Origin of the sequence: Campylobacter showae CSUNSWCD, assembly GCF_000313615.1 — a bacterium.
In the GTDB taxonomy this organism is placed as follows: Bacteria; Campylobacterota; Campylobacteria; order Campylobacterales; family Campylobacteraceae; genus Campylobacter_A; species Campylobacter_A showae_A.
Window position 1 is genome coordinate 281,255 of record NZ_AMZQ01000001.1, and the last position, 54,766, is coordinate 336,020.

Consider the following 54,766-nt stretch of genomic DNA (forward strand, 5'->3'; position numbering starts at 1 on the left):
GGCGCTTTATGAAGAGGAAACTATCGAGGGCGTGAAGGTTAGAGAGATCATCGCAAACTATGAAAAAGAGCATGGCATGCCTAGCAGGCTAGTAAATTTGGAAGAAAATAAAGAGGAACAAGTGTAAAGATATGCAAAACATCGGGCTAATCGCAAAACAGGGCTACAAATACGTTTTTGCTTTAGGGCTTTTGTTTTTGCTTGCGCTGATTTTGGGCGCGTGTCAAATTTTATTTTTCGCGCTTTTTGTGCTCTGCGTTTTTTGGTTTAGAAACCCAGAGCGAGCGCTAGGCAGTGACGATGCTTATGCCGTGCTTAGCCCGATCGACGGCAAGATAAAAAGCATAGATAAAATTTACTATTTTGATACTCAGTGTGTAGCCATAACTATCCGTAAGGGCGTGTTTGACGCAGGTGCGCTCAGAGCTCCTTGCGATATGGAGCTTTTGGAAGTCAGGCAGAGGCACGGCCTGTTTTTGTGCAACGCTATGGAAGCTTCTAAAAATTTAAACGAGCGAGCATTGTTTGTATGTAAAAATTTAGACAACAAATTTGCGATCCGCGTCATCGCCGGACCTCTTAGTAAGGGTATTTCTTTTGAAAATTTTAGCCGTCTAAAAGCGGGCAGGAGATTTGGCTTTTTAAGTAGCGGCGAGGTGGTTTTGATACTGCCTGCAAATGCAAGAATAAGCGTTAGCGTTGGCGAAAAAGTGGCAAGCGCAGGCATTTTAGGTTTTTTTAGCTACGAGGAAAAAGATGCAAGACAATCAGCATAAACTTCAGTTAATGTATATTTTACCGAATTTATTCACGGCGGCTTCGGCATTTTTAGGTATCATCAGTATCATTGCCTCCGTTCGTGGCTACATCGCGGTCGGCGCAGGGCTGACCCAGGAGGCTAACGGCTATTTTTTCAAGGCTATTATTTACATCGTTTTGTCTCTTTTTTTGGACGGACTTGACGGACGAGTGGCGAGACTAACTAAAACTACGTCCAAATTTGGCGTGGAGTTTGACAGTCTTGCCGATATTATAGCTTTTGGCGTCGCGCCTGCGATGCTTTTTTATTTTACGGTCGGGCATAGCTTTGGACGTTTGGGTTCGCTAGTCGCTGCACTGTTTGTAGTTTTTGGTGCTATTAGACTTGCTCGGTTTAACGTAATGACCGGCACCTACGAGCCGTCTGTTTTTATCGGCCTTCCGATACCTACGGCTGCCATAGTGTCGGCATTTTGGGTTGGGTTGAGCTTGGAATACGACTTCACCAGGAGCGCCGAGTGGTTTTTACTATTTTTGCAAATTTTGCTTTCCGTTTTGATGGTGAGCAATATCCGCTACCCTAGCTTTAAAAAAATAGATCTAAAAAAAGCCCATTTTTTACGCATATTAGTCGGTCTTACGGTTGCGTTTTCGGCTATTTATGTTTGCCCCATCGAAGCGGTTACGACTTTAATGAGCGTTTATGTTTCTTACGGTATAATCCGCTATATTTTTATGAGATGTAAAAACAAAAAAATCCAAAAGGAGAGCGAATGAACGGCAACGTCAAATTTAACGCATTTTTCTCTCTACTTTTGCTGCTGCGTTAGGCAGCGACTCTTTCACACCCTAATAATCAAATTTATACCATACAAACTAAAAACTCCAAAAAAAAGGATAAAAAATGAACAATGATAAAATTATAATATTTGATACGACTTTACGAGACGGCGAGCAAAGCCCTGGCGCCTCGATGAATACCGAGGAGAAAATCCGCATCGCACGCCAGCTAGAGCGCCTAAACGTGGACGTCATGGAGGTCGGTTTTGCTGCGGCTAGTAGGGGTGATTTTGACGCGATACATCAGATTGCCAAGCAAGCCTCAAACGCCTCTATCTGTTCGCTCGCCCGCGCCGTGGACGGCGATATAAAGGCTGCGGGAGAGGCTATCGCTCCGGCAAAAAATAGGCGCATCCACACCTTTATCGCCACAAGCCCGATCCATATGGAGTTTAAGCTAAAAATGTCTCCCGACGAAGTGATCAGACGCGCAGTAAAAGCCGTGGAATACGCTAAAACCTTCTGCGAGGATGTTGAGTTTAGCTGCGAGGACGCATGCAGGAGCGAGATGAGCTTTTTAAAAGAAATTTGCGACGCCGCTATAAACGCCGGAGCAAAAACGATCAACATCCCTGACACCGTGGGGTATCTATATCCCGAGGAGATTACCGCTCGCATAGGAGAAATGGTTAAATTTATAAACGGTCGCGCAGTCGTCTCCGTGCATAATCACAACGACCTAGGCCTAGCTACGGCAAACTCGCTAGCCGCGATAAAAGCGGGCGCAAGGCAGGTTGAGTGTACGCTAAATGGTATAGGCGAGCGTGCGGGAAATGCCGCGCTTGAAGAGATCGTTATGGCGATAAAGACGCGCAGCGACGTATTCGCGCCGCTTTATACGGACATAGTTTATAAAGAAATTTATCCTAGCTCGCGCCTGCTAGCGGGTATCATCGGTATCGAGCCGCAGCCAAACAAAGCCATCGTCGGCAAAAACGCCTTCGCTCACGAAAGCGGCATCCACCAAGACGGCGTGTTAAAACATAAAGAAACCTATGAAATCATCAGCGCCGAGAGTATTGGGCTGGACAAAAACTCGCTGATACTAGGCAAGCACTCGGGTCGCCACGCCTTTAAAGATAAGCTAATAAGCCTTGGTTTTGAGCTAGAAGATAGCGCGCTAAACGAGGCGTTTGAGAAATTTAAGGCGCTTGCCGATAAGAAAAAAGAGATCTTTGACGATGATTTACGCGCGTTAGTTACGAACGAGATCATCAAGATCCCTGAGACTTTCGAGTTCTTGACGCTTACGCAAAGTAGCTGCAACAAAGGCCTAAGCAGCGCGGCGATCACGCTTCGTCACGCCGACGAGATCAAGAGCGACGCGGCGCTAGGTAACGGTACGGTGGACGCGATATTTAAGGTCATCGACCGTCTAAGCGGCATAAACGGCGTACTAAAAGACTATAAGGTAAACGCCGTTTCGCAGGGCAAGGATGCGCTGGCAAACGTCGTCGTCAAGGTCGAATTTGACGGCAAGACCATCATCGGTCACGGACTTGATATCGACACGATGACGGCGAGCGCTAGAGCGTATATAGGTGCGTTAAACAGCTACGTAAAAATCACTGCGACAAAGTAAAATTTGAGCGGTTTGACCGCACCGTTTGGCAAATTTAAGGCTCGGATTCGGGCCTTAAATTTTAAAATTTGACCTTTAAATTTGGCTGTAAATTTACCATAGTTTAAGGCAAATAAAAATCAAAACTCAAATTTAAACCTCCTCGCATTTACCGACGAGCCGTTAAGTTTTGCTATAATCAAACCAAATTTTTCAAAGGAGAAAATATGAAAAAAATCGCATTTTTGTTGATGATTATCGGGGCGTTTGCGTTTGCTAAAAGCGAGGAAGCGCCGCAAAAATCAGAGCCAAAGCAGCTTGAGATGGTGCTTATCTTAGATAAATCAGGCTCGATGAGCGGGCTTGAGAGCGATACTATCGGCGGCTTTAACTCGATGATCGACAAGCAAAAAGAAGCGGGCGTGGACGCCAAGGTAACGACGGTGCTTTTTGATACGAATTTTAAGACGCTGCATGATAGGGTGGATATCAAAAAGGTCGAGAAGCTAACGAGTAAGGACTATGTCGCAGGTGGCAACACCGCGCTACTAGACGCTGTGGGCGATACGATAAACAAAATCTCAAAAGTCGAGGATATCTACGCCAAAAACAGAGCCGTACTTTTCGTGATCATCACCGACGGGCAGGAGAACTCGAGCAGGGAGTACTCAAAGGCGCAGATCAAAAAGATGATAAGCGATAAGCAGGAAAAATACGACTGGGAGTTTATATTTTTGGGAGCAAACATCGACGCGGTTAGCGAAGCGCAAAGCCTAGGCATAAAGGGCACGAACGCTGTGAAATACAAAAACAGCAGCGAAGGCGTGCAGAAAAACTTTGAGGCCGCTGCAGAGATGTCCAAAGATATGGCGATGGATAAAAAATCAAGCTCGAAGTGGCGCGAAAAGGTGCTTGAGGATAAGTAAAATTTGAGTTGAAGTACGGCTTTTCGCCGTGCTTTGGTTAAATTTGCGGTTTTTTTAACCCGCGAGTTATAGAGCAGGACGAAGTAGGGCGTTAAATTTGACGAGGCGAGTTGTTTTTGCTTTTGTCAAATTTAACAAAACTGCTTTGATGCTGTAAATATACAAGAATTATTAAAAATTATTCGGGCGACTTCGCGATAAATTTTTCGCCGTATCGCCCAAATAAAACTACTTTTTAAGTTTCTCGTAATCAATCATAAAATCCACGAATTTGCTTTTAAAATTTGGATCTTTTATTAGTCCGTATTGTATCGTTGCGGCTTCGATGTTATCGATCTCTTGATATAGGTGCCCCAGTGCCACGCGGCTTTCCATCGCGTTTGGATCGGTGAGCTTTGATAGCTCTAAAAGCGCGGTGGCGTTTTGTGGGTGGTTTGAGCCGATGGCGGCCACGGCAGCTAGAAACAGCGTACCTGCGTCGTTTATCTTAAATTCGTCGATTATGCGGTTGTAGATCTGATAGCTCTCCTCAAAATCGTTCGTAAAAATGTCGATGTAGGCTAGCGTCTGGAGCAAGTCGGCGTTATTAGCGTCTTGTTTTAGCAGCGCCTTTATCTTCTCGCGTTCGTAGTTTAGCAGGCCCGAGATTTGCAAAAGCTTGATGTATTGCTCTTTGATGATGTTTGCGCCGTGGTAAAACGCAGCGTCGTTTAGCCGTTTGTCGTGGAAGTAAATTTGTATCTGCTCGACGTATTTTTTGATGCCCTCATCCTTGTAGTTTGCGATAAAATCAAGAATATTTGCTACTATATCTTCGGGTAGCTTAGCCTTTAAAATTTGCGTCTTTTTGGCAAACTCCTCACTCTTGTCGGTCATCTTTGCGATTATCGCGTCAAAGGCCAAATTTAGCGCAGTCTCTTCCTTTTCTTGCTCTAGCCAGCGCATTAAAGCACCGCTATTGTTTGCGATGAGCGCCATTAGAGCTTGGCTTACGGGTGCGTCTTTTGAGCTTGCGTCGTGGTCGAGATTTTCAGAAATTTCTTGTAGTAGTTTGGCGTTATCTACGGCATTTATGTCGTTTGCGATAGCGCCTAGCACGCCTGCTAGATGATTTGTAGGGTCTAGGTGGTAGCTCATGATAAAGTGCTTTGCCGCCATGCTAAAGTTGCCTAGCTGCGCGTAGCTAAGCGCTAGGTCGTAGTGTAAAACCGAGTGCTCGGGATAGAGCGAGATGAGCGAGGCAAACTGTGCGTTGGCCTGCTTTAGCTTGTAGTTTAGGGCGTTTGCGATGGCTGAGGATAGCTCTAAATTTACCTTTGAGAGCGCGCCGCTAGCGTTTAGGTAGTTGCCCGCCGCGCTTGCGTCGTCCAAAAACAGGCTCACTCCGCCCTTTCTTATGTAGTTTATCGTTTGGTTCGGGTCAAAAACCTTATAAGGCGCGAAGTAAAATAGCGTCTCGTAGCGTTTGGTTTTATCAAAAAACAGGTCGTTTCTAAAGTGCGCCTGAGCTAAATTTACGTCAAAAAGCTCTGGTTTTAGGATCGTTTTGATCGGGAAATTCGCATTTAAAAATAACGGATCTTCGTGAAAAACAGCTTTTATTTCATTGGCCGCAGCTTCAAAATTGCCGTCTTTTAGGTTGATGATGGCTATCATCGAGTTTATTTTATTTGAGTCGCCGCCTTTGTTGAGTGCTAAATTTAGCCTATTTCTGGCCTTTTCATATTGCCCGAGCCTTGCGTAAAGCATACCAAGAGCTAGATCTGCGTCAAATTCTTTTTGGGCTTCTAGCTTTTTTATCGCTTCGGCGTCGTCGCCGATAAAGCTTAAAATTTTAGCCGCGAGGTAGTCGTAGCGGTCTTTGTAGTAGCCGTTTTCAGCGTGCGATAGGGCCGCTAGAGCCTCGACGTATTGGCCTTTATAGTAGTTTATGAGCGCGTAGTAGTAGTTGTATAGCGGGGAGTCTGCTTCTTTATATAAAAACGAGCTTGCGAGATTTATGTAGTAGTTAAAATTTTGCTCGTTTTTTAGCTCCAGTGAGCTAACTGCGGCGTTTATGGCGCTAACGGCGACGTTTTCGTTATTGTCGATAGCTTTTTTAAAGCTTTTTAGCGCGTCTTCAAATTTGCCCTGTCTCATCTGTGAAACGCCGAGATTATAGTTTGAGAGGCTTTGGTTGTAAACTGCGATGTTTTCGTAGATTTTCAGAGCCTCAAATTTATTGCCCTTTTCGTAGAGTAAATTTGCCTTAGCGATCATATCATCGATCTTGGAGCTACCGAATTTTTGCGACTCGTAGTGCTCTTCGATATCTTTTACGATCTGTTTTTCGTCTATCGGCGGCTTTTTCTCGCCTCTAAAAACGAAAAACAAAACTACTGCCAAGATGATGACGAGCGCGCCCGCCGATCCTGCGATGATAAAAAGCTTTTTCTTGCTTTTTTTATCGTCTTCTTTTGCATCTGCCGGCTGTTCCGGGGTTACCGGCTCTAGTTCATCAAGCGAAACTAGATCGTCGCCTTCATTGCTTTCTTGCTCTTCTTGTTGCGGCGCTTTGTCGCTTAGCTCGGTATTGGCTTCAGACTCTTCGAGGATTACTACGTTTTCATCGTCGTTTTGCGCCACTACATATACCTTTTAAGAACTTCTGGAATTTCGATAGTGCCGTCAGCTTTTTGGTAGTTTTCCATTATCGCTATTAGCGTCCTACCAACAGCCAAGCTCGAGCCATTTAGCGTGTTTGCAAGTGTATTTTTCTTGCCGTCTTTAAAACGAATTTTTGCGCGTCTTGCTTGAAAATCACGAGTATTAGAGATAGAGCTGATCTCTCTATATTTGCCTTGACCTGGTAGCCAAACCTCAAGATCTATCGTCTTTGCTGCGCTAAAGCCTAGATCGCCACTGCAAAGTAGCATATGGCGGTGAGGCAGCCCAAGGCTAGTTAGTAGGTCGCTCGCGCACGCTACCATTTCAGCAAGCACGCCCTCGCTTTGATCAGGCGTTGTGATACTTACAAGCTCGACCTTTTCAAACTGGTGCTGGCGTATCATGCCCCTCGTGTCACGTCCTGCTGAGCCTGCCTCTTGGCGGAAGCATGCTGAGTAGCAAGTCATCTTTATAGGCAGCTCGCTGGCATCGATGATGGTGTCGTTGTATAAATTTGTCACAGGCACTTCGCTAGTTGGGATAAGATAGAGGTCCTCGTCACGCACTTTATAAAGATCCTCTTCAAATTTAGGCAGCTGACCTGTGCCAAAAAGCGTGTTTGAGCTTACTAGATAAGGGACGTTTACAAGCTCAAAGCCGCGTGCGCTGTTAAAGTCGATCATGTAATTAACAAGCGCTCTACTAAGCCTTGCTCCTATGCCACGAAGGACGGTAAAGCGAGATCCTGAGAGCTTTGCGCCCCTTTCAAAGTCAAGCCAGCCAAGGCTCTCGCCAAGCTCCCAGTGCTCTTTTGGTGTGAAGTCAAATTTAGTTGGCTCAAGCACCGTTTTTAGGCAGACGTTATCGTCCTCGTCCTTGCCAAATGGCACGTCATCGTCGGTGATATTTGGCACGTTAAATGAAATTTGCTCAAGCTTTTCTTCGCATTTTTTAACGATCTCGTCAGCCTCAGCAAGGGCAGTTTTGTTTAAATTTAGCTCACTCTTAAGCTCACTCACGTCCTCGCCAGCTCTTGCTTTTACGCCTAGCTCCTTGCTCTTTGCATTTTGGATAGCTTGGAAATTTTCAAGCTCTTTGCGTTTTTGCTTTAGCTCGTTAAAAGTCTGCAAAAGCTCGTCTAGCAAGCTAGCTTTAACATTTTTGCCCTCTAGTTTTTTTACGAATTCATCGTAGTTTGTCTCAAGTAGTTTTAAATTTATCATCTTCTCTCCTTAAACCATAAACATAACTTTTGCAAGCAGGACGATCGCCACCGCAAGCGTAAGTGCGATAGGGTGGATGTCGCCAAGTGGGCTAGGGCGCTTAAATATAAATTTGCAGCTCAAATTTACTATAACCGCAGCCACGATCACCATTGCTAAGCAAAATTTGATCATAAAAGCGATCTGTAAATTTGTCTTAAAGTAGCCTCCAGCCTTGCTGCCAACCCAGTTACTCATCATCATGCCGCCAGTTAAAACTAAAAGTAGCACGCAAATAGGCATGATCCTAACAGCTACTGAGCCGATGGCTTGCTTTGCCTTTTGAGCAAGCTCTGGTGGCAGTTTTTTGCTCGCCGCTCTTAATATGATCACATCAAAAAATAGATAACCAACAAATATGATCGCACAAAAAAGATGGACTATCTGTGCGTATGGGTATAAATTTTGCATTTTTTTCCTTATCTGTAAATTCCAACTGCTTCATGCACTTTTTCTATCGTTTCGTGAGCTACATTTTGAGCTTTTTTAGCACCTATATCTAAAATTTTAGCCACCTCGTCAGGATTATTTTGACAGTGCTCAAATTTCTCTCTCGCCTCTTTGAAATAGTCCCAAACAAGCTCGTTTAGATAGGCTTTAAAGTGTCCGTGTCCCTCGCCGCCACGCTCATATCTAGCTTGCAAGTCGCGCTGTCCGCTCTCGTCTAAGAAAAGCTTTGCGATATTATAGACGTTGCAGTTTTGCCACTGCTTTGGCTCTTCAAGCGGCGTGCCATCAGTCACGATGCTTGAAATTTGCTTTTTAAGCGTTTTGGCATCGGCAAAGATATCGATCGTGTTGCCATAGCTTTTGCTCATCTTTTCGCCGTTTGTGCCAGGCACTGTGGCTACGTTTTCATCGATCTTTGCCTCAGGCAGAGTGAAAATTTCGCCATGTTCGTTGTTAAATTTGATCGCAATATCACGTGCGATCTCGACATGTTGGATCTGGTCCTTGCCCACAGGCACGACCTGTGCGTTATAAAGCAAGATATCAGCCGCCATCAAAACTGGATAGCTAAAGAGTCCGTGGTGCGAGCTAAGGCCCTTTGCGACCTTGTCTTTGTAGCTGTGCGCGCGCTCAAGTAGGCCCATCGGCGTGTGCTGGCTTAGCACCCAGTAAAGCTCAAGCACGTCTTTGACGTCGCTTTGTACCCAAAAAATGCTCTTATTTGGGTCGATCCCAAGCGCCAAAAAGGCACACGCAGCGTCAAAAGTGTTTTGCTTTAGCGCCTTTGCCTCGCTAAGACTGGTCATCGCGTGGTAGTTTGCTATAAACATAAACATTTCGTTTTTTTCTTGCATATCAACCATCTGCTTTATCGAGGCAAAATAGTTGCCTAAATGCAGCTTTCCGCTTGGTTGGAGGCCGGTTAATACTCTCATCTTATCCTTTCAAATTTTGGCTTTGACTTTTTCGCTTATGCTTCGTTGAAATTTTGTTTTCAAGCTCGGCAGACTATGTGTCTAGCTCTCACTTAAAAACAAAATTTCGTCTCGCCTAAACAAAAAACTCTTCGCCAAAACGTTTAAATTTTTAACATCACGTCAGACTTTTTAGTCTAGCTTGATCTTAAAATTTAACTTGCAGGCTAAATGCCTAGTCTTGATTAAAATTTAGCTGCACAACATTTAAATTCATCTCAAAAGACTTCGCCGCACTACCTTTGCTTTTAAAAATTTATAAAACTTTGACTTGCGTTACTTCCGCTTATCAAAATTTGCGTCAAATTTTAAAATCAGCCGAATTTTAAAAATTCGCTTATTTTTTATGCCAGAAATTTGTAATCCTTCAAATTTGAACGCAAATTTTCGCTTTTGCAAAATTTTTACGTTTCTGACTTAAATTTCAGGCGATACAAAATAGGCCGAGATTTTTGCGGCAACGTAATGGGCTCTATATTAATTTAAATTTAAAATGTTAAATTTAAAACGCCCAAATTTAAAAAATAGAAATTTAAAGTCGCAAATTTTAAAATTACGGTCAAATTTCAACCCAAATTTTACTTAGTCCTTTTTCTCGATTTTAGTTCCGTCTCGATCTCTTTCGCGACTTGCTCCAGCTCTTTGCCTTCGACGTCGATTATGAGATCGGCGACGCTTTTATACATCTTTTTTCTCTCGTCAAAAAGCTTTTTTGCTGCGTTTAAATCCTTTAAAAGCGGGCGCTTAGCATAGTGCATCTGTGCTTCGCCGCTCTCGTCTATGCGCTTTAAAATCGCCTCAAAGCTTGATTTTAGATAGATGATTTTGCCGATTTTTTTAAGGCCTTTGACCTTTGCAAAGCCGCCGCCAGCTGCGATCACCGAGGATTTGACGTTTTTGGCTAGCTTTTTAGCGAGTTTTGCCTCGCATTTTCTAAAATACTCCTCGCCTTTTTTCTCAAAAATTTCTTTAACTTTTAAATTTTGCTCGCTTTCGATCAGCTCATCGGTGTCTAAAAACAGCTTGCCCGTTTTTTTTGCGATATGCCTTGCTACCGTGCCTTTGCCAACGCCCATAAAGCCGATGAAAACTAAATTTTTACTCACTTTTACCCTCGTTTTCTTCGTCCGAGCCGCTGCGATTTTTCGGGATCAGCACGATTGGAGTGCCAGATAGATCAAATTTTTCGCGTAGCTTGTTCGTTAGATAACGCTTGTAGCTAAAGTGCAGGGCGCGCGGACGGTTCATCACGAGCGCGATTTTTGGTGGCGCGAAACCAAACTGCACCGCGTAGTAAATTTTCACGCTCTTGCCCTTTTCGCGCGGTATAGGATGCGCTTTTACCGCCTCTTCGATGGCTTCGTTTAGCCTTGCGGTTTGGATTTTTTGCGTGTAGTTTTTATAAACTTCTAAAATTAGCGGGTAAATTTTATGCACTCTTTTGCCGCCCAGAGCCGATACGCTGATTATAGGCGCGTAGGCGAGAAATTTAAATTTATCCCTGATCTCGCGGCTAAATTTATCAAAATCTTCCTCGCTTTTGTCCCATTTGTTTAGCACGATTATGACGCCGAGCTCAAATTTAGCCGCAAGGCCTGCTATACGCTCGTCAAGTTCGGTTAGCGGCTCGGAGCTATCAAGCACCAAAAGCGCGATGTCGGCGAGCTCTAGCGCAGACTCCGTGCGGTTTAGCGCGTATCTTTCGATGCCTTCTATCTTGCCGCGTTTTCTGATGCCAGCCGTATCGACGAACTCAAAAATCCTATCCTCATAAACGAAAGTCTCGTTTACCGGGTCTATCGTCGTGCCGGCTATGTCGCTCACGACCGCGCGGGACTCTTTTACTAGCGCATTTAGCAGTGAGCTTTTGCCGACATTCACGCGTCCGATGATGCCTACTTGGATATTTTTGCGCTCGTAGTCCTCGCGGGCTGATATCTCCCTAACCACCTCGCCGTCGTCGCCGAAATTTTCTAAAAACTCGTCCAGATCCTCGCCTACGTCTGGGCGGATCTCGTCTTTTAGCTGTTTGTAGATCCAGTCTGCTAGCTCGTCGATGCCAGCGTTGTGGCTAACTGAGATAGCAAAGCTCGTTTTTGCGCCGAAATTTGCAAACTCGTAGCTTCGCAGCTCGTCTTTTTTGCTATCTACTTTGTTGATCACGAGCGCTGTCGGCAAATTTAGCTTTAAAAGCGCGTAGTATAGGGCTTTATCCTCATCGCTAGGCATCATTTTGCCGTCGACCATAAAGATTATGGCGTCCGAGCTTCTAGCTTCGGCTAGGGTTTTTGCCTTGACGTTTTTAAAGAGCTCGCTACTATCGTCCAGTCCGCCGCTGTCGATCAAAACGCAGCTTCTGTCATAAATTTCTATAATCGTTTTGTTCGTATCTCGCGTCGTACCGCTAACGTCGCTGGTGATGGCTATACGTCTGCCGGCTAGGCGGTTAAAGAGCGAGCTTTTGCCGACGTTTGGCTTGCCGACTAAAATTATCTTTTGCAAAATTTTCCCTTAAAAATCCCGTTAAATTTACGGCGAAGTTCGCCGCGTTAAATCCCAATTATACAAATTTTTTGCTTACATTGTTTATAAATTTAAGCCGTTTTGCATTACAATACGCCTAAATTTAAAGGAAAAATTTTGTTTCGTAGATACGTTTTGCACCATTTGGGCGCTTATTATATGATCATCGCGTGTATGTTTTTTGCTGCCGTGGGAGGCTTTGCGAAGGTTTTGAGCGAGCAGATGTCTAGTATCGAGGTCGTATTTTTTAGAAACGCCGTCGGGCTTGCCATCGTGCTTTACGCGATTTACAAAAGGCCGCCGACGCACCAAAAAGGCGGGCAGCTTTTAGTGCTGATGTTTCGTGGATTTATCGGCACGATCGCGCTTTTTGCTCTTTTTTACAACATCGCTCACATAAATTTAGGCGCGGCTTATACTTTTCAAAAAACCAGCCCCATTTTCACGGCGATTTTTGCGGCGGTTTTTTTAAAAGAAGCTCTTAGCAAAAAGGGCTGGGGTGCGATATTTCTGGGCTTTATCGGCATACTTTTTATCATCCAGCCAAATTTAGGCATCAGCAAAACCGACTGGCTGGGTCTTTGGAGCGGCGTAGGGGCGGCGCTTGCGATGCTTAGCGTCAGAACCCTACGCAAAAGCTACGACACGAGCGTCATCGTGCTTAGCTTTATGGCGTGGGGAACGGCTCTGCCGATGCTTTTGATGGGGGTTGCCGAGTGGGTCAAATTTGAGCCTCTAGATTTTTTGCTTTCGCCGTTTGTGGCGCCGAATTTTAAAGGCGTAATCCTAATCGTGCTAATGGGGCTTGCGGGCTATTTTTTCCAGTTTTATATGACGAAGGCGTATGCGGCGAGCAAAAAGGCTGGCTCGGTCGCCGCGATAAGCTATATGGACGTCGTATTTTCGCTCGTAGTGGGCTTTTTTATGGGCGATACGCTACCTAATGCGGCGGCGTTTTTTGGTATAATGCTGGTTGTTATCAGCGGAATAATCGTAGCAAGGGAGAGATAGGTTTTATGAAAATCGAGATGGGCGAATCTTTATTTTACTCCTGGCTTCGTCACGTAAAAGAATGCCAAATAGTGCAAATTAACTGGAAAATTTCGCCAAAATGGGAGCTAAAATTTTCAGATGAGTTAGACAATATAATGTCAAAAACAGATGAACTTTTTTCTAGCAAATACGGATATAAAATTTATAAACAAAACACCTCATTAAAACAACTTTTGCAACAAGCAGAGTGTGATGCACTTGGCGTTTGCGTGAGTGATGGAGTTAGTGAAATTTATGCAGTTGATGTTGCTTTTCATGAGTCTGGGCTAAATTATGGTGGGCTTGATGAAACAGTGGCTAGAGTTGTAAAAAAATGCACAAGAGCAGCTATGTGTATTTATGGATATTTTGGTGTTAAAAAAGCCAATATTATTTTTGCGTCTCCAAAAATAAACAAACAAATTTTATATGCCCTGCAACCTTGCTTTATTGATCTAAATGAGATGATGCTTGAAATGGGGTTTGAATTTGATTTTAGAATAATTGCTAATGATGACTTTTTAATTTCCGTCTTAAGACCTATTTTGGAAGTAAGTGGCAATATAGCCGACACAGCAGAGCTTTTTATGCGTTCTTATCAGATGCTAACTTTGTTTGATAAAAATTTGAAGTATATGGGAAAATCTGAAAAGCAAAAGTCTAAAATAGCCTTGCATAACTATCAGCTTTCCGAAGATTATATTAATAGTAAAAATAATCAAGATGAATACGCAGAGCTAAAAGTTGGACAAATAGCGCGTATCATAATGAGAGAAATTTTAGAAAGTGGTAGAGTGGGCGCGGAAGAGATAAGCAGGCTACAAAGTGAAAAATATAGCAAAGATTATCTTGGGCTAAACTATGCTGCATTAGTTAAAGCAGATAGTGAATACGAAAAAGTTCGCTACTATGCGGTCCCAATACTAATAAATGGCATATACTATAAACTTTGTAATGATTGGTATGAAGGTGCGACAAACGACGATAGACCGCTTTTGATAGATTGGATTAGAAAATTTAGAGAAAAATAAAGGAGAAAAAATGATACTAATAGCAGGGCCTTGCGTCATCGAGAGCGAGCAGCTCGTATTTGACGTGGCAAAAAGGCTAGTTAAATTTAACGAAGATAAGCGGATAGATTTTTATTTCAAATCAAGCTTTGATAAGGCAAATCGCACGAGTATAAGCTCGTTTCGCGGGCCCGGACTTGAAAAAGGGTGTGAAATTTTAGCCAAGGTAAAAAAGGAATTCGGTTTTAAAATTTTAACCGATATCCACGAGAGCTATCAGGCCGGTCCTGTTGGCGAAGTGGCCGACGTGCTGCAAATACCTGCATTTTTATGCCGCCAAACCGATCTGCTCGTGGCTGCGGCTAAGACAAAAGCGGTCGTAAATATCAAAAAAGGGCAGTTTTTGGCAGCGTCTGCGATGAAGCACTCGGTTAAAAAGGTGCTAGAAACGCGCGGCGTGAGTGGCGATGGATACGAGGTTGCAAAGAAAAACGGAGTGTGGCTAACCGAGCGTGGAAGCACCTTTGGATATGGAAATTTAGTCGTTGATATGAGAAATTTGGTGATGATGAGAGAGTTTGCGCCCGTGATTTTTGACGCGACTCACAGCGTGCAGATGCCTAGCGCTCTAGGCGAAAAAAGCGGCGGCGACTCTAGGTTTGTGCCGTATCTTGCAAGAGCAGCAGCTAGCGTTGGGGTAGATGGATTTTTCTATGAGACGCATATAAATCCTTGCGAAGCGCTATGTGACGGACCAAATATGCTAAATTTAGACGAGCTGGATGCAAATATCGCTCAAATTTTTAAGATAAAAGACGCCCTAGGCGATGCAAACTAAGGGCTTTTTGTGGGTTTTAGGCGGCGCGGTGGCTGAGTGCGGCTGGGCGTATGGGCTAAAGCATGCATCAAGCGCGCCAGAGATCGCGCTCACTGCGATGCTCGTTTGCGTTAGTTTTACATCCTTTATTATGGCGATGAAATACCTGCCCATTAGTATCACATACACCGTGTTTGTGGGGCTTGGGGCGTTTTTCGTCGTGATCGCCGAGATCGTGAGCGAATTTCGCGCAAGCGGCCAGACGCCAGATTTATTGCGGCTATTTTTTATAGCGACGCTGATCGCGGGCGTGCTGGGGTTAAAAAGGCTAAAATCTTGACGCATGTTTTGGCTCTTTTGACGGCCGGGTTCTGCGAGGTCTCGGGCGTGTTTTTTCTAACCAAATTTCAAAAAAGCTTCGGCGTGAAAAAGGTGGCAAATTTTTTGATTTTGGTCGCAAATTTTGCCATTTCGCTCTGGCTTTTGAGCTACGCGATGCAGGCTATGCCTATGTCGGTGGCGTACGCGATTTGGACGGGCATCGGAGCGGTCGGTGCAGTGCTAGTTGGTCTGGTTTTTAATAAGGAAAAGATAAATTTAGAAAAGGCTCTTTATTTATCACTCATCATCTTTAGCGTAGTGATGTTAAAGATCGTTTAAGGAGCAAATTTGGAAGTAGTAGAGCAGGTCACGTCGCGAGATAAGAGTATTGTAAAAACAGGTATCATAGGCATAGTGGCAAATGCCATTTTAGCGGCGATCAAAGCAGTTGTGGGCTTTGCAAGTGGCTCGATCGCTATCATCTTAGACGCGGTAAATAACCTAAGCGATGCGCTTTCGTCTGTTATAACTATCGTTGGCATAAAAATAGCCGGCAAAAATCCGGACAAAGAGCACCCATTTGGCTACGGCAGAGTGGAGTATCTAACGGCTATCGTGATAGGCGTGATCATACTTTATACAGGCGGTACCTCTGTGGTCGAGTCGGCTAAAAAGATCATCTATCCAAGTGCTCCAAGCTACGATCTCATCTCACTCGTGCTAATCGCCATTTTGGTGGTGGTCAAATTTGCACTTGGGATCTACACGCAAAAGGTCGGCGAGAGGGTAAATTCTGACTCGCTCATAGCAAGCGGCGTGGATGCGAAATTTGACGCTCTCATCTCTCTTGGTACGCTTTTGGCGGCTTTGGTATTTGTGTTTTTTGGCGTTAGCCTTGAGGCATATCTTGGTGTGATCATATCGCTGCTTCTTATCAAGGCAGCACTTGAAATTTTGCGTGACGCGATAGATAAAATTTTGGGCGCAAGGATGCCTAGTGGCGATAGCTCGGAAATTTATGAGTGTGTACGCTCGTTTGACGGCGTGCTAGGAGCTTATGACCTTATCTTTAACGACTACGGTCCAGACAAGAAGCTAGGTAGCGTGCATATAGAGGTGGCGCACGATATGAACGCCGCGCAGATAGACGCACTTACTAGACGCATACAAAATGAAATTTTTGCGAAATTTAACATTGTTTTAGATACCATTGGCATCTATGCGTTTGATAAAGAGGACAATGAAACAAGGCTAAACATTGAGAAGATAGTTTTTGGGCATAAATTTATCAAACAAATGCATGGATTTTACATAAACAAAGAGACAAGCACGATCACGTTTGATATCGTCATAGACTTTAACGCACCAGATAGCTCGGCACTCTACCGCGAAATTTTATCGCAAGTAAGCAGCGCCTATCCTAGCTACAAGGTCATCATCACGCGTGACACGGACTACAACGGATAGAAATTTAAGGAGCAGACATGAAAATAATCGAAGGAAATTTAGCTTTAAAAGGCGATGAGAAGATAGCGATCATCAACGCAAGGTTTAACCACATCATCACAGACCGCTTGGTAGAGGGCGCAAAAGACGCATTTTTACGCCACGGTGGCGATGAGAAAAATTTAACATTAGTGCTAGTTCCTGGGGCATTTGAGATACCTATGGCACTTGAAAAGGTGCTTGCAAGCGGTAAATTTGATGCGGTTTGCTGCGTGGGAGCGGTGATACGCGGCTCTACGCCTCACTTTGACTACGTGAGTGCCGAGACGACCAAAGGTATCGCAAACGTCACGCTAAAATACGGCAAACCTGTGACCTTTGGCGTGCTAACGGTAGATAGCATCGAGCAGGCCATCGAGCGAGCGGGCTCAAAGGCCGGAAATAAGGGCTTTGAGGCGATGACAGGCGTGATCGAGATGCTAAGCTTATATAAAAATTTGGAGGCGTAAAATGGCGACTCGTCATCAGGTCAGGCAGGCTGTCGTTTCACTGCTCTACGCGCGCGAAATGGGTAGCTGCAGCGAGGAGTTCGTTGAGGAGTTTTTAGAGGAAAAAAAGATCCGAAATGATCAGCGAAGCCTCGCGCTATCGCTTTTTCACGGTATTTTGGAGCATGCAGATGAGCTTGACGGGCTACTAAATGCGCGCCTAAAAGAGTGGAAGATAAACGAGATCGGCAGTATCGAGCGCGCCGTGCTTAGGCTAGGGGCGTACGAGATGAAATTTACCCCGACCGATAAGGCCGTCATCATAAACGAGGGCATCGAGCTTGGCAAGGAGCTGGGCGGCGACTCGGCACCGAAATTTATAAACGGCGTACTAGACGCGCTAAAGGCCGATCTGTGAAGCTCTGCGTCGCGCTTGATCTGGGCTCGAAACGGGAGTGCTTGCAGCTAGCGGAGGGGCTTGCTGGTTTATCCGATAAAATTTGGCTAAAAGTGGGCTTGCGAGCCTATTTGCGCGATGGGGCGGGATTTATCGAGGAGCTAAAAAAGCTCGGAAATTTTAAAATTTTCCTCGATCTAAAGCTCTACGACATCCCAAACACCATGGCTGACGCCGCCGAGGAGATCGCTAAAATCGGTGTCGATATGATAAATGTGCATGCAAGTAGCGGCAAGCGCGCGATGGCTACGGTGATGGAGCGGCTGGACAGACTAGCTTCGCGCCCACTGGTGCTTGCGGTTTCTGCGCTAACGAGCTTTGACGAAACCGAATTTAGCGCGGTTTACGAGCAAAATTTAAGCGACGCCGTGCGCAAATTTGGCGTGATGAGCTACGAGGCAGGGCTTGACGGCATGGTCTGCTCGGCATTCGAGAGTCGCCTGATAAAGGACGCTACGAACGCAAATTTTATCACGCTCTGCCCGGGTGTGAGGCCGTTTGGCGAGAGCGCGGGGGATCAAAAGCGAGTGGCGGATCTGGGCGTCGCGCGCGAGGCGGGGGCTGATTTTATCGTGGTAGGTCGCCCGATCTATCAGGCGCAAAACCCGCACGAAATTTGCGAGCGGATTTTGGGGCAAATTTAACGCTCGAGCTTGCGTAAAATTTGACGCGAAATCATTTTAACCAGGGTTTTTTCCGCGCGAGAATTTTAATTAACTCATCGCGCAAGGACAGCTCGGGCGGCGACTGAGCGCAGTAGCGAGATAAAATTTAGCAAGCTTTGCAGCGCATAAGAATGAAATTTAAAATTTCATTCAAAACGGCGAGCTTGGCGGAGCTTAAAAGAAATTTGAGGTAAATTTGAGCGATTTTAAGAAAATCCCCTATGTCGGAGAGGCGACCGAGGCCGATCTGCTCGCACTCGGCTACGAGGATATCGCTTCGCTAAAGGGCGCGGATCCGGACGAGATGTATGAGCGCACAAGGGCGCTCGGGCGCGGCAGCGACAGGTGTATCCTTTACGTTTACCGCATGGTTTGCTACTACGCAAATACTCCGCACCCAGACAAAGCCAAGCTGAAATGGTGGATTTGGAAGGACTAAATTTTCAAATTTGACCCGCGCCGAGTCGTTTAAATTTGATCAAATTTTACTCGATTATCTTTCTGCGCAAGAGCACCAGGTGCGAAAATGCAAATTTAAGCAAGATATCAGCGGTATTTAATTATAATGCGGTTTCTTTTTTGTGGACAGATGGGTGAGTGGCCGAAACCACACCCCTGCTAAGGGTGCAGCTTCTAATCGGGGCTCGAGGGTTCAAATCCCTCTCTGTCCGCCACCACTTCAAGAAACACACAGAAAACCCCCGCAAGTTACGGCAACAAAAAGAAACTACCAGCAGTGTTTTTTGCTGATATTTTCTCTGACTATCCAATAAAAACAGTCAAAATTTACACATCCAATCAGCCAAAATGATATACAATGCCCAAATTATTAGCACGGATCAGTAATCCAAGTTAAAGATAAACTGTATTTTTGTAAGCGGTAGCGACAATCTACCATTAAAATAATGTCTAATGGCAGTCAATTTTATCTACGAGTTTCGCAGTAAAGTAGTGAATAAGCCCAAAAGAATTATTATAGCAAAGTAGGCGAAATAAGCCTAGCTAAAGCTACGGAGAGGCGCGACGAGCTAAAGCGATACTTTGAATTTCAGACGACGGATCTTGTGATATGTATAAAATATTGCAAGCTATTTGAGTCCGTAAAATCAAGCTAAATTTAAATTTGTAGATACTTTTTATTCTATGCCATTTTGGGCGGTTTTGCGCGTAAATTTAGATTTTAAAAATATTAAAAAATAAAATTTGCACTAGAGGCGAAATGAAAATAAGCTAGTTTTATCTTATCCAAATTTAGCCTTGCAAGGGTACTGCAAGTTAAATTTCTAAAATCGGACCGCATTTCAAATAAATAGATTGATATTAAAAAAGCCAAAACCGTTATTTTGCTACTTTTGTTTTTGTCGATATGAAAATTTAACGAGCGGCTTACTCTCTCGCATCTATAAACTTGTGCCTACGCGATAAAAATTACCACAAAAGTAAGCCGCCCGTTTTTATTTATTTTTTGTGCTACGTAAAAGCTCCATCTTCATCTCGTAGTAGTCCACGCTCATATCGACGTAGTGCTTGTGCGGGTTTTCAAAGCGCTGCTCCTCCTGCCAAATTTCATTTTCGAGCTGCTCTTTTACGTACTCTCTGATTTTTGCTAAATTTACATTTTCACCAACGCGTTTGCCATCTTTTACGACTAGATTTTGTAGCTGCCGCGCCGTGCAGCCCTCAAAATACAGCTCCTTCCACGGTTTTTCGGGATCTATGTAGCGGTAGGGTTTGGAGAGATTGGGCGTTTCGTCCGCGTTCGTGATTAAATCGGCGACGGCTTGACCGCCTTTATATATGCGCCAAACTTTTTTTAGACCCGGGTTAGTCATCTTTTCTACGGCCTCTGAGACTTTTATGCGCGGGCTAAAAATGCCTTTATTTTCGACTGCAACTAGTTTATAGACTCCGCTAAAAACCGGATCGCTTTTTGACGTTATCAGGCGCTCGCCTACGCCAAAGCCGTCTATGCGTCCGCCTTGGGTTAAAATCGAGGCGATGGTGTATTCATCCAGACTGTTTGAGACGATGATTTTACAGTCTTGTAGCCCTGCGGCATCCAGCATCGCGCGCGTTTTTTTAGATAGATACGCCAGGTCGCCGGAGTCTAGCCTGACTGCTTTTAGGCGTTTGCCCAGTGGCTCAAGCACTTCTTTTGCCGTTTTTATCGCATTTGGCACGCCGCTATGCAGCACGTCGTAGGTATCTACGAGCAGCGAAGCGGAGTCTGGATAGAGCAGGGCGTAGCGCTTAAAGGCTTCAAATTCGTCGCCGAAATACATCACCCAGCTGTGCGCCATCGTACCGGTCGTCGGTATGCCAAAGGCCTTGGCCGCTAGCACCGTCGCCGTACCGTCCGCGCCGCCGATGTAGGCCGCTCTGGCGCCGTAGATCGCGGCGTCTAGGTTGTGCGCGCGCCTAGCGCCGAAGTCAAACACGCTCCTGCCGTCCGCGGCCTTTACGATGCGCCTAGCCTTGGTCGCGATGAGGCTTTGGTGGTTTATCTGCGATAGGATCGCGGTTTCTATGAGCTGCGCGTCGATAGGCGAGGCTACGACGGTCATAAAAGGCTCTTGCGGATAGATGATCGTACCCTCGGCAAATGCGTATATATCGCCTCTAAAGCGAAATTTGCGCAGATAATCTAAAAAATCCTCGCTAAATAAATTTAACGAGCGCAGATAGCCAACGTCGCTCTCGTCAAAGCGTAAATTTTCTACATACTCTATGATCTGCTCAAGTCCCGCAAATATCGCAAAACCGCCGCCGTCGGGCACCTTGCGGTAAAAAACGTCAAATGCCACGCGCGGCTGATCTCCGCTTTTAAAATACCCCTCCGCCATCGTAAGTTCGTAAAGATCCATCACCATGCTGACATTTCTCGCGTCAAACTGCGTCATTTTTGCCCTTTCTCGTTAAAATTTGATAATGATATAACCCCGCGGCTTGCGAGACGCTGAAATTTGGCGGAATGATTTTAAACAAATATATTATTTAATCTCATAATATTATCACTTTTTATCGGTTTTTAAGCTCGTTTAGCATATAGTTTTAAATATTTTATTTAAAGAAAATTTTTTATATTATCTTTATATTTTAAATTACGTTTTTTGATTTTGAGGGAAATAAAATTTGAAAATTTAGGAGGATTTTATGAAACAAGCCTTGCTACTAAGCAGCTCAAGCTACAAAGATACGGGCTATCTTAGGCATTGTAAAAACTGGATACACGAGTTTTTAAAAGAGTGCGGAGTTTGGGACGAGCAGGTGCTTTTCATCCCGTATGCCGGAGTTCGCCGCACAAACGACGAATACGAGCAAAAAGTCATCGACTGCCTGGAGTACAAAAATATCGCATCCATCCATAAATTTAGCGATCCAAAACGCGCCGTAGCCGAAGCTAAAGCCATCTGCATCGGCGGCGGAAACACCTTTGCGCTACTTTACTATCTTTATAAATTTGATTTAGTCGAAGCCATCAGACAAAGAGTGGAGGCGGGAGTGCCGTATTTTGGCTGGAGTGCGGGCGCAAACGTCGCTGGAAGCACGATGATGACGACAAACGACATGCCTATCATCATGCCAAAGAGCTTTGACGCGTTAAATATCTTCCCGCATCAGATAAATCCGCATTTTATCAGCGGTAAGATCGCCGGACACAACGGCGAAAGCAGGGAGGAGAGGCTGGAGGAGTTTTTGATAGTAAATCAAAAAAGCCTGATCTACGCGCTGCCCGAAGGTACGGCCCTAAGGTTAAAGGGCGAAAACGCAACCGTGATGGGCATGGAAAATAGTCCCGTCTTAAAAATGGCGTATCAAAAAGAAACCGAGTTCATAAAAGTCGGCGATAGCTTTAAATTTTAGTCGTTTGAGCCCATGCTCAAATTTAACGAGCCTTGCTAAAACTCGGCAAATTTGACGAAAATTTCAAATTTGAAACGGTTTTAGAAAAGCTTTCAAATTTGGATTTGACATCGGTCGGCGACAAAAATAAAAAGATTAAATTTGACTCAAATTTAGCGCGCAAAACCCAAGCGGCGTAAATTTGAGCCAAATTTGAAATAAGTATAAAACACAAAACGAAAGGGGACAAAATGGCTACTGCTAAGCTAATCTGTGCGGTCATAGGCTTGATCGCCGTCGTGTTTTTATTGGTCAAAAAAAGAGAGACCAAAACTGTGCTCATCGGCGTGGGACTCGTACTCTGCGTCATCTGTCTAAACCCGCTCGGAGCGCTTGAGAGCTTTACGAAGTCGATGACCTCTGCGGGGCTTATCAAGGCGATCTGCGCCAGTATGGGCTTTGCCTACGTTATGAAGGTGACTAAGTGCGACCAGCACCTGGTTTTGCTACTTACTAAGCCGATGAAAAATATCGGATTTTTGCTGATTCCGGCTACATTCGTGCTGACTTATTTTATCAATATCGCGATACCGTCGGCTGCGGGCTGCTCGGCTGCGGTGGGAGCTACGATGATACCGCTTTTGATGGCCTCTGGCGTACGTCCTGCGATGGCGGGAGCTGCGGTGTTTGCGGGTACCTTTGGCGGCGTGCTAAGCCCCGGCTCTGCGCACAATATCTTCGTAACCGACATGGTTAAAAAGACAAACGAAGCCTACACCGTCCAAGACGTAATCGGCGTGCAGTTTCCAAACGCCGTAGCCGCTGGTATCGTCGTTTTGATCGTGATTAGTATGACGGCGATTATCTTTAAGGATTATCAAAAAGGACAGGATTTTTCGCCTAAATCGGCAAGTAACGCCGGTGAAGCGACGCAGACGAAGGTAAATTTACTCTTTGCTCTAGCGCCTCTCATCCCGCTAGTTATTCTCGTCGTCGGCGGTACTGGTCTAAATAAAATTTCGTGGCTAGCATGGACGAAGATGGGCGTGGCCGAGGCTATGATCCTTGGCGCTATCATCGCGGTTTTCATCACGTGGACGAGCCCGGAAAAGATCACTAAAGAGTTTTTTAACGGTATGGGTAGCGCCTACGCCGAGGTTATGGGTATCATCATCGCTGCCGGCGTTTTCGTAGCGGGTTTAAAGGCGTGCGGAGCGATCGACGCGGTCACCGAGTGGCTAAAACACTCTCAGGAGTTCGTGCGCTACGGCGGTACTTTCGTGCCGTATCTCATGGGTACGGTTACGGGCTCTGGCGACGCCGCTACTATGGCGTTCAACCAAGCTATCACCGTTCACGCCGCGGATCTGGGCTTCGCGCAGGATAAGCTAGGCATGGCTGCTGCGATATCTGGCGCGCTAGGCCGCTCGTCGTCTCCTATCGCGGGTGCAGCGATCGTGTGCGCGGGTCTAGCTATGGTTAGCCCGGTCGAGATAGCCAAGCGAACGGCCCCAGCGATGGCGATAGCCGTGTGTGTTATAGCGTTTTTTATGCTCTAAATTTAGAGTTAAATTTGATAAAGTCGGCGCCTTGCCGACTTTTTGCATGGACGGCGTTTGTCGTCCTTTAAATTTTAGAAAATTAGTTAAATTTAATCCTTGCGCGCGTCGTATCTCACAGGCAGGTACTTTTTCTATCAAATTTACCGAGTCAAATTTGCCGCGCAAAGGCAGCCGTGCTATCTTTGGATAAACTCTTTATATCGGTCGCAGGCAAGCTCGGGCTCCATATCGCAGGCTTTTTTGAGGTAAGTAGCATCCGCCGCCGTTACCTAGCTCGCAGGCTTTTGAGTAGAGCTCTGCCGCTTTTTGATAGTCTTGCGCGGCTCCGTTTAGCGCGTTATCGTATAAAACTCCAAGCTCGTAGTAGCTTGCGCCGTTTCCATCGTCGCACTCCTTTTGTAGCGCGTTTATGTAGGCACCGACTGCTAAAACCGAAGTTTCGATTAACGGTAAAATTAATTTCGCTCCTATTTAAATTTGCTTTCGCATTTTACGCAAAGCGAGCTTAAATTCGGGCGACTCGGTCAAATTTACGGTTCAAATTTGACGTAAATTTGGGTTAGCGCCGTAAAGGAGCGGGTCTTGGCGGCGTAAAAATAGTGATATGAGAGCTGCAACACGCAAATTTGAGAGCGAATTCGCCCTCAAATTTGACCGAATTTATTTCTCGGCTATGATTTTAATTATCTCGCAGATGACGTTGCTGGCTGCGCGTAGCGATTTTACCGGCAGGTACTCGTAGATGGAGTGAAAGTTGTGCGCGCCGGTAAAGAGATTCGGACACGGTACGCCCTTTTCCGAGATGACCGCGCCGTCGTAGCCGCCTCGCATCGGGATGACTTTTGGCTCTATGTTTAGCCGAGCGTAGGCCTGCTTTGCCGCGACGACGGGTAGGCTGTTTTCGCCACCTTCAAGGTAGTTAAATACGTTTTTGTAGCGATCTTTTAGGCTGATTTGAATTCTGTGCGCGCCGTAAATTTTAGCAAACGAGTCGGCTAGATCTTGTAAAAACGCCATGCGCTGCGCATATTTTGCCTCGTTAAATTCGCGAACGTCGAGCTTTAGCACGGTCTTTGCGCTGTTGCCCGATAGCTCCTTGACCCAGTAGTAGCCCTCGACGCCGTCGGTGTATTCGGGTGCTTCGCCGCCCGGTAGCATCGAGATAAATTTATGCGCGAGTAGCAAGGAATTTACTAGCTTGCCCTTGGCGTTCATCGGGTGCGCGGACTGCCCGACGAAGGTCACGACCGCGTCGCCGGCGTTCCAGTTTTGGTAAATCAGCTCGCCTATACCGCAGCAATCAAGACAGTAGGCAAAGTCGGCCTTTATCTCCGAGACGTCAAGCGCCTTGGCCCCGCGCAGGCCTTGCTCCTCGTCGGGTAAAAAGCCAAACGTCACGTCGCCGTGCTCGATTTGTGGGTTTTGTATGAAAAACTGCGCGGCGTTTACGATGGCGGCGATCGCGGCCTTGTCGTCCGCGCCTAGCAGGCTGGTGCCGTCGGTTACGATGAGATCGTCTCCGACGTAGTTAGCAAGCTCTGGAAATTCGCTAAGTTTGAGCGTTATGCCTAGCTCTTTGTTTAGCGTGACGTCGCCGCCCTCGTAGCGCACGATTTGCGCTTTCGTGTCGTTTTTTTGCTCCGCGCTAGTATCAAGGTGCGCGAAAAACGCCACGGACGGCAGCTTCTTGGCGGAGTTTGACGGCAAAACGGCCGTAGTTATGGCGTTTTCTCGTCTTTTTATATTTTGTAGTCCAAGCTCCTTTAGCTCGCTTTCTATCAGCTTTGCTAGATCGTGCTCGGTTGGGTTTGACGGCATGATGCCTGCCGCGCCCGCTTCGCGGTTTGTCGTTGTGTTGATCTTTGTATAGCGTAAAAATCTCTCGACTATATCCATGTTTGCTCCTAAATTTGAGATAAAATTTATGAAATTATACTATCTTTTAATTAAGCTTAAAATAAAATTTTAATATTTTAGGGCAAGTTTAAAATTTAATCGGTATAATTCGCAAACTAAATTTAAAGGAGCAAAAATGCGAAATTTACGCTACGTAAGCGACCTTTCGGACTTTCATCAGGTTTTTTCGGCGACGCTGGGAAAGATGGCGACCGTACAAAATAGATTTGCGGATATCGTCGGCAACCTCGACTGGAACGTGGATTTTGACAGCTGCGAGATAGCTTTCGGCGATCAAATTTATAAGATACAGTTTATCGGCAGCGAGTCAAACGTGAGCGACACTTGGCTGTGGGGGCACGCGAACGTAAATAATTTCGGCGAGGAGGCGACGCGGTTTTCGGCGGAGGTGTTGCGCGCTGGAGCGGAGTGGGGCTTGCAGGCTTTTAGCGAACCGAGTTTTGAGCTAGATGAAACCTTTAACGGCCATACGCTTTGTATAGCCGCGTGCGGAGCGGTGGGCGAAAATTTATGCTACTACGGCTGCAGGCACGACAAGGGCTGTGCGTTTGTGGCTATCACAGATGCGCCGGATTTGCTTTTTGGGCCTCTTAGCGCGCACGAGTTTGTCAAAACAGCAAGCGGCTGCATACAAAATCACGACGTAGATCATAAAATTTTCATCAAAAGCTTTTTGGAATTCAACGGAGTCAAATTTGATGAAAACGTCGAAAAGGGCGGATTTTTTAAGAAAGCCAAAGACGAAATCGTAGCTAAATTTGACAAAGAGCTTTTGATCAAATTTGACGATAAGGGTAGGATATCGGAATTTAAATATGAATTTTAATTTGGGTAGTTTGAGCAAGGCGATGGGTTAAAAGCCCACCGCCTTAAATTTACGAATGGAAGTGAAACTCGTCCGGGTGATCTAGCGCGTAGCGGAATTTCTCCATATCTACTTTTTTATCCCAGATCGAGATGATTAGGCAGCCCACGGCGTTGCCGCAGAGGTTTCCGACCGCGCGCATCTCGGACATAAACTTATCAACACCAAGTAGCACCGCAACCGTAACCACCGGGATACCTGCGCTAGGAAGCGCGGCAAGCGTACCGGCAAGTATGATAAATCCAGAGCCTGTGACGCCGACAGCGCCCTTGCTAGTTACCATCAAGATGACGAGAATTTGTATCAAATGCTCGATGCTTAGCGGGATGCCGAAGGCTTGAGCAAGGAAAATAACGCTAAGCGATAGGTAGATGTTTGTACAGTCTAGGTTAAACGAATATCCCGTCGGTATGATGAGTCCGACCGCGCCTCTATGGATGCCCGCAGCCTCTAGCTTTTGCATGAGCGGAGCTAGCGCGGTCTCTGAGGAGCTCGTTGCAAACACGATCAAGACCTCTTTTGCGATGAAGCGCATAAATTTAAAGATATTGACTTTTGCAAAATAGCAAATAATACCCAGAACGACGAATATAAAAAATAAGCTTGCAATCGCCATAACGAAAAGTAGCTCAAGCATACCCAAAAGCGAGTTGATGCCAAATTTGCCGATCAAAAACGCCATCGCGGAAAATGCTGCAACCGGGCTAAATAGCATCAAAATCGTAAGCAGTTTTAGCACCCAGTGCTGAACGATTTCAAGTGGTCTTAGGATCTTCTTTTTATAGTCGTGCTTTAAAAACGAGATCGCAACAGCCGTAACGATCGCCAAAAATAGCACTTGAAGTGTGTTTGATTTGATAAACGGATCAAGCAAATGCACATAAGGGAAAATGCCGTCTACGGGCACAGCGCCGCGTAAAATGTGAAGCGTATGCGCTAAAATTCCGCTATTTGCGTCTATATTTGAGGCTTGGCTCGTAAATTTCTCTACGCTAGAGGCGTCAAGCTGCGTGTAGTCAAGGTGCATATCGTGACCCGGTTTTAGCGTCTCGCCAAAGATTATTCCCACGGCAAGAGCTATGGTGCTCACAACCTCAAAGTAGATAAATCCTTTAAGTCCGATAGAGCCCAGTTCCTTCATGCTCTCAAGTCCGATTATGCCTGAGACGATCGTGAGGAAAATAATCGGTCCGATGAGCGCTTTTAGGGCTTTGATAAAGTAGTCGATGCCCGGCTTGCTCGCGATGCCTAGATCCGGGAAGATCATGCCGACCGCGATACCGGCGACGATGCCGAAAACCACCCAAAACGCTAGGTTGGTAAACATTCTAATAAGAAAAGGTTTTTGCGGCTTGGCCGCGTTTGAAACGCTTGGGTTCAAGAGGTGTCCTTTAAAAATTATTAAAAAGCTATTTTAACAAATAAATTTATATAAAAAGATAAAATCGCGGCGATTTTGGTCAAATTTTACCGACCGCCGCAAATTTTATCAAATTTTACAAACTCTCTAAAATTTCGATTGAATTTATCTTATCGCCTTGCCTGACGCTATCTAGAGTCTTTAGGCTAGGCTCGTCCACGATCTGGCCAAACACCGTATGCACGCCGTCAAGGTGCGGCTGCGCGCTGTGGCAGACGAAAAACTGACTGCCGCCCGTATCGCGTCCGGCGTGCGCCATGGATAAGGTTCCGCGTTTGTGCTTGTGTTTTTGGCCTACGCACTCGCATTTTATGCGCCAGCCCGGCCCTCCTGTGCCCGTACCGTGCGGGCAGCCGCCCTGGATCACGAAATTTGGGATCACGCGGTGGAAATTTAATCCGTCGTAAAAGCCGCTTTTGGCTAGCTGAGCGAAATTCGTCACTGCTTGTGGCGCTTCCTCACCGTAGAGTTCGAGCTTCATATCGCCTTTTTCGGTGTGGATCACGGCAAATTTGAGCTTAGCAAGCTCGGCCGCGTCGATGTCGTAGATTTTTAGTTCGTCGTTTCTCATTTTTTTCCTTAAATTTATTCGATATTTGTATAAACCGCTTGCACGTCGTCGTCGTCTTCGAGCTTATCGAGTAGTTTTTCTAGTTCGTTCATCTGCTCTTCGTCTAGGCTTATCGGCGAGTTTGCGATGTACTGCAGGCTAGCTTTTTTAGCCTCGAGTCCTAGCTTTTCGATACCTTCGCTTAGCGTGCCAAAGCTTGCGTAATCGCCGTAGATATAAAGCACGCCGTCTTCTTCCTCGATCTCGGTTAGACCAAAGTCGATGAGCTCTAGCTCAATCTCGTCAAGCTCTTTTGCGGGCATATCGAGCTCAAAAACGCTCTTTCTCGTAAACATAAAATTTAAGCTTCCGCTAGGCAGGATTTCGCCGCCGTTTTTGCTAAATATCGCCTTGACGTTAGCAACCGTGCGAGTTGGGTTATCGGTAGCGCACTCGACGATGATCTGCACGCCGTGAGCGCCCTTGCCGTCGTAAAAGATGGTCTTGATATCCGCGCTATCCTTGCCGCTAGCGCGTTTTATCGCTGCATCGATGTTGTCTTTTGGCATATTTTGCGCCTTGGCCGCTGCTATTGCGGCGCGGAGTTTTGGGTTCATATCAGGCTCCGTGCCGCCCTCTTTAGCCGCTACGGTTATGGCTTTTGCGAGTTTTGGAAAAACTTTGCTCATCTTGTCCCAGCGCGCTTCTTTCGCGGCGCGCCTATATTCAAACGCTCGTCCCATTTCATTCCTTTAAAAATTTTTGCCCAATTATATCTAAAAAAATTTTGCATTTTTTTAAAAACGCGAGGTTTTGAGCGTATTAGTAAAAAATTTAGCTTTAAGTCCTATAATCCGAATATGATTTTAAATGCCCGAAAAGACGACGCCGCGCGCTGCATAGAGTTGTTAAATTTAGCCATGGAGGACATCGCATTTACGCTTAGCGGCGTGAGCGATCCCGCTAAGAGCGATGAAATTTTGCATAAATTTTTTAGAAGCGAGATAAACCGCCTAAGCTACAACAATGTTTTTGTTTTCAAATTTGACGGCGAGATCGCGGGAGCGATTTGCGCTTACGACGGAGGAGAGATCGAGGTATTGGATGAGCCTATTAGGGCGCATTTGCGTATGCTTGGCTCAAACGAAGTTCCGCAGACGGAGTGCTTTGCAGACGAGCTATATATCGATAGTCTTGCCGTGGACGAGAGGTTTCGCGGACGAGGCATCGCAAAAGAGCTGATCAAATTTATCTTTACCCTCGCGCCAAAACGAAATATCAAAAAAGTAGCCCTCATCGTCGATGAAAAAAAGCCAAAAACTATGGCTTTTTACGAGCGTTTAGGTTTTAAAACCGACTGCGAAATGATCATAAATTCTCACAAATACTACCATATGATAAAGGAGATAAAATGACTAAATTTAAGGTTGCTAATATCCACTGCGAAAACTGCGCAAACACCATAAAAAACGCTCTTGGCGATGAATACGGCGAGATAAAAGTAGATATGAGCGCCGAGCCAAAGATCGTGAGCGTAAATTTAGACGGCAAGGACGAGGCGAAATTTAAAGAGGAGCTGGATGATTTGGGATTTAGCGTCATAGAGAAAATTTGATGCAAAATATCAAACTAAACATCGCAGGCATGACCTGCGTAAACTGTTCAAACGCCATCGAGCGCGTGACGAAAAAGATCGCGGGCGTGCTAGACGCGAAAGTTAGCTTCGCAAACGGCTCGGGCGAATTTATCATAGAAAGCGCCGAAGTACAAGCCGCGATAGAAGAAAAGATAAAAAAACTAGGCTACGGCGTGGCAAAGGATTTGGCGGAATTTGAAGCCAAACGCGAGAAGCATATCTTAAATTTACGCCGAAATTTCCTAGCCGCCGCAGCTTTTAGCGCGGTGATTATGGCGCTTGAGATGAGCGAGCAGCCAAGCGTAGCAAAATCAGCCATCATGCTAGCGCTTGCCTTTATCACGATAGCTACGTGCGGGCGGGACTTTTTCATCCACGCTTACGGCGCGCTAAAAAATAAAAATTTCGACATGAACGTACTCGTAGCACTGGGCACTAGCACGGCGTTTGCGTATTCGCTGGGCGTTTTTATCGCGGGCGAGCGCCTGCCTGAAAATATGCGCCACCTTTACGTTTCAGGCGCAGCCATGATAACGGCTTTCGTGCTGCTGGGTAAATTTTTAGAAGAGCGTTCAAAAGCCCGCGCTGGCGACTACATAAAATCGCTAATGGATATGTCGCCCAAAACCGCTCTTGTGCTACAAAAAGACGGTAGTGCGCTGGAAGCGGGTGTTGCGAGCCTAAAAATAGGCGACATCGCGGTCGTAAAGAGCGGCTATGCGGTGCCTTGCGACGGAGTCGTGATAAACGGCGGCGCGGAGATCGACACCTCGATGCTAACGGGCGAGAGCCTACCAGTCTATAAAAAACAAGGCGACGAGGTCAATGCCGGAACTATAAATTTAAACGGCTACATCAACGTAAAGGTTACTAAACTCGCTAATCAAACGCTTTTGTCGCAAATTTTAGAGCTTTTAAGCGATGCGTCGAGCAAAAAGATGCCTATCAGCCGCTTTGCCGACCGCGTGGCAAATATCTTCGTGCCTAGCGTGATAGCTATCGCCGTCGTTACGTTTCTTGCGTGGTTTGCACTTACTGGAAATGCGCTACAAGGCGTGCTAAGCGCGGTTTGCGTGCTTATTATCTCATGTCCTTGCGCGCTGGGGCTAGCTACTCCGATAGCCATCGTCTCCTCGCTATCTCTAGGCGCTAAAAACGGAATCCTCATCAAAAATCCCGAGGTTTTAGAGGTGCTTGGCGACGTGAAATACGCGATATTTGATAAAACGGGTACGCTAACAAAGGGCGAAATATCCGTAAATTTTACAGATATAAACGATGAAAATTTAGCCAAAATCGCCGCACTAGAGGCCAAAAGCTCGCATCCGATATCTGCTGCGATCGTTAGATACGCAAGCGAGCTGGGGCTTAAAATTTTAGGCGATGAAAAGGGTTTTGAAAATATCGCGGGACGCGGCGTAAAGAGTGAGGACGAGAGCGTGATAGCAGGCAACGAGGCTCTTTTAAGCGAACTTGGCGTAGAGATAAGCACGCAAGCTAAAGAGCTAATCGCCAAAGCGCAAAATGAAGGAAACGGCGTAGTGCTCGCGGCTTTGAATAAAATTTATGTAGGTTTTATCGCGCTTAGCGATACGGTAAAAGAGGACGCCGCGCAGGCTATGCAAAGCCTAAAAGATGCTGGTATAACGCCCGTAATGCTAACCGGAGATAACGCCTTCACCGCAAAAAATGTGGCTGGCAAGCTTGGCGTAGAAAAGGTTTTTGCCGGCATGCTACCTAATGAAAAATTTGAAACGATAAAACGTCTGCAAGAAGAGGGTGCGGTGCTATTTGTCGGCGACGGTATTAACGACGCCGCACCGTTAAAGCAAGCAAATGTGGGTATCGCGATGAGTAGCGGTGCGGATATCGCAAAAGAAGCCGGCGACGTAGTGCTGGTAAAAAACGATCTAAAAAGCGCGGTAGCTACGATAAATTTAGCCAACGAGACGATGAAAACGATAAAGCAAAATTTGTTTTGGGCGTTTGTTTATAACGCCGTTTGTATCCCGGTTGCGGCGGGAGTTTTGGCGCCTTTGGGGCTCATGCTAACGCCCGTTTACGGAGCTGCGGCGATGTGTTTTAGCTCGGTCACGGTCGTGTTAAATTCGATCAGATTACGATTTAAGCAAATCTAAAATTTAGCCTAAATTTTGTAAAATCCCGCAAAAAACAAAAAAGGAAAAAGATGAATTTAGGTAAATTTTACGCCGTGATCGCAAGGATATTTGCGCTAAATTTCGCTTTGCCGCCAAGCGCGAAGCTTTTTAGCGAGCTAAATAAAAATCCAAAATGGATAATAACAAACGATAGCGAAGCAAACGCCAAAGGACGCGCGCTATACGAGGAGTCGATAAAAACTGAAAGCACCCTAGAGATCGCAAAGGACTTTGCAAATTTGAAAAAATATTTTAACGCGGAGTTTTTTTTCGAGGGCGATAAGGCGCGCCTCGAAGGTTTCTATAAAAAGTGCAAATTTAGCCCAAATTTAAATGTCAGCGCGCTTGATAGCCTAACAAACGAGCTTTCGTTTTTCTCCTCCGTTGTCGAGCTAAAACAAGACGAGCAAACAAAGGAAATTTTGGGCGTTTTGTTAAGCTCCTATCTGCTACCGTACGCTAAAAAGCTAGCTCCCGCCCTACAAAACGAAGCAAAAAGTAAATTTTACCGCGCTATGGGCTATCTTTTCGAGGATTTTGCGAGCGGCATAGAAAATACGCTAAAAGTCAAAGTCGTACCTAGATGAGCTGGTGGAACGACTTTTATATAAATTTCGATCCGGTCGCGTTTGAGCTGTTTGGCATTAAGGTGCACTGGTACGGGATAATGTACGTCCTGGCGCTACTAGTGGCGCTAGGAGTGGCTAAATTTATCGTCAAGCGCGATAATATGCAAATTTCAAATTCGCTGCTTGATAATTATTTCTTTTGGGTGGAAATCGGCGTGATACTGGGCGCGAGGCTCGGCTATATCGTCATTTATGATCCAAATACCGCTTATTATCTCACTCATCCTTGGCAGATTTTTAACCCCTTTCACAACGGCGAATTTGTCGGTATTCGCGGTATGAGCTATCACGGCGCGGTGGTTGGATTTTTGATAGCGACATGGGCTTTTTGTCGTAAATTTAAGCAAAATTTGTGGCAGCTTTTAGATCTCGTTGCGCTTAGCATTCCGCTTGGATATTTTTTCGGTCGCATCGGAAATTTTTTAAATCAAGAGCTATTCGGCCGTATCACGGACGTCTCATGGGCGATCAATGTCGCGGGACAGATGCGTCATCCATCGCAAATTTACGAAGCCGTTTTAGAAGGGCTTGCGGTTTTTGCCATCCTTTTTGTTTATAGAAAATTTAAAAAATTTGACGGCGAACTCATCGCTCTTTATGCCGTGCTTTATACCTTTGCCAGATTTATCTGCGAGTTCTTTAGAGAGCCTGATTTTGGGATCGGCTTTGTATTTTTAAATTTATCTATGGGGCAGATACTATCCTTTTTAATGTTTGCATGCGGCATTTTCCTTTATATTATCTTAAATAAAAAATATACAAAATTTTAAAAGGTTTTTAAAGTAATTTACGATACTATTACGCCGTTTTTATAGTGTCATAATTTAATTTTCTTTTAAGTTATGATAATTTATCTCAATTTTATAGGAGGGCTCATGAGTGGGCTAATCGAGGGCTTCTTGGGTAGGCAAGCGGATACGAAAAAAAGTCGTACTCCTGCCGTTTGGGACAGATGGCAAAGTATAACGGGACTGATTTTGGCCTGTTTTATTTTGTGTCACATGGTATTTACCTCTACCATTTTATTCGGCAAGGGCGCATTTAACGCCGTTGTAGGTTTTGCGGAGGCTAAATTTTTATTCGGCGAGGCTACATGGTGGATTACTAACGTTATCGCTGCGATAATATTCGTCGTTTTTATCGCTCACGCATTTTTGGCGATGAGAAAATTTCCTGCAAACTACAGACAATACATCATGTTTAGAGGCCACAAAGACCGCATGAAACACCTTGACACTACTCTTTGGTGGTTTCAGTTTTTGACAGGTTTTGCTCTATTTTTCGCAGCCAGTGCGCACTTAGTCGATATAATCTTCGGCGGACACATCACTGCCGACAAATCAGCGGCTGCATTTCATCAACTAGAAATTTTCTACTTCGCTTTACTTGTATTTATGGTTGTTCACGCTAGCGTGGGAATGTACCGCCTATACGTAAAATGGGTAAGTATCGACGGAGTAAACAAACAAGAGATGTTCGCAAAAAGAAATAAAGCCAAAACTGCGATATTTGCGGTTTTTGGAGTGCTCGCGGTCATCGCGCTGATCGCCGATTTCGTGTGGATCAGTCTTTAGGAAAAGGAGCTTTAAAAAATGAACGTAAAATATTATGACGCATTAGTTATCGGAGGCGGTCTGGCGGGACTACGAGCTGCCGTTGCCGCCGGAGAAAAAGGGCTAAGTACGGTAGTTTTAAGCCTAATCCCAGTTAAGCGCTCGCACTCTGCGGCTGCGCAAGGCGGTATGCAAGCCTCTTTAGGAAACTCAAAAATGAGCGAAGGCGACAACGAGGATGTACACTTTGCAGACACTGTAAAAGGTAGTGACTGGGGCTGCGACCAACAAGTTGCACGTATGTTTTGCCAAACTGCGCCTAAGGCTATCCGCGAGCTAGCCGCTTGGGGCGTGCCTTGGACTCGTATCACAAAAGGCGAGAGAAGCGCTATCATCAACGCTCAAAAAACAACTATCGTAGAAAAAGAAGAAGTCCACGGACTCATCCACAGCCGTGACTTTGGCGGAACTAAAAAATGGAGAACCTGCTTTACTGCTGACGCTACGGGTCACACTATGCTTTTTGCCGTAGCAAACGAAGCTCTAAAACATAACGTTGAAATCCACGACAGAAAAGAAGCTATCGCGCTAATCCACGCAAACAACCGCTGTTACGGCGCGATAGTTCGTGACCTTGTAAATGGTGAGATCACAGCTTATGTTTCTAAAGGCACGCTTATAGCAACTGGCGGTTATGGCAGAGTTTATAAACACACCACAAACGCCGTCGTTTGCGAGGGTATCGGCGCTGCGATCGCACTTGAGACTGGCGTAGCTCAGCTTGGTAACATGGAAGCTGTTCAGTTTCACCCAACTCCGATCGTCCCATCAGGCATTCTTCTAACAGAAGGTTGCCGCGGTGATGGCGGAATTTTGCGTGACGTTGATGGATACCGCTTTATGCCTGATTATGAACCAGAGAAAAAAGAACTTGCTAGCCGTGACGTCGTTAGCCGCCGCATCATGGAGCACATCCGTGCAGGCAAAGGCGTACCTAGTCCTTATGGCTATCACGTTTGGCTTGATATCTCTATCCTTGGACGTGAACACATCGAGAAAAATTTACGTGACGTTCAAGAAATTTGCGAAATTTTTAACGGCATCGATCCTGCTGACACTGAAGTATATACTGACGAGACAGGACATCAGCGTGGCAAAGGCTGGGCACCGATCCTACCTATGCAGCACTACTCAATGGGTGGCATCAAGACAAAACCAACTGGTGAGAGCCCAACACTAGCTGGTCTATTTAGCGCTGGCGAAGCTGCTTGCTGGGATATGCACGGCTTTAACCGCCTTGGTGGCAACTCAGTTTCTGAGACAGTCGTCGCTGGTATGATCGTTGGTGATTATTTTGCAGATTACTGTGCTAGCCATGAGATCGAGATAAACACAGCTGATATTGAGAAATTTGTTAAAAAACAAGAAGATTATCTAAATAGCCTCGTTACAAAAGAGGGTAAATTTAACGTCTTTGATATCAAAAACAAGATGAAAGAGGTAATGTGGGAACACGTTGCGATATTTAGAACAGGCAAAGGTCTAGAGCTTGCTGTTAAAGAGCTTGAAGCACTTTACAAAGAGTCACTTGATGTAAAAGTAAGCAACAAAGCGCTATTTGGCAACCCAGAGCTTGAAGAGGCTTATCGCGTACCAAAGATGCTAAAACTAGCACTTTGTATCGCAAAAGGTGCGCTTGATAGAACAGAGAGCCGTGGCGCTCACTGCCGTGAAGACTATCCAAAAAGAGATGACCTTAACTGGCTAAACAGAACGCTTACAAGCTGGAAAGAAGGCGACACTCTGCCAACCATCACTTATGAGTCACTTGATATCATGAAGATGGAGATGCCGCCAGCATTTAGAGGTTATGGTGCAAAAGGAAATATCATCGAGCATCCAAACAGCGCTATCCGCCAAAAAGAGGTCGATGAAATTCGCGAGAAAATGCAAGCAGAAGGCAAGAGCAGACAAGAAATTCAAGAGGCTTTGATGCACTATGACCTTCAACCAAAATACAAAGCACCAAATGAAAGAGCAGGAATAGGATATGAGTAGAAAAATCACCATAAAAGCATTTAAATATAATCCGTTGAGCAAAATTTCAAAGCCGCATTTCGCGACCTACGAGCTAGAAGAAACCGACGGCATGACGCTTTTTATAGCGTTAAATCAAATTCGTGAGAAATTTGACCCGGATCTTAGCTTTGACTTTGTTTGCCGTGCCGGTATCTGCGGTAGTTGCGGTATGTTAGTTAATGGTACGCCAAAGCTTGCTTGCCGTACGCTAACCAAAGACTATTCAGGCGGCGTGATTGAGCTTATGCCTTTGCCGGTATTTAAGCTGTTAAAAGATCTAAGCGTAGACACGGGCAACTGGATGAACGCGATGAGTAAGCGCGTGGAGAGTTGGATACACACTGACCACAAGACCGATATCTCTAAGCTTGAGGAAAAAGTCCAGCCTGAAGTAGCGCAAGAGGTATTTGAGCTTGACCGCTGCATCGAGTGTGGTATTTGTGTAGCTGCGTGCGGTACGGCTATCATGAGGCCTGATTTTATTGGTGCGGTAGGGCTTAACCGCGTAGCTAGATTTAAAATCGACGCGCTAGATAAACGAACCGACGAGGACTTTTATGAGCTTATCGGCGATGACGACGGCGTGTTTGGCTGTATGACTTTGCTAGGCTGCGAGGATAACTGCCCTAAACACCTTCCGCTTCAAAGCAGGATCGCATATATGCGCAGAAAGATGGCTGTAATAAAGTAGCCAAGGGGTCGTGAGACCCCTTTTTAAATTTAACTTCAAATTTTACTTCTATTTCTATTTTGCTTTTTTCTCAAATTTGTTTTTTAATTAGGTTCAATTTGTTCAAATTTGATGATCTATGCTGTATGTATTTTTACAAAAAACAGGCGTACAAAAAACGTCAAATTTTGCTTTAATAAAAATAGTAGCATCTTTGGTCTAGTCAGGCTTATTTTTTATTTTTAGAAGTATTACAAGTTAAAAATGTCTTTAAATTTGTGTTTTAGTAGATTTTGAAATCTTGTAAAAATGATAGATGGTGGAAGCGAGGTTGTTCGATATTTAGCTTTAAATATCGTATTTATCGCACTTCTATAGAAAATAAAGCCATTTTTTACACACTTAAAAACACATCCGAACTATTTTACGATGTAATAAAAAATTTAAGATATTCGGAGATAAAAAATTGGTAATGAAAAGTTTGGTTTTCAATACAAAAACGAGGAAAAGCCCTAAAATAGGCACTTTGCGATTTAAGTATTTGCCGTTTTTAAGTTTCAAACGCTTAAACGGCTAAATTTTCTTAAGAATTGAGATGTTTCACGGCTTTTTTAGCTCGAAACTTAATTAAGCTTCGTTTGTGAAACAAAAGCCGTTTTTATTTGTTTCACGCCTGCCACTCGTTGGCTTTGTAAATGCCCAAAACGTAAATAGCCCCGTTCTCTATCGCGTAAGGTATCACATAGCTTTTAAAAATCAAGTCTCTTATGCTCTCATCGTCAAAATTAATAGACTTGCGACAAATAAGGGGCGTTTGCGCCGTGCGCTCTATCTTTGCGATAAGCTCGTTTCTAAACTCTCGCGCCCTGCTTAGGCTGTCTTTTGCTATGAAGTCGAATATCGTCTTTAGCTCGCGCTCGAATTTAGGCTTGTATTTTATTACCATTGCATAGCCCGCGCTTTTAGCTCGTCGTGGCTTATTGTTTCAAACTCTCCACGCCTGATAGCTTCAACGTCGGATAATATCTCGGCTTTGATAGCCTCTAGTTTTTTGCGCGCCTGCGCTTCGTCTATTGGCTCATTGCCTCTTAGGGCTTCATCGGCGCAACCGTCGTCGATAATCAACTTTTGATTAGTCGTATTAGCTAGCGCTTTACTTATTGCCACTATTTGGCTTATTAGCGTTTCATCTGCTCGTATGGTTAGAGTTTGCATATCCTGGCCTTTGTTTTAAAATCCTATGAGCCATTTTAACTGCTCGGGGCTTAGGGTTTTATTAGTGTTCGGTTTTTCGTTCGTCCATATTCGCGAAATAGGGCTTAATTACGCTAAATTTAAGCGTTTTTACTGTGTTGTAGCGTTCGGTTTTTACTACTTCTTTTTGTATTCCCTATTAAACACGCTGTAGGCTTCTGCGTTTGCGAAGTCGTCGCGGTCGAATATCGGGCTTTTATCTCTAAACCTCATCAGTAAATTTAAATAAGCCTCTTTGGGGTTATCGCTCACATCTAACAAAGCCTTTAAATACTCGTCTTTGTATCGCCCGAATGAAAAATCTTTGTAAATCGTTTTAGGGGCTAAATTTAGCTTGTAGGCTACGGCGTGAGCCATTAGGCGTAAGTCGTCTTTGAAAAATCGCGATAACTCATAAAATAGGGCTATGTCGTATGTTTTCAATCGTCGCGCTTTATTATGATTTGAGTAGGGGCAAATAGCGCGCCTTGCTCTTGTAGCTCGTAATTTTTACCCAGTATCGTCTCTTTGTTTCTAGCCGTTATCCTGCTGTGTAGTTCAATGTCGCCCAGGTCGCCCGCTTCTTGCAGTAGCCTATTGGCCATTATTTGGTTTTTAATCGCCGTTTGCTTGAAAAAAGTTACCGCCCTTGCGTTGTCGCTTACTACCTGCGTCACGGCTTCGCGTTCGTATTCGTTTAGATCGGATAGTTCGGTTAGGTACTGCGTGCCTTTAGCTATCGTGCTTTTTAGATTTTGGCTTATGCCCTTAGTGATGTTATTTATCGCGCCTGCGCTGAGGTTAAAAAGCTTTTGTAGTGCTCTTTGGCTCATTCCTGCTTTATGCTTGGCTAATATCTGCGCTCTTACTTCGGGCGTTATTTTCATTTTACCGCCTTTAGCTCGCTTACGGCTTGATTTACCGCTTCGCGTTCGTATCTTACGGCGCGCCCTATCTTGACAAAGGGTAATACGAAGTTAAAGCGGTCTTTGTATTTGTCGCTTCTCATCTTAGTAAGCGTGCTTTGCGATAAGTTTAAAATTTGCCCTACCTGCTTTGGCGTTAATAGCTCCATTGTTTGCCTTTGTGACGTTTTGAGGTATTTTAACGCGTATTGGGGTGTTTGTTGGTTTGTGGTGGGGTCTTGGTTGCGCTTCCATAAAAAAATGGAGGCGAAATAATTGCACTGTGACAAGTCGTTACGGTGCGTTCTGGTTGTATGACGGGCTACGGACAAATAGGGCGGGGTGTTCGATAAAATAGACTTATGGAGGAGGGCTATTTAAAGCCCCCTTTGATAAGCCTACGCGCCCTTTAGGTCTTTGTGCCACGTGTAGCTACCTTTTGGCGTGATTTGCTCTTGTAGCTTGTCGTTTAGCTCGCTTAGGTGCTTTATTTGCTCTTCTAGCCTTTCGCACTCGCTAGCATAATAATTAAAAAGGCGGTATGCTTGTAAACCGGTTTCAAATAAGGCGTCCGCCATTCCCTTTGCTTCTCTCTTTGCTATCTCGGCTTTAAACGCTTCGCGCGCCTTGTCGCCTCCTGCTCGCTCTAGCTCAATACCTCGCTTATGCAAGCTAGTCCATAACCTAAAAGCGAAATCTTTTAACTGAGAATAGCTGGGCGCGTCTGCGCCCTTAGCTAAATATCTCAAAGCTTGGTTAAAGTCTCTTTTGTTCATTGTTCGCTCCTTTGGGTTAGTTCCTCTTTTTGCTCGGATATTTTCTTATCTGCGTAATCTCGCACCGCTTGGGCTACGTCGTCAATCGCCACGCTTAGGAAATAAGAGGCGTTTGCCATTGCGGTGGCGTTGGTTCCTACGCCTTTTTGCAGATAGGGCAAAGCATACACTAGCGTGCTTATTGCATTTAGCGCGCTTGGTATCTCGTTTGTTAAGTCTAGCTCGTCGGCTATGTCGAATGTTAATTGCATTGGGTCTCCTTTGTGGTAAGTTTTTCATCGTTGATTAAATATTTGATGAAATAATATCATCTTTGATTTAATAAGTCAAGTGTTTTTACAATCTTTGATGAAGTATTTTAATAATATTTTACATTTTTGATTAAAAATGATACAATTAGCTAAAATTTAAAAGGGCAAAAATGCTAAAAAGTGATTTTTTAAAGAGGTTGAGCGATTTGGGCTTATCGGTCAATGACTTCGCAAATTTAACAAAACTAAACGCAGGCAGTATTTACAACTGGAATGACGAAAAAAAGCCTATTCCGTCTTGGGTTGAGCCGTTTTTGGTATGCTACGAAAAATCCACACGCTACGAAAAAATCAAAGAATTAACTAAAGACCTTTAGCCTCATCGCTCCTAAACTCCTTTTAAATCCCACCGCTTTAAATCTCTCTGCGATAGCTATCGGTATTTAATTCCCCTAGCTACCTAAATTAAACTTACCTAGCTTTTAGCTACCTACGTTAAACGTACCTAGCTTTTAGCTCTATGAATTAAACTCACCCAGCTTTTAGGGTTTTCCTCTTTTTTGTGGATAACCCCTTTTTCAGATTTTCTTGAATAAATGCGTTTCTCTTTTTTGAGAAATCCAAAAAGGGCTGGTTGAATACCCCGCCCGTTACAAATCAGGCGGGGTGTCGGTAGTGGCTTACTTTGCACCTATGGGCTAAATTTGACTTAGGGCATAACGCGCCTATGGGCTAGATTAAATCTACCTCATCGCTTGGCTGTGCGTTCCATTTTTTTATGGAATGACGATTTTTGGGCTACTCGCTCGTCGCCTGAAAACTAAGGCAACGGCACAGGGCTAAAAAGCTTTTGGTTGCGTATGCTACCGCCTCCGCCCTTTGAGGGCGGGGCGTATTCATCTAAAGGGTTAAAATTCTCTCTTTTTTTAACATATCGCCTTTTATTTGTTAGAAAATACGCCAAAAATTAACAATACGCATTTAAACGCAAAATAAAGCCTTCTGTTTGATTTTAACTCTTTTTGATGTCTTTGTATGTTCTGGAGGCTCTTTTTAAAACGTAGCCCAGTTATTTTTATTCTATGGGCTATTATGTTAATTTACTCTCTTTGCTATTAGATTAACGCTCGCTTGTTTCACTCGCTCGCTACTTTAAGGAAAATAGGCAAGGTTTATCAAAAAGGCGGGATTTTTGAGGGATGAAAAGTAAATGCTACCCTACCTACTAAGGGGGTCTGAAACTTAAATTGCGTTTTTTCTCCGCCTGCACGAGTGCGAGCTAGCCCCGTGTGCGTGCTAGTTTGCGCTTTATCGAGGTGTCAAAATCCGTTTATTTTTCGTTATTGGAGTTGATAACGAGTGACAACGAAAAGCGATACACGTTTTAGAGTTTCTTAAAGTAAATGAAACTGGCAAAAAACGGCTTAAGGATTTTTGGCAATTTGGGGTAAATTTGGCAATAAATATGCGATGAGGTTACGGGCGTTACAATGTAGCGTTGTGGTGATTTTTGTCTTTAGACTCTTTGATATTCTGCGGGTATTTTGACAATCTCGCCGTTTAAATTTACCTCGTTCGGGAGTAATGCGCGCCTTATGTGTTTAGCTTTTATTTCTAGGCTCGCGGTCGCATTTTGCTTTAGCTCGTGGGAGTATTTGGCTCTATTTGGCGGTGTTAATAAGATTATGCTTTTGTGTGGGTATGTTTGGCGTATGGTTTTAATTGTGGATACTAGGTCGGTATCCGCAGTTACTAAAAAGGCTTTGTCGAAATCGTCATTAAAGGCGTCTTGTAAAAGCCTAATGGCTATGTTAATGTCTGTCTGTTTTTCCTCGTGTGTAGCATATCGTGCTCCACATATGTGGCATTTAGCAAATTTCTTTTTAAAGCTTCCAAATATCGCTTTAACACCTGCGCCTTGCAATGCCTTAGTGTAAGCTTCGTATCTTTGCATTTTGGTTGGCAAATGTGTTGGAGGGGCTGAAAAATAATAAACCTCATTTAGTTCGTCACCCTCTTTTAAAAATAACTCACAAAGCTTGCGCAAATTTAGCCATTTAAGCGTATTATCTTTTAAGGCATCGATTGAGTGATAAAGATTAAAGCCGTCTATGTAAGCGTTGATTTTCAAAGTCCGAGACCTCCCTAAAAAATAGGGAGCTCGGTTAGGGTGTTCCCTAAGTGGATAAACGTATTTTATCCATTTTGTGTTTAAATCTCGCTTTATTTGATACCTACTCGCTATCATAAGCTATCAGATAGATTTATTTTGCTTGACTTGTTTAAAAATGGACCGTATAATACGTCTTACATTCAAGGGGCTCCTTGTGCCCCACTTTCTAAGTATTCAATCAAGCCTTCATCAAAACATTTTAAAATATCGTTTAAAAATATTTCTATCTTTGACGGTTCTATGCCGATTATTATCTCTTTCAGCTTAGTTGATAGCCTAGGTGTGCCGTTTACGTTGAGTTTGTAAAGGTTTTCAAAATGAAAGGCGCGGTTTCTTATCGTGAGTATGAGCGAATAGCAAATTTTAACCTTTTTAAGCTATCAGCGGTTATCACGCCCTTAGCTCTCTTTTGTTATTCTTTGCCTTGTATGCGAGCTTTGCCGGCTGCGCTTTGGTCGCAATGTCGATTATTTGCGAGAAATCGCGTACGGCTTGGCGCAGTTGTAGCTCCAGGCGTTCGGCTCTAGGCAATAACGCGGGTTTATTTAAATCGATTATCGGGGCGGTTGCCTCTGCGCGATACAATGGCAAATTTAGATTATTCTTTTTGGCTTTGTCGTAAAAATAGACGCGCTCTAACGCCGTAAGCTCGGTTTTTAAATACGTCGTATCGCCTATTTGAGCTTTGTCGAATGCGTCCAGACAAAATGGTTCGGGGCGGTCGAAACATAAATCAACGCTCGAGACGTTATTAACCGCGCCTAAAAGCTCCGCTACGAGGTCAAAGGGCGGGGCGGGCTTGTGATATTGCTTTAGCCCGTAAAACTCAATCACGGCGCGCTGCCGGCACTCGCTCGGGGCTTTTGTCGTGGCGTAAAATATGCTTAAATTTTCGAGTTCGTAAAGCTCGGTTATTTTTAGCCCTCGAAATTCATAACGATTGGATATTTTTATCTCTTTCGTATCTTGCATTTTTCGCCACTTCAAGCCGTGATTTTTGGCTATGCTTTTAAGTAGCTCTATTTTGGTGTAGTGCTTGCGCGTTACTCTGTTTTTTAGGAAACTCGCACGTATGGTGTCTATGGCTATGCTAGGCGTTTCAGCTAGTATTTGGGTAATTTGAGGTAATATTTCCACGTTTTACAATCCAAAGGGCGGTTAAACTTCGCTTGGCTTGACCGCCCCCCTAGAAATCTTTAAAATTAACCCTCTGCTAATTGAGGCGCATTTTTTGCTTTTATCGCCTCGATTAGCTTTTTAGCTAACTTTACTTGACCCTTTGGCGTTATTAGAGTGATGAGGTTTAGCCCGCGCTCTCCGTTTGGCTTTGTAAACGTCTGCGGTTTGCGTCTAAAATAGCCCATATTTAGATACTTTTGCAAAGGCTCGTTATTGAGCATTAAAATCCCCAACTCGCGCATTAGAGCAAATAATCGTATCTCGCCCGTGTCTATGCCCTTATCTTTATCGCAAAGGATTTTCGCATATTCGCCTATTTTAATATCGCCCTTGCTAACCTCAACGGCTCGTGCGAAATCTACGTAAGGCTCATCGGCTTTTACTTTGCACTCTAGGCGTTTTACTTCGTCTTGCGTGTCTGCTAGCCTCAAAAGAATATCGGCAGCCGCTCGCGGGTCTGCTAATACGTCGTGAATATCCAAAGGGCGGTTACCGCCGTTTAGGATAAAATCGCTAGCCCAATCCCTGAATAAAATCGTCTGCGGCGTCTCCTCCAATTTAAAGCCTAGTGTAATAATGCCCTTTTTAGTCCAAAAGACCATTTTTTGAGGCTTTACTCCCTCCCTTCTATTAGAAGGGGGTGTATCTGTTAAGTTTCCTTTGCCGTCGTTATACATATCTTTGTAATAATAATGCACGCCCTCGCGGTATTCGGTCGCGCCTTTTATTCTTTGTAAGCTTACCGCGTTTTGCGTTACGCCGAAACCCTGCGCTACTTGCTTGTCCGACAAGCTCCAGGTGTCTTGATACTCCGAAATCTCTAAATTTAGATCGTTAAATGTTACTATTGCGCTCATATTTTGCCCCCTAAGTATCTTTTAGCCTTTTGGAAATCGTCGATACGCCATAATTTAAACCGCCTTTTAGGGTTATTTGCGTCAGTGCACCATCTAAATTTAACGATTTTTTCCCTAAAAAGCTCTACTAAATACTGATTTGCGTTACTTATGCCAAACACTCGCCCCGCGGTTATTTCCGTTCCGTCCCACATCATTTTTATTAATGCCGTTTTATGTTTGCTTTGTATCATCGGTTATTCTCCTCTCTTATGCCTGCTTTTATTTCCAGCTCTTTTATGCTCTTACTCTGCGTCTGCACGATATGAAACAAATCGTAAGCGCAATCAAGCAAAGGTTGAGCTACGCCGTCTAAGCTCGCCACCTTGTAAGCGTGCAAATGCTTTTTAAAAGCCTTTAGCATAACCTCATCGTCCGCGCTAAAGCAAAGTTTGCTAGGCGTAAATACTAGCTTATTCATTGTTCGCGCTCCTTTGAAAAAATCGCTCTCTTAGCCGTTGATTTTCGGCGTGGAGTGCGTTTAGCTCTCTCGCCTGCTCGGTCAAGGCGCAAAACAAATCAAAGGCTACGGGCTTAAAATTTGCCGTATCGTCTCCGCTTTGCTCGTCTTGTAAATGTTTGAGATAAATATCGGGGTAGCACTCTTTTAGCATTTTTACGTAAAGTTCGGGCGCGCTTTTTATCTCTTTGCACTCTCGCGCTATTTCGCCGATACTCTTTTGATTTAGCTCCGTTTCGCGCTCCTCGAATAAATCAAAGGCTACGCAAAGAGCTTTAATCACGCCTTTTTGTAGGTCGCTTTGCTCCTGCTCGTCCGTCTGCGCGTAAATCGCCTTAATCTCGGGGTATTTGGATAAACGGGCATAAAAACGCCCGTATAGCCTCGCTTCGTTATCGTCTTTAAATGCTTTCATCTTACGCACTCCTATCTTGTAAATAGGCGTCTAGCTCGCTCTTTAAAAAGCGGATAGTGCGCTCTGTTAAGCGTTTTGGCTTCGGGAAATCGTCGCGTTTCATAAAACGCCATAACGTAGCGGTCGAAATACCTAAATACTGCGCCGTCTCTTTCGGGCTTAGCGTGGCGTTCTTTACGATTAATGGGTTCATAATAAAAACTCCTTACGAGTGATATTATTTATCCGCGTGCGCACTTGAATAAATATGGGTGAATGTTAGCAAATAATACAGTGTGAGTCTAGTGCGAAAATAGCGTTAAAATCGATGTTAGAAATAAATTTTTAGCGTGAAAAATGATGTAAAAAATAAAAAAGTTTCACGGGTTTTGATGTAGATTTTTAAAAACTTGCATTGGTTGAGATGTAAAAAATAAATTTCTTACATCGATTTTAATGTAAGAAATTTTAAAAGTCCTTAAAATAGGGCGTTTTATTTTGGATTTTGCTTTTTTCGTATCTTTTTAAAAGTAGGATTGTGCAGGGTTCTGATTGTTACTTTTAGGGCTTGTATCTCTTTTAAAAGGTCTGTTTTGCTTATTGTGTTTTGCTTGTTTTGCGGTGCGCTTACTAATAAGCCAAAAAGTGTATCTACAAAGTTTTTCCCCGCCTGCGCTATCGTTGGTATTTTGTATTCGTCGGCTACTCTGCTAAAAAACGTTTGTAAATCTTTTATGGCTTGTGGTATCGTTTCGCTCATTGGTCTGCCTGCGCCATTTAGCCATTTATCCATATTTTTCAAAGTATCTAAAAAACTTTTTATCTCATCTAGCTCATAATCCATATCCGTTTTTTTTCTTGATGTATTGGGCATTGAGAAAAAAGCATAATCGGTAATAGTTTGAAGTATGCTTTGCATAAGGTCGTAATCTTGGTCGTGATTAGTAATAAAGGCGTCTAAAAAATTTATTTTATTAAAAAGGTCGTCTCGCTGGCTTTCCGTGATTTGTTTTTTCTTAATCAAAAATGGATAGATACTCGCCGCCTGAATGACATTGTTTTTAAATGCGGTCTGCACTTCTATTATTTTTTGTTGGTCTTTTTGCTCTTTGGTCATTTACTCCCCTTTCACTTCGTCTAAATAGTCGCTCCACCACTGCATAAGCTCGGCGCGCTCCTCTAGTCTTTGGCTTCTGTCGTATATTGATTTTATTTTGTTTCGCTCTCTGTGGTCTAAACAAAGCTCGATTATTTCCGCGCCTTTGCCGTGTCGTTTGATATTCTCGTTTAGTAGTGTTGAGGCGGTCGCCCTCAGTCCGTGAAATACCGTTTCACCGCCAAAGCCTAACCGCTTAAGCGCGTAGTTGAGCGTGTTCTCGCTTAGCGGTTTTAGGCTCGTTATGTCACTAGGAAATACGAAATCGCCCCGCCTTATCTCGTATTGAGCTTTTAAAAGCTCTTTTACTTGCCTGCTAATCGGCACGGCGAAGTCTGCGCCCATTTTCATATCGCTAGCGGGAAATACGATGAGGTTTTTATCAAAGCTAACATATTGCCATTTTAGCCCTCTGACGTTCGCGCTACGTAAAAAGGTATGCGCGCCGAATACTAACGCCTGCTTGGTGCTGTTTGAGCCTCTAAAGCCGTCAATCGCCCTTAAAAGCTCGCCTAGCCTTTCGGGGTCTGTTATCGCTCTAAAGTTCTCGCATTTTGAGATTTTAAAAGTATCGGCAAAAATAATATCCCTCGTCGGGTTATGTTCGATGTAGCCTTTATTGACGGCTAAGTCTAAAATCTTACGAAGTAGTCTAAACGTGCGTTTGCTCGTGTCGTGGCTTATGCCTTTTTTGGTCTCGGCTTCTTGTATGCGCTCTATCGTCTGCGCGTAATCCCTGCGCGCTAGCGTGCGAATATCGCCGTTTTTGAGATAGGGCATAAGGTAGTTATTTATCCGCCCCGCCTCTCTGCTAAGCGATGAGGTATTTTTAGCCCGCTCTTTTTCTATCCACTCGCGCGCCGCGTCCTCAAATTTAACCGCCTTTTGAGCTATCACGGCTTTTTTGATGTCCTCGCCCCTCTCTTTTAGCCGTTTTAGCTCTGTTGCTTTGGCTCTTGCTTCGGCTAGCGTGATACTTGGATACTTGCCTATGATGATTTGATTAGTTTTGCGCTCCTCGTCGGCATATCTAAAGACAAACGTTTTGCTTACGCCGTTTTTAGTCTGCGTCGCATAAATGTAAAGGTATGGAGTGGAAATATCTTTAATCCACTCTCTAGTCTTGCCGTCTTTTAGTGCGTAATTTTTTAGTTGGCTATCTTTCGCAAATGTCGCCATTTTCTCGCCTTTTTGTATGTGCGTAAGTGTGCTTTTGGGTGTGTTATTTTAATTTGCTTGTTTTTGGACACACTCAAAATCTAGTTTTTGCGCTTATGATTTTGCGCAAAGCCCGTTCTTGTCGGTTATCCTATTTTTGAGTGTGTAAAAATCTCGGTTTTTAGTCGCCCACACTCAAAAACACACTTATTTTCTTAAAAATGTATGATATTCAATGAAATCTTACGAAATGCTAAAAGCGGTTTAAAGCTCGTATTTTAGGGGATTTTGAAGGCTTTTGAAATCTTGTAAAAATGATAGATGGTGGAAGCGAGGGGGATCGAACCCCTGTCCAAAAACAAACCGATTACAGCCTCTACACGCTTAGCAAAAGTGAAATTTTCATCTAAAAGGGCTCACTTTCCAAAACCTTATTTTAGACTAAGACAAGATTTCGGTTAATAGCTCGTCAGGCTACCAACCTACGCTAGCTGGGGTTACTCGCCGTTATCTTAGCTAGTATCAGACTAGGCGAGGCTCAACTGAACTTACGCAGCTTTAGCGTAAGCAGGAGCGTAGTTAACGTTGTTTGCGTTTAAATTTATTTGAGCTTTTTACGCTTTGCTCAAAGCGACGTGCCACCGTGACCGCTCTGCTCCTGTCGAAGCCAAGTCGCTCCCGTAAGAATAGGCTAAATTTAGCCTTGTTTTAAAGATTATGGATTATATTATTTTTTGTTTTTTTTGTCAAACGTCTAGTTTTTGCGGTATTTTTACGATATTTGCATCTAAGGGGCTGAAAAACTCGGCATCGTTTTCTATGTCGTTTTTGTATCTGTTAAACTGGTCGCTCAATAAAAGTAACCAGTCCACAAAATCTTCATTTGCCGGCCCTTGTAAATCCCTTGCTTCGCCGCAAATTTCCTCTGCTAACGTAGTTAACTTAATTATAGGATCAAGCCTCATAAAGCCTGCTGCGGATTTAATATTATGAAAAATTCTAAAAAGTTCACTAATATTGCTACCGTATCTATCGTGCCTGGCAAGGTTTATGATTAGCGGCTCCATTAAATCGCACATCAAAGTATAGTGCGATAAAAACTCCTCTACTATGTCGTATGAGTAGTCTATTTCAAGGCTTTTCAGTATTCCCATTGAGTTTCCTTAAATTTGTTGTCAGGATTGTAACATTTTTTTGATAAAATTAAAAATAAAATACCTAAATTTAAGGAAAAATTTATGCTAGAAAATAATAAAAAAGTTACAATTTATGATATAATTAACAAAAAGGGTTTAGAGCCCATCGTTATGATCACGGCTTATGACGCTCTTTTTGCGCGGCTTTTTGACGATTACGTCGATATTATCTTGGTCGGCGACAGTCTAAACATGAGTTTTAACGGCAAAAAAGACACCCTTAGCTTAAAAATGGACGACGCGCTTTATCACGTTAAGGCTGTTTTGCAGGGTGCAAAGCATGCTTTTGTCGTTGCCGATATGCCCTTTGGTAGCTATCAGGACGAAAAATCCGCGCTAAAAAACGCGACCAAATTTATCAAAGCAGGCGCGGACGCCGTCAAATTTGAAGGCGGTCTAAAAGCCGCTCCTATCGTAAAAAGGCTCGTGGGCGAAGGTATAAACGTGATGGCTCACATCGGGCTCATGCCTCAGTTTGTGCGAAACGAGGGCGGCTACAAGATAAAAGGACGCAGCGAGGCCGACGAAGCGCGCTTGATCGATGAGGCGAAGGCGCTCGAGTGCGCTGGAGCGTTTTCTGCCGTGGTCGAGGGCACACTAAGCCCGGTTGCGGCAAAGGTCGCAAAAAGCGTGCAGATGCCTATCATCGGTATCGGCGCGGGTGCCGACGTGGACGGACAGGTACTCGTGTGGAGCGATATGCTCGGGTTTTTCGATGAGTTTAAGCCGAAATTCGTCAAGCGCTATCTTGACGGAGCAAATTTGGTGCGAACGGCCGTCGAAACCTATGCTCGTGAGGTTAGAGAAAAGACCTTTCCGAGCGAGGAGTTTGAGTATAAAATTTAGCTTGTTTTAGCTAAATCTAGTCTGCACAGCAAATTTGATCATCCTGCAAACGACGGCAAATTTGAGCCTTAGGCGTTAAATTTGACGAACAGAGTTTGGTTTAAATTTGAACGCTTGCATTTACCCGCCCCTCGTCAAATTTGACGGGCAAATTTGGCTATCAAAACAAGACTAGATTAAAAACAAGGAGCGAGTTTTGAAAATTTTATTGATTTTAGCGACGCTTTTGGGCTCGCTAATGGCCTCAAATCCGAATTTTGGGCTAGGCATCGATAGCCTAGGCGAACAAAGCGAGCAAGCGCAGAACGAGAAGCGATTTTCTAAGCGCGAGGAGGCCGCGAGGCAGGCGATCGAAAATGCCGACTATGACGCTGCTTTTAAGATTTTATCGCCGCTTTGCGAGGAGGGCGATGCGATGAGCTGCGCGGCGCTGGGCAGTATGCATTTTAGTGGGCTTGGGGCCGAAAAAAGCAACGAAAAAGCCGAGCTTTTCTTTGAAAAATCTTGCGAGCTAGGAAACGGCACGGGCTGCTTTGATCTGGCGCTTTTAAACGTCAAGGAAATTTTCGGCCCTAAAGATGAAAATAAAATATTCCGCCTCTACGAAAAAGGCTGCGAATTAGGCTCTGAAGCGGCTTGCAACAACCTCGGTCTCATCTACGAATCGCAAAACGATCTCAAAAAATCCATAAATTTATATGCCAAAGCGTGCAGGAAATTTGACGGTGCTGGCTGCTACAACTACGGCAGGATGATGCATGAGGGGCTGGGCGCAGAGCGCGATCTAACAAGCGCGCACAAGGCTTTTGACACCTCGTGCTATATGAAAAATGCGCTTGGCTGCTATGCTCTTGGCTACGTTTACGAGCATGCGCAGGGCGTGGAGTTCGCCGTTTACGACGCGTACGACGGATATTCGCGCGCTTGCAAGCTCGGCAACGACGACGGCTGCAGGGCTCTGGGCTTTGAAAACTACGAAAAAAATATAGAAATTTACGAAAAATTCGAGTCCATCGCGGAGGGGTGTAAATTTGGCAACGATAGCGACTGCAAGCTTTTAAAGGCAAGAATAGCGGAGTTTTAAGCTCGAGCTGATTTTTCCGTCAAATTTAAGCTGATTTTTGAGATTTATCCGCTTCGGCGAGGCGGATAAATTTTATCTTTTATTTGAAAGCAAATTTTACTTTATACGATTTTAAAATCATTTACGGCGTCAAATTTGGCGCCTAAATCGAAGCCTGGTTTCAAGCAAGCCCAAAGCCAAAACTTACCCAAAATTTTGTAAAATGCGGCAAATTTACGAAACATAGAGCCGAAAAAATGGATAGAATAGTCGAAATAGAAAAAATAAGCTTCGAGAACGATTTTGAGGTGTCGCTGCGCCCAACGCGCTTTGAAGACTACATCGGGCAGGAAAAGATCAAGCAAAATTTAGGCGTATTTATAAAGGCTGCCAAAAAGCGCGGCGAGTGCCTAGACCACGTGCTTTTCTACGGGCCGCCGGGCCTTGGCAAGACGACGCTGGCGCACATCATCGCAAACGAAATGGGCGTGAGTATCAAGATGACGGCCGCTCCGATGATAGAAAAAAGCGGCGATCTGGCGGCGGTGCTGACAAATTTGCAAGAGGGCGACGTGCTATTTATCGACGAGATACATCGCCTAAGCCCCGCGATCGAGGAGGTGCTTTATCCTGCGATGGAGGACTTTCGCCTAGATATCATTATAGGCTCGGGGCCTGCGGCGCAGACCATCAAGATCGACCTGCCTAAATTTACGCTCATCGGCGCTACGACGCGCGCGGGCATGATTTCAGCACCCCTGCGAGATAGATTTGGCATGGATTTTAGGTTGCAGTTTTATACCAGAGAGGAGCTGGCTCGTATCGTGCAGATCGCCTCGGTGAAGCTTGGCAAAGAGTGCGAAAAAGCCGCCGCTCTCGAGGTCGCCGCTCGCTCACGCGCTACGCCTAGGATCGCGCTACGGCTGCTAAAGCGCATACGAGACTTTGCCGAGGTAAACGACGAAGCCATCATCTCGCAACCCCGCGCCAAAGAGGCTCTGGACGCGCTTGGCGTAAACGACATAGGCTTTGACGAGATGGATATCAAGTATCTAGAGATCCTGCTCGCCGCCAAACGCCGTCCGATGGGTCTAAGCACGATCGCGGCGGCTCTAAGCGAGGACGAGGGCACGGTCGAGGATGTGATCGAGCCCTATCTGCTCGCTAACGGCTACATCGAGCGCACCGCCAAAGGCAGGCTAGCAAGCGCCAAAGCCTACGAGGTGTTTAAGCTTAAATTTGACGGTCCAAAGGAAGGAAATCTATTTTAATGAAAATTTATTGCAAGACAAAACCGGAATTACAAATAAAAGGATAAAAATGAAGAAATTTTATTTTGTGTTCGCGCTTTTACTATGTTTTGATTTGGTATTTGCCGGAAACGAAACGGCTGGATTTAGTAGAGATGACGGTCTGGAGGTCGTTAGAGACGATATTTATAAGCTAATGTGGCAGGACGGCAAAGATGTGTTTGAAGGCGACTGGAAAGAAGCTAAACGCTATTGCGAAAATTTAAAATTCGCAGGTTATTCCGACTGGCGACTGCCCACTAGAAAAGAGCTTTTAAGCATCACTGACGATAGCAAGTCAGACTGGCAGCGCGTCTCTGATCCAAAGAAGTGCTCAAAAGCTGCATATGACGGAGCATGCCGTTTGGCTATAAATTCGGCTTTTAAAAATGTTAAACTTTATTACTACTATCAAAGTTCAACAAAGAACGTGGACCCGTCGTATGGAGTGAGAATAGTATATTTCGGGGACGGTAGTGATACCTGGAGTGGTCTATCTAAGCGTCACAGAGTGAGATGCGTTAGACAGTATTGATTTAAATTTAAATAAAGAGGAAAATATGAAAATATATATGACGGTTTCTTTGCTACTTTGCGGACTGCTCAATGCCGACGTACTAATCCCCGCTTGCCAAAGAGATAACGATAAAAATGTAGTTGTATGTAGTGAAACTAAGCTTGGTAAACTTATGTGGCAAGACGACCCAAAGATATTTAACGGCGATTGGGATAAAGCTAAAAGTTACTGTGAAAATTTAAATTTTGCCGGCTATTCAGACTGGCGGCTGCCTACTAGAATTGAGCTTTTAAGTATCACAGACGATAGTAAATTTAATCCATCTATAAATTCCGCTTTTAAAAACGTGAAATCACGGCTGTACTGGACTTCCACGATGCATGCCGACGATTTGTCTATTGCATGGATTGTGTCTTTTACGGACGGTAGCAATGTTTGGGACGAAAGGCCGTTTAGTCCTTGCGTACGGTGTGTTAGGCAATATTAAAATCAATAAACTATTAAATTTCGGCGCAAAAGCAAAAAACCAAAGCACCGAAATTTGAAATTTTATCTAAAACTAAAAGTCCAAGAGCCTTTATTGGTTTCAATTCCTGCTTCTAGGGGATCACAGTTTACGCTAATTCCGCTTTTATCTCCAAAATTAAGCTCAAGCGCATTGTCCTTGCCGTATTTATCGTAAAAATCCGGTATAGCTAGAGTTTCGATCTTTTCGTATTTTTCATTGTCAATTACAGCCACGCTGTATTCATCCTTCCTAGCAATAAACCTAAAATAATATTTCTTATCTTTAGATGGTTTACCCCAAAATGCAGGACAGTTTCCCCTGTTTACAATCAGGCCATATATTCTAAGTCCGTCTTCTAGCGAGGTTATGATAACCGCTCCTCCTCTAACCTGCACCTCAAGAGGCGCCTTATCTGCCGCCTTTGCTCCATCACTGCCGCAGCCTATGAGTATCGCCGCAGCTAACGCTAAACTTAGCTTCGTCATTTGTCTTCTCCTTTTAGTTTTTTGATAGCTTCTTTTCTTTGCCTGTCTTTGGGCTCACCAAGGCTAGGTAAAGTTTCTAAAAGCCCTGCAGCAAGCTCCTCGGAAATCAAAAAATAGCAAGGATCGCCGTTTCTAGTAACGGGATAGCCGTTTTTGCCCTCCATGGAGCTTTTTCACCTCATGCCTACGCGCCAACCGCCCATACTACCGCTAAAACCATAAATGACCTCAAAGTCGCCCTTTTCGTAAAACGTTTCGGGCTTAACGTCAAACGGATAAAAACCGCTCATAAATCTCCTTTAAATGAAATACAAAGGCATTCTATCCCCCCCTTTTTTTTTAAAAATCAATTAATCTTTCATTCAAATTTGCCTCCTAATTTTTCCCTTAAGCTTGCCAGATCTGCCCAAAAATAGCGTTAAATTTGCCGTATGCGCTTAGATGTCCGCCGCTCGTCTGCGAGCATCTAAATTTACGCCTGATTTACCAGGTCGCGCTAAAGCCGCCGACACCGCCTGCCTGTCCGCAAAACCCCGCAAAATCTGATATAATAGGCTCCTCAAAGGAAAAAAATGAATAATCGAGTGTTTTTTGGCATCTTCGCTCTTTGTGCGTTGGCGCTAGTCGTGTACCTTTTTAAGCCATTTTTGCTAAATATCTTTATCGCCGCCTTGCTAGCGGTTGCCACCTCAAACGTCAACGTCAAATTTTTGCAACTAACGAAGGGCAAAAGGACGCTCTCGGCGGCTCTTACGACGCTTGCGCTGTTTTCGCTGTTCATCGCGCCGCTTTTGTACGCCGTGATCGAGATCGCCAAACACGCCGCAAACTTTAACACCGGCTACATAACAAACACGCTAAATTATTTTCAAAGCGGGAATTTTCAGCTACCAGAGCCGATCAAATTTCTAGAGCCCAAGATCAAAGAGATTATCGCCGATATCGATGTTAAAGCTATTTCCACCAACGTGCTTTCTAGTCTTGGCGGTATCGGCAAATCAAGCGTGAACTTTCTTTTCGACATGATTTTTATCCTCGTGTTTTTCTTTTTTGCGGTGCTTTACGGTAGCGAGCTTGTTGGCTACCTAAAAAGCGCACTTCCGATGAAGGAGAGCGAGAGCGAGTTTATACTTAGCGAAGTGGCTAACGTCATGAGCGTCGTACTTTACTCTATCGTTTTAAATGCGATTTTGCAGGGTTGCCTTTTTGCTATCATCACGA

At 44.6% G+C, this 54,766-nt stretch carries 64 protein-coding genes, 1 tRNA gene and 1 other RNA gene (2 of these 66 cut by a window edge); 35 read left to right on the plus strand and 31 right to left on the minus strand.

Going from position 1 to position 54,766, the window contains the following annotated elements; translation table 11 throughout:
* From ftsH to CSUNSWCD_RS01440, 5 genes are all read left to right on the plus strand, one after another.
* Window positions 1–127 carry the 3' end of an ATP-dependent zinc metalloprotease FtsH gene (ftsH, locus tag CSUNSWCD_RS01420; protein ID WP_009492849.1) on the plus strand. 1,802 nt of this gene lie to the left of the window's left edge, so only the last 127 of its 1,929 coding nucleotides appear in the window; the start codon falls outside the window, past its left edge; it ends in the stop codon at window positions 125–127.
* 4 nt (window positions 128–131) lie between these two features.
* Entirely contained in the window at window positions 132–776 is a 645-nt protein-coding gene (locus tag CSUNSWCD_RS01425) for a phosphatidylserine decarboxylase (RefSeq protein WP_009492850.1), read from the plus strand.
* Window positions 757–1,536, plus strand: a complete 780-nt coding sequence (gene pssA, locus CSUNSWCD_RS01430; RefSeq protein WP_009492851.1) for a CDP-diacylglycerol--serine O-phosphatidyltransferase — start codon at window positions 757–759, stop codon at window positions 1,534–1,536. Before CSUNSWCD_RS01425 ends, pssA begins: the two co-directional genes overlap by 20 nt.
* Window positions 1,537–1,663: 127 nt before the next feature.
* On the plus strand, window positions 1,664–3,181 hold the full coding sequence (locus CSUNSWCD_RS01435; RefSeq protein WP_009492852.1) for a 2-isopropylmalate synthase: 1,518 nt from the start codon (window positions 1,664–1,666) through the stop codon (window positions 3,179–3,181).
* A 206-nt stretch (window positions 3,182–3,387) separates the two neighbouring features.
* A complete protein-coding gene (locus CSUNSWCD_RS01440) occupies window positions 3,388–4,086 on the plus strand; it encodes a vWA domain-containing protein (protein ID WP_009492853.1) in 699 nt (232 codons plus the stop codon).
* Between the two features lie 228 nt (window positions 4,087–4,314).
* On the opposite strand, the gene CSUNSWCD_RS01445 is transcribed toward CSUNSWCD_RS01440, so the two are convergent.
* The 6 genes from CSUNSWCD_RS01445 to der all read right to left on the minus strand — a co-directional run bounded on the left by CSUNSWCD_RS01445 (window position 4,315) and on the right by der (window position 11,920).
* A complete protein-coding gene (locus CSUNSWCD_RS01445) occupies window positions 4,315–6,711 on the minus strand; it encodes a tetratricopeptide repeat protein (protein WP_009492854.1) in 2,397 nt (798 codons plus the stop codon).
* Window positions 6,711–7,955, minus strand: a complete 1,245-nt coding sequence (gene serS, locus CSUNSWCD_RS01450; protein ID WP_009492855.1) for a serine--tRNA ligase — start codon at window positions 7,953–7,955, stop codon at window positions 6,711–6,713. Before serS ends, CSUNSWCD_RS01445 begins: the two co-directional genes overlap by 1 nt.
* 9 nt (window positions 7,956–7,964) lie before the next feature.
* Complete coding sequence (locus CSUNSWCD_RS01455; RefSeq protein ID WP_009492856.1) at window positions 7,965–8,405, minus strand: hypothetical protein; 441 nt, start codon at window positions 8,403–8,405, stop codon at window positions 7,965–7,967.
* 8 nt (window positions 8,406–8,413) lie between these two features.
* Window positions 8,414–9,379: a tryptophan--tRNA ligase gene (gene trpS / locus CSUNSWCD_RS01460; RefSeq protein WP_009492857.1), complete on the minus strand. Its 966-nt coding sequence runs from the start codon at window positions 9,377–9,379 to the stop codon at window positions 8,414–8,416.
* Between the two features lie 617 nt (window positions 9,380–9,996).
* Window positions 9,997–10,524 carry a shikimate kinase gene (locus CSUNSWCD_RS01465; RefSeq protein WP_009492859.1) on the minus strand — a complete coding sequence of 176 codons (528 nt, stop codon included), beginning with the start codon at window positions 10,522–10,524 and terminating at the stop codon, window positions 9,997–9,999.
* Window positions 10,517–11,920: a ribosome biogenesis GTPase Der gene (gene der / locus CSUNSWCD_RS01470; protein WP_009492860.1), complete on the minus strand. Its 1,404-nt coding sequence runs from the start codon at window positions 11,918–11,920 to the stop codon at window positions 10,517–10,519. Before der ends, CSUNSWCD_RS01465 begins: the two co-directional genes overlap by 8 nt.
* 102 nt (window positions 11,921–12,022) lie before the next feature.
* Here der and CSUNSWCD_RS01475 point away from each other — a divergent pair, with 102 nt between their 5' ends.
* The 11 genes from CSUNSWCD_RS01475 to CSUNSWCD_RS01525 all read left to right on the plus strand — a co-directional run bounded on the left by CSUNSWCD_RS01475 (window position 12,023) and on the right by CSUNSWCD_RS01525 (window position 18,851).
* Window positions 12,023–12,952, plus strand: coding sequence for a DMT family transporter (locus CSUNSWCD_RS01475; protein ID WP_009492861.1), 930 nt, complete (start codon window positions 12,023–12,025; stop codon window positions 12,950–12,952).
* Window positions 12,953–12,957: 5 nt separating this feature from the next.
* A complete protein-coding gene (locus CSUNSWCD_RS01480; protein WP_009492862.1) occupies window positions 12,958–14,004 on the plus strand; it encodes a hypothetical protein in 1,047 nt (348 codons plus the stop codon).
* Between the two features lie 10 nt (window positions 14,005–14,014).
* Window positions 14,015–14,821: a 3-deoxy-8-phosphooctulonate synthase gene (kdsA, locus tag CSUNSWCD_RS01485; RefSeq protein ID WP_009492863.1), complete on the plus strand. Its 807-nt coding sequence runs from the start codon at window positions 14,015–14,017 to the stop codon at window positions 14,819–14,821.
* Window positions 14,811–15,140, plus strand: a complete 330-nt coding sequence (locus tag CSUNSWCD_RS01490) for a DMT family transporter (RefSeq protein ID WP_002952856.1) — start codon at window positions 14,811–14,813, stop codon at window positions 15,138–15,140. The genes kdsA and CSUNSWCD_RS01490 overlap by 11 nt, the downstream gene beginning before the upstream one ends.
* Window positions 15,137–15,460, plus strand: a complete 324-nt coding sequence (locus CSUNSWCD_RS01495; protein ID WP_009492864.1) for a DMT family transporter — start codon at window positions 15,137–15,139, stop codon at window positions 15,458–15,460. The genes CSUNSWCD_RS01490 and CSUNSWCD_RS01495 overlap by 4 nt, the downstream gene beginning before the upstream one ends.
* A gap of 9 nt (window positions 15,461–15,469) precedes the next feature.
* Window positions 15,470–16,588, plus strand: a complete 1,119-nt coding sequence (locus tag CSUNSWCD_RS01500) for a cation diffusion facilitator family transporter (protein ID WP_009492865.1) — start codon at window positions 15,470–15,472, stop codon at window positions 16,586–16,588.
* Window positions 16,589–16,605: 17 nt separating this feature from the next.
* Complete coding sequence (ribH, locus tag CSUNSWCD_RS01505; protein WP_009492866.1) at window positions 16,606–17,076, plus strand: 6,7-dimethyl-8-ribityllumazine synthase; 471 nt, start codon at window positions 16,606–16,608, stop codon at window positions 17,074–17,076.
* 1 nt (window position 17,077) lies between these two features.
* Window positions 17,078–17,473 carry a transcription antitermination factor NusB gene (nusB, locus tag CSUNSWCD_RS01510; protein WP_009492867.1) on the plus strand — a complete coding sequence of 132 codons (396 nt, stop codon included), beginning with the start codon at window positions 17,078–17,080 and terminating at the stop codon, window positions 17,471–17,473.
* On the plus strand, window positions 17,470–18,156 hold the full coding sequence (gene pyrF / locus CSUNSWCD_RS01515) for an orotidine-5'-phosphate decarboxylase (protein ID WP_009492868.1): 687 nt from the start codon (window positions 17,470–17,472) through the stop codon (window positions 18,154–18,156). The genes nusB and pyrF overlap by 4 nt, the downstream gene beginning before the upstream one ends.
* Window positions 18,157–18,373: 217 nt before the next feature.
* Complete coding sequence (locus CSUNSWCD_RS01520; protein ID WP_009492869.1) at window positions 18,374–18,616, plus strand: helix-hairpin-helix domain-containing protein; 243 nt, start codon at window positions 18,374–18,376, stop codon at window positions 18,614–18,616.
* Between the two features lie 144 nt (window positions 18,617–18,760).
* Window positions 18,761–18,851, plus strand: a tRNA-Ser gene (locus CSUNSWCD_RS01525).
* Between the two features lie 780 nt (window positions 18,852–19,631).
* On the opposite strand, the gene CSUNSWCD_RS01530 is transcribed toward CSUNSWCD_RS01525, so the two are convergent.
* Entirely contained in the window at window positions 19,632–21,077 is a 1,446-nt protein-coding gene (locus tag CSUNSWCD_RS01530) for a nicotinate phosphoribosyltransferase (RefSeq protein ID WP_009492870.1), read from the minus strand.
* 253 nt (window positions 21,078–21,330) lie between these two features.
* On the opposite strand from CSUNSWCD_RS01530, the gene pepE reads away from it, so the two are divergent.
* Genes pepE through dcuC form a run of 3 tightly spaced genes read left to right on the plus strand, consistent with a single transcriptional unit; the run spans window position 21,331 to window position 23,579 of the window.
* The gene (gene pepE / locus CSUNSWCD_RS01535) at window positions 21,331–22,041 is read left to right on the plus strand and encodes a dipeptidase PepE (RefSeq protein ID WP_009492871.1); all 711 of its coding nucleotides are present in this window, start codon (window positions 21,331–21,333) and stop codon (window positions 22,039–22,041) included.
* Window positions 22,042–22,073: 32 nt separating this feature from the next.
* Window positions 22,074–22,220 (plus strand): hypothetical protein, encoded by a 147-nt coding sequence (locus CSUNSWCD_RS11235; protein WP_157788735.1) that lies wholly within the window; start codon window positions 22,074–22,076, stop codon window positions 22,218–22,220.
* Between the two features lie 51 nt (window positions 22,221–22,271).
* Entirely contained in the window at window positions 22,272–23,579 is a 1,308-nt protein-coding gene (gene dcuC, locus CSUNSWCD_RS01540; RefSeq protein ID WP_009492873.1) for a C4-dicarboxylate transporter DcuC, read from the plus strand.
* A gap of 663 nt (window positions 23,580–24,242) precedes the next feature.
* Here dcuC and pepT read toward each other — a convergent pair.
* The gene (gene pepT, locus CSUNSWCD_RS01545) at window positions 24,243–25,478 is read right to left on the minus strand and encodes a peptidase T (protein WP_009492875.1); all 1,236 of its coding nucleotides are present in this window, start codon (window positions 25,476–25,478) and stop codon (window positions 24,243–24,245) included.
* A gap of 136 nt (window positions 25,479–25,614) precedes the next feature.
* Here pepT and CSUNSWCD_RS01550 point away from each other — a divergent pair, with 136 nt between their 5' ends.
* Window positions 25,615–26,325, plus strand: coding sequence for a DUF6882 domain-containing protein (locus CSUNSWCD_RS01550; protein WP_009492876.1), 711 nt, complete (start codon window positions 25,615–25,617; stop codon window positions 26,323–26,325).
* Window positions 26,326–26,374: 49 nt separating this feature from the next.
* Here the strand turns inward: CSUNSWCD_RS01550 and CSUNSWCD_RS01555 are convergent, their stop codons facing one another.
* From CSUNSWCD_RS01555 to CSUNSWCD_RS01565, 3 genes are all read right to left on the minus strand, one after another.
* On the minus strand, window positions 26,375–27,745 hold the full coding sequence (locus tag CSUNSWCD_RS01555) for a cation:dicarboxylate symporter family transporter (RefSeq protein ID WP_009492877.1): 1,371 nt from the start codon (window positions 27,743–27,745) through the stop codon (window positions 26,375–26,377).
* 115 nt (window positions 27,746–27,860) lie between these two features.
* A complete protein-coding gene (locus CSUNSWCD_RS01560; RefSeq protein WP_009492878.1) occupies window positions 27,861–28,355 on the minus strand; it encodes a peptidylprolyl isomerase in 495 nt (164 codons plus the stop codon).
* Window positions 28,356–28,369: 14 nt separating this feature from the next.
* A complete protein-coding gene (locus tag CSUNSWCD_RS01565; protein ID WP_009492879.1) occupies window positions 28,370–29,077 on the minus strand; it encodes a YebC/PmpR family DNA-binding transcriptional regulator in 708 nt (235 codons plus the stop codon).
* 117 nt (window positions 29,078–29,194) lie between these two features.
* Between CSUNSWCD_RS01565 and CSUNSWCD_RS01570 the strand changes: the two genes are divergently transcribed.
* From CSUNSWCD_RS01570 to CSUNSWCD_RS01605, 8 genes are all read left to right on the plus strand, one after another.
* Complete coding sequence (locus tag CSUNSWCD_RS01570) at window positions 29,195–29,749, plus strand: GNAT family N-acetyltransferase (protein WP_009492880.1); 555 nt, start codon at window positions 29,195–29,197, stop codon at window positions 29,747–29,749.
* A complete protein-coding gene (locus tag CSUNSWCD_RS01575) occupies window positions 29,746–29,949 on the plus strand; it encodes a heavy-metal-associated domain-containing protein (protein WP_009492881.1) in 204 nt (67 codons plus the stop codon). Before CSUNSWCD_RS01570 ends, CSUNSWCD_RS01575 begins: the two co-directional genes overlap by 4 nt.
* Window positions 29,949–32,108, plus strand: coding sequence for a heavy metal translocating P-type ATPase (locus CSUNSWCD_RS01580; protein ID WP_009492882.1), 2,160 nt, complete (start codon window positions 29,949–29,951; stop codon window positions 32,106–32,108). The genes CSUNSWCD_RS01575 and CSUNSWCD_RS01580 overlap by 1 nt, the downstream gene beginning before the upstream one ends.
* A 50-nt stretch (window positions 32,109–32,158) precedes the next feature.
* A complete protein-coding gene (locus CSUNSWCD_RS01585; RefSeq protein WP_009492883.1) occupies window positions 32,159–32,716 on the plus strand; it encodes a hypothetical protein in 558 nt (185 codons plus the stop codon).
* Entirely contained in the window at window positions 32,713–33,528 is an 816-nt protein-coding gene (lgt, locus tag CSUNSWCD_RS01590; protein WP_009492884.1) for a prolipoprotein diacylglyceryl transferase, read from the plus strand. The genes CSUNSWCD_RS01585 and lgt overlap by 4 nt, the downstream gene beginning before the upstream one ends.
* Window positions 33,529–33,633: 105 nt before the next feature.
* Window positions 33,634–34,332, plus strand: a complete 699-nt coding sequence (locus CSUNSWCD_RS01595) for a fumarate reductase cytochrome b subunit (RefSeq protein WP_009492885.1) — start codon at window positions 33,634–33,636, stop codon at window positions 34,330–34,332.
* A gap of 18 nt (window positions 34,333–34,350) precedes the next feature.
* Window positions 34,351–36,369, plus strand: coding sequence for a fumarate reductase flavoprotein subunit (locus CSUNSWCD_RS01600; protein ID WP_009492886.1), 2,019 nt, complete (start codon window positions 34,351–34,353; stop codon window positions 36,367–36,369).
* Window positions 36,362–37,081, plus strand: a complete 720-nt coding sequence (locus CSUNSWCD_RS01605; protein WP_009492887.1) for a fumarate reductase iron-sulfur subunit — start codon at window positions 36,362–36,364, stop codon at window positions 37,079–37,081. The genes CSUNSWCD_RS01600 and CSUNSWCD_RS01605 overlap by 8 nt, the downstream gene beginning before the upstream one ends.
* Window positions 37,082–37,727: 646 nt before the next feature.
* Here the strand turns inward: CSUNSWCD_RS01605 and CSUNSWCD_RS01610 are convergent.
* The 7 genes from CSUNSWCD_RS01610 to CSUNSWCD_RS01640 form a co-directional block, all read right to left on the minus strand.
* Window positions 37,728–38,006 carry a type II toxin-antitoxin system RelE/ParE family toxin gene (locus CSUNSWCD_RS01610; RefSeq protein WP_009492888.1) on the minus strand — a complete coding sequence of 93 codons (279 nt, stop codon included), beginning with the start codon at window positions 38,004–38,006 and terminating at the stop codon, window positions 37,728–37,730.
* Window positions 38,000–38,275 carry a hypothetical protein gene (locus tag CSUNSWCD_RS01615; RefSeq protein WP_009492889.1) on the minus strand — a complete coding sequence of 92 codons (276 nt, stop codon included), beginning with the start codon at window positions 38,273–38,275 and terminating at the stop codon, window positions 38,000–38,002. Before CSUNSWCD_RS01615 ends, CSUNSWCD_RS01610 begins: the two co-directional genes overlap by 7 nt.
* A gap of 156 nt (window positions 38,276–38,431) precedes the next feature.
* Complete coding sequence (locus tag CSUNSWCD_RS01620; protein ID WP_009492890.1) at window positions 38,432–38,737, minus strand: hypothetical protein; 306 nt, start codon at window positions 38,735–38,737, stop codon at window positions 38,432–38,434.
* Complete coding sequence (locus tag CSUNSWCD_RS01625; protein ID WP_009492891.1) at window positions 38,734–39,180, minus strand: hypothetical protein; 447 nt, start codon at window positions 39,178–39,180, stop codon at window positions 38,734–38,736. Before CSUNSWCD_RS01625 ends, CSUNSWCD_RS01620 begins: the two co-directional genes overlap by 4 nt.
* Complete coding sequence (locus tag CSUNSWCD_RS01630; RefSeq protein ID WP_009492892.1) at window positions 39,177–39,368, minus strand: helix-turn-helix domain-containing protein; 192 nt, start codon at window positions 39,366–39,368, stop codon at window positions 39,177–39,179. The genes CSUNSWCD_RS01625 and CSUNSWCD_RS01630 overlap by 4 nt, the downstream gene beginning before the upstream one ends.
* A gap of 228 nt (window positions 39,369–39,596) precedes the next feature.
* Window positions 39,597–39,974, minus strand: a complete 378-nt coding sequence (locus CSUNSWCD_RS01635; protein WP_009492893.1) for a hypothetical protein — start codon at window positions 39,972–39,974, stop codon at window positions 39,597–39,599.
* Window positions 39,971–40,225: a hypothetical protein gene (locus CSUNSWCD_RS01640; RefSeq protein WP_009492894.1), complete on the minus strand. Its 255-nt coding sequence runs from the start codon at window positions 40,223–40,225 to the stop codon at window positions 39,971–39,973. The genes CSUNSWCD_RS01635 and CSUNSWCD_RS01640 overlap by 4 nt, the downstream gene beginning before the upstream one ends.
* A 170-nt stretch (window positions 40,226–40,395) precedes the next feature.
* Here CSUNSWCD_RS01640 and CSUNSWCD_RS01645 point away from each other — a divergent pair, with 170 nt between their 5' ends.
* Window positions 40,396–40,602, plus strand: a complete 207-nt coding sequence (locus CSUNSWCD_RS01645; RefSeq protein ID WP_009492895.1) for a hypothetical protein — start codon at window positions 40,396–40,398, stop codon at window positions 40,600–40,602.
* 1,139 nt (window positions 40,603–41,741) lie between these two features.
* Here the strand turns inward: CSUNSWCD_RS01645 and CSUNSWCD_RS01650 are convergent.
* From CSUNSWCD_RS01650 to CSUNSWCD_RS01695, 11 genes are all read right to left on the minus strand, one after another.
* Entirely contained in the window at window positions 41,742–42,356 is a 615-nt protein-coding gene (locus CSUNSWCD_RS01650; RefSeq protein ID WP_051990274.1) for an NYN domain-containing protein, read from the minus strand.
* A gap of 432 nt (window positions 42,357–42,788) precedes the next feature.
* Entirely contained in the window at window positions 42,789–43,535 is a 747-nt protein-coding gene (locus CSUNSWCD_RS01655; RefSeq protein WP_009492898.1) for a hypothetical protein, read from the minus strand.
* Window positions 43,536–43,600: 65 nt separating this feature from the next.
* On the minus strand, window positions 43,601–44,434 hold the full coding sequence (locus CSUNSWCD_RS01660) for a phage antirepressor KilAC domain-containing protein (protein WP_009492899.1): 834 nt from the start codon (window positions 44,432–44,434) through the stop codon (window positions 43,601–43,603).
* Entirely contained in the window at window positions 44,431–44,667 is a 237-nt protein-coding gene (locus CSUNSWCD_RS01665) for a hypothetical protein (RefSeq protein WP_009492900.1), read from the minus strand. The genes CSUNSWCD_RS01660 and CSUNSWCD_RS01665 overlap by 4 nt, the downstream gene beginning before the upstream one ends.
* Window positions 44,664–44,894: a hypothetical protein gene (locus CSUNSWCD_RS01670; protein ID WP_009492901.1), complete on the minus strand. Its 231-nt coding sequence runs from the start codon at window positions 44,892–44,894 to the stop codon at window positions 44,664–44,666. Before CSUNSWCD_RS01670 ends, CSUNSWCD_RS01665 begins: the two co-directional genes overlap by 4 nt.
* Window positions 44,887–45,348: a hypothetical protein gene (locus CSUNSWCD_RS01675; protein ID WP_009492902.1), complete on the minus strand. Its 462-nt coding sequence runs from the start codon at window positions 45,346–45,348 to the stop codon at window positions 44,887–44,889. Before CSUNSWCD_RS01675 ends, CSUNSWCD_RS01670 begins: the two co-directional genes overlap by 8 nt.
* Window position 45,349: 1 nt before the next feature.
* Window positions 45,350–45,541: a helix-turn-helix transcriptional regulator gene (locus CSUNSWCD_RS01680; protein WP_009492903.1), complete on the minus strand. Its 192-nt coding sequence runs from the start codon at window positions 45,539–45,541 to the stop codon at window positions 45,350–45,352.
* 279 nt (window positions 45,542–45,820) lie between these two features.
* On the minus strand, window positions 45,821–46,444 hold the full coding sequence (locus CSUNSWCD_RS01685) for a hypothetical protein (RefSeq protein ID WP_009492904.1): 624 nt from the start codon (window positions 46,442–46,444) through the stop codon (window positions 45,821–45,823).
* Complete coding sequence (locus CSUNSWCD_RS01690; RefSeq protein WP_009492905.1) at window positions 46,445–47,662, minus strand: tyrosine-type recombinase/integrase; 1,218 nt, start codon at window positions 47,660–47,662, stop codon at window positions 46,445–46,447. It lies immediately after the preceding gene.
* A 301-nt stretch (window positions 47,663–47,963) separates the two neighbouring features.
* Window positions 47,964–48,321: a transfer-messenger RNA gene (gene ssrA, locus CSUNSWCD_RS10965) on the minus strand.
* Between the two features lie 66 nt (window positions 48,322–48,387).
* Window positions 48,388–48,795: an Hpt domain-containing protein gene (locus CSUNSWCD_RS01695; RefSeq protein WP_009492906.1), complete on the minus strand. Its 408-nt coding sequence runs from the start codon at window positions 48,793–48,795 to the stop codon at window positions 48,388–48,390.
* An 84-nt stretch (window positions 48,796–48,879) separates the two neighbouring features.
* Here CSUNSWCD_RS01695 and panB point away from each other — a divergent pair, with 84 nt between their 5' ends.
* From panB to CSUNSWCD_RS01720, 5 genes are all read left to right on the plus strand, one after another.
* Entirely contained in the window at window positions 48,880–49,683 is an 804-nt protein-coding gene (gene panB / locus CSUNSWCD_RS01700; protein WP_009492907.1) for a 3-methyl-2-oxobutanoate hydroxymethyltransferase, read from the plus strand.
* Between the two features lie 196 nt (window positions 49,684–49,879).
* Window positions 49,880–50,767 carry a tetratricopeptide repeat protein gene (locus CSUNSWCD_RS01705; RefSeq protein WP_009492908.1) on the plus strand — a complete coding sequence of 296 codons (888 nt, stop codon included), beginning with the start codon at window positions 49,880–49,882 and terminating at the stop codon, window positions 50,765–50,767.
* A gap of 236 nt (window positions 50,768–51,003) precedes the next feature.
* Complete coding sequence (gene ruvB / locus CSUNSWCD_RS01710; protein WP_009492910.1) at window positions 51,004–52,017, plus strand: Holliday junction branch migration DNA helicase RuvB; 1,014 nt, start codon at window positions 51,004–51,006, stop codon at window positions 52,015–52,017.
* Between the two features lie 49 nt (window positions 52,018–52,066).
* Window positions 52,067–52,570 carry an Lcl C-terminal domain-containing protein gene (locus CSUNSWCD_RS10870; protein ID WP_009492911.1) on the plus strand — a complete coding sequence of 168 codons (504 nt, stop codon included), beginning with the start codon at window positions 52,067–52,069 and terminating at the stop codon, window positions 52,568–52,570.
* A gap of 25 nt (window positions 52,571–52,595) precedes the next feature.
* On the plus strand, window positions 52,596–53,039 hold the full coding sequence (locus CSUNSWCD_RS01720) for an Lcl C-terminal domain-containing protein (protein WP_051990276.1): 444 nt from the start codon (window positions 52,596–52,598) through the stop codon (window positions 53,037–53,039).
* 62 nt (window positions 53,040–53,101) lie between these two features.
* On the opposite strand, the gene CSUNSWCD_RS01725 is transcribed toward CSUNSWCD_RS01720, so the two are convergent.
* Complete coding sequence (locus CSUNSWCD_RS01725; RefSeq protein ID WP_009492913.1) at window positions 53,102–53,545, minus strand: hypothetical protein; 444 nt, start codon at window positions 53,543–53,545, stop codon at window positions 53,102–53,104.
* Window positions 53,542–53,709, minus strand: a complete 168-nt coding sequence (locus tag CSUNSWCD_RS11240; RefSeq protein ID WP_009492914.1) for a hypothetical protein — start codon at window positions 53,707–53,709, stop codon at window positions 53,542–53,544. The genes CSUNSWCD_RS01725 and CSUNSWCD_RS11240 overlap by 4 nt, the downstream gene beginning before the upstream one ends.
* Before the next feature lie 408 nt (window positions 53,710–54,117).
* Here CSUNSWCD_RS11240 and CSUNSWCD_RS01730 point away from each other — a divergent pair, with 408 nt between their 5' ends.
* Window positions 54,118–54,766, plus strand: partial view of an AI-2E family transporter gene (locus CSUNSWCD_RS01730; protein WP_009492917.1) — the 5' portion only. 392 nt of this gene lie beyond the right edge of the window; the window shows 649 of its 1,041 coding nt (coding positions 1–649); it begins with the start codon at window positions 54,118–54,120; the stop codon falls past the right edge of the window.

Excerpts from the sequence above, each read along its gene's own strand:
- CSUNSWCD_RS01630 (WP_009492892.1), bottom strand. The coding sequence starts at position 39,368 with ATGGAGCTATTAACGCCAAAGCAGGTAGGGCAAATTTTAAACTTATCG.
- CSUNSWCD_RS01660 (WP_009492899.1), bottom strand. The coding sequence starts at position 44,434 with ATGAGCGCAATAGTAACATTTAACGATCTAAATTTAGAGATTTCGGAG.
- trpS (WP_009492857.1), bottom strand. The coding sequence starts at position 9,379 with ATGAGAGTATTAACCGGCCTCCAACCAAGCGGAAAGCTGCATTTAGGC.
- CSUNSWCD_RS01610 (WP_009492888.1), bottom strand. The coding sequence starts at position 38,006 with ATGGTAATAAAATACAAGCCTAAATTCGAGCGCGAGCTAAAGACGATA.
- CSUNSWCD_RS01435 (WP_009492852.1), top strand. The coding sequence starts at position 1,664 with ATGAACAATGATAAAATTATAATATTTGATACGACTTTACGAGACGGC.
- CSUNSWCD_RS01600 (WP_009492886.1), top strand. The coding sequence starts at position 34,351 with ATGAACGTAAAATATTATGACGCATTAGTTATCGGAGGCGGTCTGGCG.
- CSUNSWCD_RS01675 (WP_009492902.1), bottom strand. The coding sequence starts at position 45,348 with ATGAAAGCATTTAAAGACGATAACGAAGCGAGGCTATACGGGCGTTTT.
- CSUNSWCD_RS01480 (WP_009492862.1), top strand. The coding sequence starts at position 12,958 with ATGAAAATCGAGATGGGCGAATCTTTATTTTACTCCTGGCTTCGTCAC.
- CSUNSWCD_RS01635 (WP_009492893.1), bottom strand. The coding sequence starts at position 39,974 with ATGAACAAAAGAGACTTTAACCAAGCTTTGAGATATTTAGCTAAGGGC.
- CSUNSWCD_RS01720 (WP_051990276.1), top strand. The coding sequence starts at position 52,596 with ATGAAAATATATATGACGGTTTCTTTGCTACTTTGCGGACTGCTCAAT.
- serS (WP_009492855.1), bottom strand. The coding sequence starts at position 7,955 with ATGATAAATTTAAAACTACTTGAGACAAACTACGATGAATTCGTAAAA.
- dcuC (WP_009492873.1), top strand. The coding sequence starts at position 22,272 with ATGGCTACTGCTAAGCTAATCTGTGCGGTCATAGGCTTGATCGCCGTC.
- CSUNSWCD_RS01695 (WP_009492906.1), bottom strand. The coding sequence starts at position 48,795 with ATGGGAATACTGAAAAGCCTTGAAATAGACTACTCATACGACATAGTA.
- CSUNSWCD_RS01640 (WP_009492894.1), bottom strand. The coding sequence starts at position 40,225 with ATGCAATTAACATTCGACATAGCCGACGAGCTAGACTTAACAAACGAG.
- CSUNSWCD_RS01725 (WP_009492913.1), bottom strand. The coding sequence starts at position 53,545 with ATGACGAAGCTAAGTTTAGCGTTAGCTGCGGCGATACTCATAGGCTGC.
- CSUNSWCD_RS01645 (WP_009492895.1), top strand. The coding sequence starts at position 40,396 with ATGCTAAAAAGTGATTTTTTAAAGAGGTTGAGCGATTTGGGCTTATCG.
- pssA (WP_009492851.1), top strand. The coding sequence starts at position 757 with ATGCAAGACAATCAGCATAAACTTCAGTTAATGTATATTTTACCGAAT.
- CSUNSWCD_RS01615 (WP_009492889.1), bottom strand. The coding sequence starts at position 38,275 with ATGCAAACTCTAACCATACGAGCAGATGAAACGCTAATAAGCCAAATA.
- CSUNSWCD_RS11240 (WP_009492914.1), bottom strand. The coding sequence starts at position 53,709 with ATGGAGGGCAAAAACGGCTATCCCGTTACTAGAAACGGCGATCCTTGC.
- CSUNSWCD_RS01575 (WP_009492881.1), top strand. The coding sequence starts at position 29,746 with ATGACTAAATTTAAGGTTGCTAATATCCACTGCGAAAACTGCGCAAAC.
- CSUNSWCD_RS10870 (WP_009492911.1), top strand. The coding sequence starts at position 52,067 with ATGAAGAAATTTTATTTTGTGTTCGCGCTTTTACTATGTTTTGATTTG.
- CSUNSWCD_RS01560 (WP_009492878.1), bottom strand. The coding sequence starts at position 28,355 with ATGAGAAACGACGAACTAAAAATCTACGACATCGACGCGGCCGAGCTT.
- CSUNSWCD_RS01605 (WP_009492887.1), top strand. The coding sequence starts at position 36,362 with ATGAGTAGAAAAATCACCATAAAAGCATTTAAATATAATCCGTTGAGC.
- ruvB (WP_009492910.1), top strand. The coding sequence starts at position 51,004 with ATGGATAGAATAGTCGAAATAGAAAAAATAAGCTTCGAGAACGATTTT.
- CSUNSWCD_RS01570 (WP_009492880.1), top strand. The coding sequence starts at position 29,195 with ATGATTTTAAATGCCCGAAAAGACGACGCCGCGCGCTGCATAGAGTTG.
- CSUNSWCD_RS01585 (WP_009492883.1), top strand. The coding sequence starts at position 32,159 with ATGAATTTAGGTAAATTTTACGCCGTGATCGCAAGGATATTTGCGCTA.
- lgt (WP_009492884.1), top strand. The coding sequence starts at position 32,713 with ATGAGCTGGTGGAACGACTTTTATATAAATTTCGATCCGGTCGCGTTT.
- CSUNSWCD_RS01565 (WP_009492879.1), bottom strand. The coding sequence starts at position 29,077 with ATGGGACGAGCGTTTGAATATAGGCGCGCCGCGAAAGAAGCGCGCTGG.
- CSUNSWCD_RS01425 (WP_009492850.1), top strand. The coding sequence starts at position 132 with ATGCAAAACATCGGGCTAATCGCAAAACAGGGCTACAAATACGTTTTT.
- CSUNSWCD_RS01680 (WP_009492903.1), bottom strand. The coding sequence starts at position 45,541 with ATGAACCCATTAATCGTAAAGAACGCCACGCTAAGCCCGAAAGAGACG.
- CSUNSWCD_RS01530 (WP_009492870.1), bottom strand. The coding sequence starts at position 21,077 with ATGACGCAGTTTGACGCGAGAAATGTCAGCATGGTGATGGATCTTTAC.
- panB (WP_009492907.1), top strand. The coding sequence starts at position 48,880 with ATGCTAGAAAATAATAAAAAAGTTACAATTTATGATATAATTAACAAA.
- CSUNSWCD_RS01685 (WP_009492904.1), bottom strand. The coding sequence starts at position 46,444 with ATGACCAAAGAGCAAAAAGACCAACAAAAAATAATAGAAGTGCAGACC.
- CSUNSWCD_RS01595 (WP_009492885.1), top strand. The coding sequence starts at position 33,634 with ATGAGTGGGCTAATCGAGGGCTTCTTGGGTAGGCAAGCGGATACGAAA.
- kdsA (WP_009492863.1), top strand. The coding sequence starts at position 14,015 with ATGATACTAATAGCAGGGCCTTGCGTCATCGAGAGCGAGCAGCTCGTA.
- CSUNSWCD_RS01580 (WP_009492882.1), top strand. The coding sequence starts at position 29,949 with ATGCAAAATATCAAACTAAACATCGCAGGCATGACCTGCGTAAACTGT.
- CSUNSWCD_RS01455 (WP_009492856.1), bottom strand. The coding sequence starts at position 8,405 with ATGCAAAATTTATACCCATACGCACAGATAGTCCATCTTTTTTGTGCG.
- CSUNSWCD_RS01550 (WP_009492876.1), top strand. The coding sequence starts at position 25,615 with ATGCGAAATTTACGCTACGTAAGCGACCTTTCGGACTTTCATCAGGTT.
- CSUNSWCD_RS01490 (WP_002952856.1), top strand. The coding sequence starts at position 14,811 with ATGCAAACTAAGGGCTTTTTGTGGGTTTTAGGCGGCGCGGTGGCTGAG.
- CSUNSWCD_RS01665 (WP_009492900.1), bottom strand. The coding sequence starts at position 44,667 with ATGATACAAAGCAAACATAAAACGGCATTAATAAAAATGATGTGGGAC.
- CSUNSWCD_RS01670 (WP_009492901.1), bottom strand. The coding sequence starts at position 44,894 with ATGAATAAGCTAGTATTTACGCCTAGCAAACTTTGCTTTAGCGCGGAC.
- nusB (WP_009492867.1), top strand. The coding sequence starts at position 17,078 with ATGGCGACTCGTCATCAGGTCAGGCAGGCTGTCGTTTCACTGCTCTAC.
- CSUNSWCD_RS01440 (WP_009492853.1), top strand. The coding sequence starts at position 3,388 with ATGAAAAAAATCGCATTTTTGTTGATGATTATCGGGGCGTTTGCGTTT.
- ribH (WP_009492866.1), top strand. The coding sequence starts at position 16,606 with ATGAAAATAATCGAAGGAAATTTAGCTTTAAAAGGCGATGAGAAGATA.
- pepE (WP_009492871.1), top strand. The coding sequence starts at position 21,331 with ATGAAACAAGCCTTGCTACTAAGCAGCTCAAGCTACAAAGATACGGGC.
- pepT (WP_009492875.1), bottom strand. The coding sequence starts at position 25,478 with ATGGATATAGTCGAGAGATTTTTACGCTATACAAAGATCAACACAACG.
- CSUNSWCD_RS01690 (WP_009492905.1), bottom strand. The coding sequence starts at position 47,662 with ATGGCGACATTTGCGAAAGATAGCCAACTAAAAAATTACGCACTAAAA.
- CSUNSWCD_RS01625 (WP_009492891.1), bottom strand. The coding sequence starts at position 39,180 with ATGAAAATAACGCCCGAAGTAAGAGCGCAGATATTAGCCAAGCATAAA.